47 protein-coding genes and 2 pseudogenes (1 of these 49 running past the window's edge) are annotated in these 57671 nt (G+C 68.8%); 24 read left to right on the top strand and 25 right to left on the bottom strand.

Annotated features, from left to right (window positions below):
- The 6 genes in view from ABZ904_RS16320 to ABZ904_RS16295 are tightly spaced (at most 59 nt apart) and all read right to left on the bottom strand, a layout consistent with a single transcriptional unit that may run on beyond the window.
- Window positions 1-104, bottom strand: partial view of a CocE/NonD family hydrolase gene (locus ABZ904_RS16320; protein ID WP_359393075.1) — the beginning only. 1678 nt of this gene lie to the left of the window's left edge; the window shows 104 of its 1782 coding nt (coding positions 1-104); it begins with the start codon at window positions 102-104; the stop codon falls past the left edge of the window.
- Between the two features lie 17 nt (window positions 105-121).
- Window positions 122-1063: an MBL fold metallo-hydrolase gene (locus ABZ904_RS16315; RefSeq protein ID WP_361823794.1), complete on the bottom strand. Its 942-nt coding sequence runs from the start codon at window positions 1061-1063 to the stop codon at window positions 122-124.
- 36 nt (window positions 1064-1099) lie between these two features.
- Complete coding sequence (locus ABZ904_RS16310) at window positions 1100-2023, bottom strand: alpha/beta hydrolase (protein ID WP_361823791.1); 924 nt, start codon at window positions 2021-2023, stop codon at window positions 1100-1102.
- A 4-nt stretch (window positions 2024-2027) separates the two neighbouring features.
- Window positions 2028-3146: an FAD-dependent monooxygenase gene (locus ABZ904_RS16305; RefSeq protein ID WP_359393083.1), complete on the bottom strand. Its 1119-nt coding sequence runs from the start codon at window positions 3144-3146 to the stop codon at window positions 2028-2030.
- A gap of 12 nt (window positions 3147-3158) precedes the next feature.
- Entirely contained in the window at window positions 3159-4103 is a 945-nt protein-coding gene (locus tag ABZ904_RS16300; protein ID WP_361823788.1) for a phosphotriesterase, read from the bottom strand.
- A gap of 59 nt (window positions 4104-4162) precedes the next feature.
- Complete coding sequence (locus ABZ904_RS16295) at window positions 4163-5137, bottom strand: phosphotriesterase (protein ID WP_361823786.1); 975 nt, start codon at window positions 5135-5137, stop codon at window positions 4163-4165.
- Between the two features lie 242 nt (window positions 5138-5379).
- Here ABZ904_RS16295 and ABZ904_RS16290 point away from each other — a divergent pair, with 242 nt between their 5' ends.
- From ABZ904_RS16290 to ABZ904_RS16275, 4 genes are read left to right on the top strand one after another with little or no spacing between them, the layout of a single operon-like run.
- On the top strand, window positions 5380-6552 hold the full coding sequence (locus tag ABZ904_RS16290; RefSeq protein WP_361823783.1) for a cytochrome P450: 1173 nt from the start codon (window positions 5380-5382) through the stop codon (window positions 6550-6552).
- On the top strand, window positions 6549-6737 hold the full coding sequence (locus tag ABZ904_RS16285) for a ferredoxin (RefSeq protein ID WP_359393091.1): 189 nt from the start codon (window positions 6549-6551) through the stop codon (window positions 6735-6737). Before ABZ904_RS16290 ends, ABZ904_RS16285 begins: the two co-directional genes overlap by 4 nt.
- A complete protein-coding gene (locus ABZ904_RS16280) occupies window positions 6734-7873 on the top strand; it encodes an FAD-dependent oxidoreductase (RefSeq protein ID WP_361823779.1) in 1140 nt (379 codons plus the stop codon). The genes ABZ904_RS16285 and ABZ904_RS16280 overlap by 4 nt, the downstream gene beginning before the upstream one ends.
- A 10-nt stretch (window positions 7874-7883) precedes the next feature.
- Window positions 7884-8807 carry a LysR family transcriptional regulator gene (locus tag ABZ904_RS16275; RefSeq protein WP_359393095.1) on the top strand — a complete coding sequence of 308 codons (924 nt, stop codon included), beginning with the start codon at window positions 7884-7886 and terminating at the stop codon, window positions 8805-8807.
- Between the two features lie 24 nt (window positions 8808-8831).
- Here ABZ904_RS16275 and ABZ904_RS16270 read toward each other — a convergent pair whose 3' ends face one another.
- The 6 genes and pseudogenes from ABZ904_RS16270 to ABZ904_RS16245 form a co-directional block, all read right to left on the bottom strand.
- Complete coding sequence (locus ABZ904_RS16270; RefSeq protein WP_361823776.1) at window positions 8832-9440, bottom strand: TetR/AcrR family transcriptional regulator; 609 nt, start codon at window positions 9438-9440, stop codon at window positions 8832-8834.
- A 228-nt stretch (window positions 9441-9668) separates the two neighbouring features.
- Window positions 9669-9906: pseudogene (locus ABZ904_RS16265) on the bottom strand (3-oxoadipyl-CoA thiolase); the annotation flags it as partial.
- Entirely contained in the window at window positions 9903-11177 is a 1275-nt protein-coding gene (locus ABZ904_RS16260; RefSeq protein WP_359393099.1) for an FAD-dependent oxidoreductase, read from the bottom strand. The pseudogene ABZ904_RS16265 and the gene ABZ904_RS16260, both read right to left, overlap by 4 nt.
- A gap of 11 nt (window positions 11178-11188) precedes the next feature.
- Entirely contained in the window at window positions 11189-11821 is a 633-nt protein-coding gene (locus ABZ904_RS16255; protein WP_361823773.1) for a maleylpyruvate isomerase family mycothiol-dependent enzyme, read from the bottom strand.
- Window positions 11818-12642 (bottom strand): fumarylacetoacetate hydrolase family protein, encoded by an 825-nt coding sequence (locus ABZ904_RS16250; RefSeq protein WP_359393103.1) that lies wholly within the window; start codon window positions 12640-12642, stop codon window positions 11818-11820. The genes ABZ904_RS16255 and ABZ904_RS16250 overlap by 4 nt, the downstream gene beginning before the upstream one ends.
- Before the next feature lie 2 nt (window positions 12643-12644).
- Window positions 12645-13805, bottom strand: coding sequence for a cupin domain-containing protein (locus tag ABZ904_RS16245; RefSeq protein WP_361823770.1), 1161 nt, complete (start codon window positions 13803-13805; stop codon window positions 12645-12647).
- 70 nt (window positions 13806-13875) lie between these two features.
- Here ABZ904_RS16245 and ABZ904_RS16240 point away from each other — a divergent pair, with 70 nt between their 5' ends.
- Both ABZ904_RS16240 and ABZ904_RS16235 read left to right on the top strand, forming a co-directional pair.
- The gene (locus ABZ904_RS16240; RefSeq protein ID WP_359393107.1) at window positions 13876-14649 is read left to right on the top strand and encodes an IclR family transcriptional regulator; all 774 of its coding nucleotides are present in this window, start codon (window positions 13876-13878) and stop codon (window positions 14647-14649) included.
- Window positions 14650-14877: 228 nt separating this feature from the next.
- Window positions 14878-16521: an MFS transporter gene (locus ABZ904_RS16235; protein ID WP_361823767.1), complete on the top strand. Its 1644-nt coding sequence runs from the start codon at window positions 14878-14880 to the stop codon at window positions 16519-16521.
- A gap of 122 nt (window positions 16522-16643) precedes the next feature.
- On the opposite strand, the pseudogene ABZ904_RS16230 reads toward ABZ904_RS16235, so the two are convergent.
- The 3 genes and pseudogenes from ABZ904_RS16230 to ABZ904_RS16220 all read right to left on the bottom strand — a co-directional run.
- A pseudogene (locus ABZ904_RS16230) lies at window positions 16644-16850 on the bottom strand (MFS transporter); the annotation flags it as partial.
- Window positions 16851-17085: 235 nt separating this feature from the next.
- A complete protein-coding gene (locus tag ABZ904_RS16225) occupies window positions 17086-17448 on the bottom strand; it encodes a DUF488 family protein (RefSeq protein ID WP_359393111.1) in 363 nt (120 codons plus the stop codon).
- 288 nt (window positions 17449-17736) lie between these two features.
- On the bottom strand, window positions 17737-18096 hold the full coding sequence (locus tag ABZ904_RS16220; protein ID WP_361823764.1) for a hypothetical protein: 360 nt from the start codon (window positions 18094-18096) through the stop codon (window positions 17737-17739).
- A gap of 129 nt (window positions 18097-18225) precedes the next feature.
- Between ABZ904_RS16220 and ABZ904_RS16215 the strand changes: the two genes are divergently transcribed.
- Entirely contained in the window at window positions 18226-18360 is a 135-nt protein-coding gene (locus tag ABZ904_RS16215) for a hypothetical protein (RefSeq protein WP_361823762.1), read from the top strand.
- 261 nt (window positions 18361-18621) lie between these two features.
- On the opposite strand, the gene ABZ904_RS16210 is transcribed toward ABZ904_RS16215, so the two are convergent.
- The 5 genes from ABZ904_RS16210 to ABZ904_RS16190 all read right to left on the bottom strand — a co-directional run bounded on the left by ABZ904_RS16210 (window position 18622) and on the right by ABZ904_RS16190 (window position 28431).
- On the bottom strand, window positions 18622-21021 hold the full coding sequence (locus ABZ904_RS16210) for a galactose oxidase early set domain-containing protein (RefSeq protein WP_361823811.1): 2400 nt from the start codon (window positions 21019-21021) through the stop codon (window positions 18622-18624).
- A 56-nt stretch (window positions 21022-21077) separates the two neighbouring features.
- Window positions 21078-22247 carry a glycosyltransferase family 2 protein gene (locus ABZ904_RS16205; RefSeq protein WP_359393139.1) on the bottom strand — a complete coding sequence of 390 codons (1170 nt, stop codon included), beginning with the start codon at window positions 22245-22247 and terminating at the stop codon, window positions 21078-21080.
- Window positions 22248-22288: 41 nt separating this feature from the next.
- Window positions 22289-23797, bottom strand: a complete 1509-nt coding sequence (locus ABZ904_RS16200; protein WP_359393141.1) for a glycosyltransferase family 39 protein — start codon at window positions 23795-23797, stop codon at window positions 22289-22291.
- Between the two features lie 140 nt (window positions 23798-23937).
- Window positions 23938-25197, bottom strand: coding sequence for a glycosyltransferase (locus ABZ904_RS16195; protein ID WP_361823759.1), 1260 nt, complete (start codon window positions 25195-25197; stop codon window positions 23938-23940).
- Between the two features lie 1053 nt (window positions 25198-26250).
- Window positions 26251-28431 (bottom strand): DEAD/DEAH box helicase, encoded by a 2181-nt coding sequence (locus ABZ904_RS16190; RefSeq protein WP_361823756.1) that lies wholly within the window; start codon window positions 28429-28431, stop codon window positions 26251-26253.
- Between the two features lie 550 nt (window positions 28432-28981).
- Here ABZ904_RS16190 and ABZ904_RS16185 point away from each other — a divergent pair.
- A complete protein-coding gene (locus ABZ904_RS16185; RefSeq protein ID WP_359393143.1) occupies window positions 28982-29227 on the top strand; it encodes a Smr/MutS family protein in 246 nt (81 codons plus the stop codon).
- Window positions 29228-29344: 117 nt separating this feature from the next.
- Here ABZ904_RS16185 and ABZ904_RS16180 read toward each other — a convergent pair whose 3' ends face one another.
- On the bottom strand, window positions 29345-30406 hold the full coding sequence (locus ABZ904_RS16180) for a hypothetical protein (RefSeq protein ID WP_361823753.1): 1062 nt from the start codon (window positions 30404-30406) through the stop codon (window positions 29345-29347).
- Between the two features lie 551 nt (window positions 30407-30957).
- Here ABZ904_RS16180 and ABZ904_RS16175 point away from each other — a divergent pair.
- Window positions 30958-31911 carry an alpha/beta fold hydrolase gene (locus ABZ904_RS16175; RefSeq protein WP_359409624.1) on the top strand — a complete coding sequence of 318 codons (954 nt, stop codon included), beginning with the start codon at window positions 30958-30960 and terminating at the stop codon, window positions 31909-31911.
- Window positions 31912-32434: 523 nt separating this feature from the next.
- Here ABZ904_RS16175 and ABZ904_RS16170 read toward each other — a convergent pair.
- On the bottom strand, window positions 32435-32974 hold the full coding sequence (locus ABZ904_RS16170) for a cupin domain-containing protein (RefSeq protein ID WP_359409622.1): 540 nt from the start codon (window positions 32972-32974) through the stop codon (window positions 32435-32437).
- Between the two features lie 903 nt (window positions 32975-33877).
- Here ABZ904_RS16170 and ABZ904_RS16165 point away from each other — a divergent pair.
- The 5 genes from ABZ904_RS16165 to ABZ904_RS16145 all read left to right on the top strand — a co-directional run bounded on the left by ABZ904_RS16165 (window position 33878) and on the right by ABZ904_RS16145 (window position 41580).
- The gene (locus ABZ904_RS16165) at window positions 33878-35344 is read left to right on the top strand and encodes an amino acid permease (protein ID WP_361823749.1); all 1467 of its coding nucleotides are present in this window, start codon (window positions 33878-33880) and stop codon (window positions 35342-35344) included.
- 31 nt (window positions 35345-35375) lie between these two features.
- Entirely contained in the window at window positions 35376-36161 is a 786-nt protein-coding gene (locus ABZ904_RS16160; RefSeq protein ID WP_359409618.1) for a cyclase family protein, read from the top strand.
- Between the two features lie 41 nt (window positions 36162-36202).
- Window positions 36203-37360 (top strand): aminotransferase class V-fold PLP-dependent enzyme, encoded by a 1158-nt coding sequence (locus ABZ904_RS16155; RefSeq protein WP_361823745.1) that lies wholly within the window; start codon window positions 36203-36205, stop codon window positions 37358-37360.
- Between the two features lie 354 nt (window positions 37361-37714).
- On the top strand, window positions 37715-39883 hold the full coding sequence (locus ABZ904_RS16150; protein WP_361002990.1) for an indolepyruvate ferredoxin oxidoreductase subunit alpha: 2169 nt from the start codon (window positions 37715-37717) through the stop codon (window positions 39881-39883).
- Complete coding sequence (locus ABZ904_RS16145; RefSeq protein WP_361823742.1) at window positions 39880-41580, top strand: indolepyruvate oxidoreductase subunit beta family protein; 1701 nt, start codon at window positions 39880-39882, stop codon at window positions 41578-41580. Before ABZ904_RS16150 ends, ABZ904_RS16145 begins: the two co-directional genes overlap by 4 nt.
- Window positions 41581-41839: 259 nt before the next feature.
- Here the strand turns inward: ABZ904_RS16145 and katG are convergent, their stop codons facing one another.
- The 3 genes from katG to ABZ904_RS16130 all read right to left on the bottom strand — a co-directional run bounded on the left by katG (window position 41840) and on the right by ABZ904_RS16130 (window position 45851).
- The gene (gene katG, locus ABZ904_RS16140; RefSeq protein ID WP_361823739.1) at window positions 41840-44029 is read right to left on the bottom strand and encodes a catalase/peroxidase HPI; all 2190 of its coding nucleotides are present in this window, start codon (window positions 44027-44029) and stop codon (window positions 41840-41842) included.
- Between the two features lie 465 nt (window positions 44030-44494).
- Window positions 44495-45223, bottom strand: coding sequence for an SDR family oxidoreductase (locus ABZ904_RS16135; protein WP_361002998.1), 729 nt, complete (start codon window positions 45221-45223; stop codon window positions 44495-44497).
- The gene (locus tag ABZ904_RS16130) at window positions 45216-45851 is read right to left on the bottom strand and encodes a helix-turn-helix domain-containing protein (RefSeq protein WP_361003001.1); all 636 of its coding nucleotides are present in this window, start codon (window positions 45849-45851) and stop codon (window positions 45216-45218) included. The genes ABZ904_RS16135 and ABZ904_RS16130 overlap by 8 nt, the downstream gene beginning before the upstream one ends.
- Window positions 45852-46096: 245 nt before the next feature.
- On the opposite strand from ABZ904_RS16130, the gene ABZ904_RS16125 reads away from it, so the two are divergent.
- From ABZ904_RS16125 to ABZ904_RS16080, 10 genes are read left to right on the top strand one after another with little or no spacing between them, the layout of a single operon-like run.
- Window positions 46097-47422 (top strand): MFS transporter, encoded by a 1326-nt coding sequence (locus ABZ904_RS16125; RefSeq protein ID WP_361003004.1) that lies wholly within the window; start codon window positions 46097-46099, stop codon window positions 47420-47422.
- A 54-nt stretch (window positions 47423-47476) separates the two neighbouring features.
- Window positions 47477-48412, top strand: coding sequence for a 3-carboxyethylcatechol 2,3-dioxygenase (locus tag ABZ904_RS16120; protein WP_361003007.1), 936 nt, complete (start codon window positions 47477-47479; stop codon window positions 48410-48412).
- Window positions 48409-49293 carry an alpha/beta hydrolase gene (locus tag ABZ904_RS16115; RefSeq protein WP_361003010.1) on the top strand — a complete coding sequence of 295 codons (885 nt, stop codon included), beginning with the start codon at window positions 48409-48411 and terminating at the stop codon, window positions 49291-49293. Before ABZ904_RS16120 ends, ABZ904_RS16115 begins: the two co-directional genes overlap by 4 nt.
- A gap of 13 nt (window positions 49294-49306) precedes the next feature.
- Window positions 49307-50101 (top strand): fumarylacetoacetate hydrolase family protein, encoded by a 795-nt coding sequence (locus ABZ904_RS16110; protein WP_361003013.1) that lies wholly within the window; start codon window positions 49307-49309, stop codon window positions 50099-50101.
- 2 nt (window positions 50102-50103) lie between these two features.
- A complete protein-coding gene (locus ABZ904_RS16105) occupies window positions 50104-50568 on the top strand; it encodes a nuclear transport factor 2 family protein (RefSeq protein ID WP_361003016.1) in 465 nt (154 codons plus the stop codon).
- Window positions 50565-51335 carry an aldolase/citrate lyase family protein gene (locus ABZ904_RS16100; protein WP_361003019.1) on the top strand — a complete coding sequence of 257 codons (771 nt, stop codon included), beginning with the start codon at window positions 50565-50567 and terminating at the stop codon, window positions 51333-51335. The genes ABZ904_RS16105 and ABZ904_RS16100 overlap by 4 nt, the downstream gene beginning before the upstream one ends.
- Window positions 51332-52945: a bifunctional 3-(3-hydroxy-phenyl)propionate/3-hydroxycinnamic acid hydroxylase gene (locus ABZ904_RS16095; RefSeq protein WP_361823731.1), complete on the top strand. Its 1614-nt coding sequence runs from the start codon at window positions 51332-51334 to the stop codon at window positions 52943-52945. The genes ABZ904_RS16100 and ABZ904_RS16095 overlap by 4 nt, the downstream gene beginning before the upstream one ends.
- Before the next feature lie 45 nt (window positions 52946-52990).
- Window positions 52991-54979, top strand: a complete 1989-nt coding sequence (locus ABZ904_RS16090; protein WP_361823728.1) for an NAD(P)/FAD-dependent oxidoreductase — start codon at window positions 52991-52993, stop codon at window positions 54977-54979.
- Window positions 54976-56610, top strand: coding sequence for an FAD-dependent monooxygenase (locus tag ABZ904_RS16085; RefSeq protein ID WP_361003027.1), 1635 nt, complete (start codon window positions 54976-54978; stop codon window positions 56608-56610). Before ABZ904_RS16090 ends, ABZ904_RS16085 begins: the two co-directional genes overlap by 4 nt.
- Window positions 56607-57443, top strand: a complete 837-nt coding sequence (locus tag ABZ904_RS16080; protein WP_361823725.1) for a fumarylacetoacetate hydrolase family protein — start codon at window positions 56607-56609, stop codon at window positions 57441-57443. Before ABZ904_RS16085 ends, ABZ904_RS16080 begins: the two co-directional genes overlap by 4 nt.
- Window positions 57444-57671: the final 228 nt, after the last annotated feature.

Below are 57671 nucleotides of genomic sequence, written 5' to 3'. Positions count from 1 at the left end.
TAGGCGTCCACGGCGAGTTGGACGCCGTCCCGCGTCGGCACCCGCAGGTCCTTGCGGACGACGATGGTCTGCCCGCCCGCCTGGATCGTATGAAGGTCGGTCATGGTGAGAAGCTCCTGTACTACACGGTCTGGTGGTGCTGCGCGCGGTAGCCGTGCAGCGAGGTGAAGAACGGCGACGGCTCGAGCGTCGGGTCGCCGCGGTAGCCGAGTGCGTCGGCGACGGGGGTGAAGGGGGAGTACGGCGAGTCCGTCTCCCGCAGCCCGGCCTCCAGGCAGGCGCAGGCGGCCGCGGCGACACGACGCTCGGCGACGAGGCTCTGGGCGATGGCCTCCCGGGCCTGTGCCTCGTCGAGCTCGACGCCGTACGGCGTGCCATCGGCGCGGCGGTACGGGTGCCCGAGGTACAGGTGCCGCGGACGGACCTCGTCGCGCAGGTGTTCCAGGCCGGCACGGTAGGCGGCCGGGTCGGTGTAGCCGGGGAAGCCGTTGGCGGCACCGTGGACCTGCACGGCGTCGCCGGTGAACACCGACCGCTGACCGTCGACGACATAGGCGACCGATCCGGGCGTGTGGCCCGGGATCGAGTGCACCGACACGGTGACGTCACCGCCCAAGGACAGGGTCTCGCCCCCCTCGACGAGCAGGGTGGGTTCCATCTCGCCGGAGATGACGGCGTCGGCGGCCGCCGCCACCTTCGCCTCCCCGTCCGGATCACCCAGGTACCGGCCGCGTCCCGCGCGGTACTCCTCCACATGGGCCCGCCGCGAGCGGAGCATCGGTGCGTCGGCCTCGTGGATGACCACCTGTGCACGTCGGCCGGTGAGCTCCCACAGGGCGTACGCCCCGCCTACGTGGTCGATATGACCGTGCGTCAGCAGGATCCAGCGCACGTCCTCGATGCGGCGCCCGATCGCCTCGAGTGCCGAAGCCATCCCCTCGGCGGGCGAGGACGCTATCCCGGTGTCGACGATCGCCGGTTCGGGTGCGTCGATGAAGAAGCTGTACAGACCGAAGCGGCCCCACGGCGAGACCAAGGGATGGACGGTGACTGCGTGCGTCATGGTCCTCTTTTCTGAACTCGTGCTTAGGCCGCCCGGTCAGTGGCGGCTGAGGAAGTCGCGGGTCGTGGCGAAGACCTCGTGGTACTCGGGGATCCAGGAGAAGTGCTGGACGAATCCGTGGTTCGCGCCCTCGTAGCGGCGCACCGTCGCCCCGACCCCGGCCTCCTGCAGCCTTCGGCCGTAGAGCTCCCCCTCGTCGCGCATCGGGTCGAACTCGGCGGTGACGACGAGAGCGGGCGGCAGCCCGCCGAGGACGGTCCGCCTGATCGGCGAGACGAGCGGGTCCGCCGGGTCGGCGCCGCTGTCGAGGTAGAAGGCGTTGAAGGGTCTCAGGCCCGCCGTCTCCAGGCCGTAGCCGACGGCGTTCTCCCGCAGCGAGGGGTAGCGGTCGAGGTCGAAGTCCAGGTCGAGCGAAGGGTAGTAGAGGATCTGGTGGGTGATCCGGTCGAAGCCCTCGTCGTGTGCCCTGGCCGCGACCGCGGCGGCGAAGTTGCCGCCAGAGCTGTCGCCGGCGACAGCGAGGGTCGTGCCGTCCCAGCCCAGGTTCTCCCCCTCCTCGGCAACCCACCGTACGACCGCGTGGCAGTCGTCGAGTCCGGCGGGGAAGGCGGCCTCGGGCGCCAGGCGGTAGCCGACGGAGACGACCTTGAGCCCGGTCTCCTTGGCCAGGGAGCGCGCGACGTGGTCGTGCGTCTCCAGGCTGCCGAGGAAGAAGGCGCCGCCGTGGAAGTACACCAGCAGACCGTGACGGTCGGCCTCGGCCAGCGTGTAGATCCGCACCGGCACCTCGCCGGAGGCGGTCCGTGCCGTCACGTCCTCGACCGAGTGCAGCGGCAGGCGTTCCTTCACGGGAGCGACATGCGCCTCGTCGGCGGCGCGCAGTGCGACCGGGTCGAGCGGGCCCTCGGGCGGGGTGGGCAGGCCGGAGACGAACTTGGCGATCTCGGGATGCAGCGGCATGACGTCACTCCTTCGGCGCGGCGGCCGCCGCGGGCTTCTGGCCGGGGAAGACGTCGTTGATCTCGTCTTCGGTCCAGCCCTGGCGCGAGATGGCCTGCAGTTTGTCGGTCATGGGCTTGCGGGTGGCCTGGTACAGCGCCAGTGCCTCCTTCAGGGAGTCGGCTTCGCGCAGGGCGTCGGCGAGCCCCCCGGCGTCCTCGATGGCCGAGTTCGCGCCCTGGCCCTGGTGGTGCAGCATCGAGTGGGCGGCGTCGCCGACGAGGACGACGGAGCCGGAGTGCCAGGTGTCGACCGGGTCGATGTCGTAGACGGCGCGGATGTTCAGGGTGTCCATGTCGAGGTCGCGCGTGATCTTCACCAGGCGTTCGTCGAAGCCTTCGACCGTCCTCAGCAGGTCGTCCTTGGTGACCTGGGGTGTCCAGGTGCTGTCCGGGCACAGGGCGGTGATGTCGAACGACACCTGGCCCCGGTGCCTCAGCGGCAGCAGGTAGATCTTCGTGCCCTTGCCGATGTACATCCGGAGGTTGTCGTCGACGACCATGCCGTGGGCGTCGTCCACCGAAATCACGGCGCGGTAGGCGTGCTCGCCGGAGAACAGCGGGCTCTTGTCACTGAACAGCTGGTGGCGCACGACCGACTTGATGCCGTCGGCGCCGACGACGAGGTCCGCCTCGACCGTCTTGCCGTCCGCGAAGGTGAGGACAGCGCTGTCGCCCTTGTCCTCGACGGTCTGCAGTTTGTGACCGAGATGCACCATGCCCTCGGGCAGCACGCCCAGCAGGGCGTCGATGAAGTCGCCGCGGTGGATCAGATGCGTGTGGGTCTGGTTCCCGGCGGCCGGCCACGCCTCCTTCATGATCGGTTCACCGGTGGCGGTGAGGATCTCGAAGTACTCGCTGGGCGAGCTGACCTCGGCGATCGCGTCGAAGATGCCCCACTGGCGGAACCGGTCGATGGTGGCGGGGCGCAGACCGATGCCGGCGCCGACCTCGCGGATCTGGTTCGCCTGCTCGTAGACGTTCACGTCCGCGCCGAGCAGGCTCAGGGCCTTGGCCGCCGCCGCGCCGCCGTATCCCGCTCCGACGACCGCGATCTTCAGGTTCTTCAGGTCCGAGGACTGCATGGTGGTTCTCTCTTACTTCTGGATGGTCAGGAAGTCGGCGGGGTTGTCGACGAAGATCGTCGTGATGGCGGCCTCGTCCAGGCCGACGGCGCGAAGGTCCGGGATGAGGTCGTCGAAGATGTAGTTGACGGTGTGTCCCTTGACGCCCGGCCAGCCCAGCGGGCTGCAGTTGGCGTCGGCGGAGGCTAGGACCTGCCTCAGCCGGCCGTCGCCGATGAACCGCAGGAAGTGGTCCAGCCGGTCCTTGCGGGGGCGGGCCCAGAACGGCGGGTCCGGCAGCTCGGTCTCATAGCCGAAGGTGTCGAAACCGATGCGGCCGCCCTGCTCCGCGATCCAGACGTCGCGCGTCCTGTCGGCGTTCACGCCGTCGTCGACGTGCCCGAACAGCACGCGGTCGAGGGGAAGGCCTTCCTCGTTGAAGATCGCGATCGCGTTCTCGGCGTCGATCGCGAGGTGGGTGAGGATCGGCACGCCGGTGGTGAGCGAGGCGCGGGCCGCGGCTCGGTAGATGCGCTTGTCCAGGTCCGTCATACGGCCGCCGCGGCTCACGCCGACCTTGATGACGCCGGCCGGACTGCCGGTGGTGCCGATGCCGGCGGTGATCTCGTGGACGAACTGCCGGGTGAGGTAGTCGACGTCGGCGCGGGCGAAGTGCGGCAGAGCGGTGTCGCCGCCGACGAAGCCGGTGCAGGCGACGATGTGGACGCCGGTCTTCGCGGACAGGGACTTGTAGTAGTCGACGTCACGGCCGTTGCAGATGCCGGTCGCGTCGACGAAGGTGCCGCCGCCCAGCTCGTGGAACCTCCGCAGCCTCGGGACGGTCTCCTCGTAGCGCTGCTCGGGCGTCTTCCACCACTTCGTGTCCAGCTCGGAGCCGGGCATGCCGTACCCGATGTGCTCGTGGATCGCCACGAGACCCAGCTCCTCGGCGGGGACCGGCCCCAGGACTGTGTTCACTCTCGACACAACACTCACCTTTTGAGAAGAGGACTTGACGGTCGTTCGGGCCGGCGCGCTCAGCGCAGCGCGAGCAGGTCGCGCGGGTTGGCCACGAGCATCCGCCGCACGTCGTCGTCGCCGAGGCCCCGCGCCTTCAGCAGCGGCACGAAGGCGGTCAGGACGTGGCTGTACGGCAGGTCGTTGGCGGGGTGCCCCATGGCCACCCCGGTCGCGCCGGCGGAGAGCAGGATCCGGTCGGTGAGACCGGCCCTCACGAGGTCGGCGACCAGGGCGGCGCGCTCGGCGTCCGTGAGGTGCTCGGCGTCCTCGGTGCCGACGTGGTCGAGCGCGACGTAGGCGCCGCGGCCTGCGACCTTCGCGGGCGCGCCGGCGGCGACGGCGTCCTTGCGGTCCAGCCCGCCTACGACGACCCGGTCGGCCGGCAGCTTCTCGTCGAGAACGGTGTCGAGGTCGTGTACGGCGTCGGCGCCGTACCGGACGGAGACCGCGACGCCGGTGGCGAGGGCGGTGCGGGCCGCGCCGCGGAACAGGCTCTCATCGGTCGCGGTCATGCCGGTCCGCGTCGCGGTGGTGGCCACCAGACCGGCGGGGCCGCGGCGCTCCACGCGCGGGACCACCATGCCCTCGGCGATCTCCTTGGTGAAGAGGTCGGCGAACTTGTCGGCCGGCCACGGCGTCGGCGGGTTGGTCTGCGGCGTGCGGAAGTACCCGCCGAGGAGTTCCTCGGGGCCCTGGCCGGTCGAGGCGACGATGTGCACACCGGTCGTCCGGGACAGGCTTTCGTACAGCCGGACGTCCCGTCCGTGGAACATGCCGGTGCTGTCGACGATCGTGCCGCCGCCATGAGCGCGGAAGTCCCTCAGCTTCGCGGCCAGCGTCTCGAAGATCTCGGCCCGGTCGAGGGTGATGTCGAAGGCGTGCTCCGCACCGGGGAGCACCGACAGCAGGGCCTCGTGGACCGAGACGACACCCAACTCCTCAGCCGGCACCGGGCCCAGGACGGTGTTCACGGTGTTGCTGTTCACGCTCATGACTGCCTCACGTGTCCGGTGTGGGGTGCGACCGTGCACCCTGTGGCTGCCGTCACGTTAGCCATTCGCTTTACATAACGTCAATGAAACGAACACCACGAAAACGAAACGCACGGAGGGTTGCGCCAGGGCGGAAAATCAGAGCACGGGCGCATGCCGGCCGGGCACATGAATGTCGTGCATGTAATGCCATGTGAATCATTCACTTGATGGATGTAAGGTCGGCCACTTTCACTGAGGACATGAACACTCCGCCCACCTCCGAAGTCGACCTCTTCGCCGACGAGGTCGTCCTGGACCCCTGCCCCGTCCACGCCGAGCTGCAAAAACAGGGCCCCGTCGTCCACCTGCCGAAGAACGACGTCTACGCACTGACGCGGTACGACGTCATCCGCGGCGCACTCGCGGACTGGGAGTCTTTCTCCTCGGCGTCGATCGCGTTCAACCCGGCGGCCAACCGGGCGCTGACCGGCACCTCGCTCGCGTCCGACCCGCCGGTGCACACCCGGCTGCGCGCCACGCTCACGGAGAACCTCTCGCCGCGCGCCCTGCGCGGCCTGAAGGACCGGATCGAGTCGAAGGCGGACGCCCTGGTCGCCGATCTTGTCATGCAGGGCTCCTTCGAGGCCGTCGACGCTCTCGCCCGCGCCTTCCCGCTGGAGGTCGTCGCGGACCTGATCGGCTTCACCGGCCACGTACGCGACAACATGCTGCGCTGGGGCCAGGCCGCCATGCAGGTCCTCGGCCCGATGAACCAGCGCACGGCCGAGAACTTCCCCATCGCCGGGCAACTGTACGGATGGTGCTCCGAGGTCACGGCCGACGACCTGGCCGAGGGCTCCGTGGGCCGTGGCATCTTCGAGGCCGAGGCGCGCGGCGCCGTCCCCGAGGGCACGGCCGGCCACATCATCCACCAGTACCTGGGCGCCGGCGTCGACACGACCGTCGCGGCGATCGGCAACATCGTCGCCCTCTTCGCCGCGCATCCCGACCAGCTCGACCGGGTTCGCGTCGAACCGGCCCTGATACCGGGGGCGTTCAACGAGGTGCTGCGCTTCTGGTCTCCCGTCAACGTCTGGGGCCGGCTCGCCACCCGGGACGTCGATGTCGAGGGCACCGTCATCCCGGCGGGCGCACAGATCGCGCTACTGCTCGGCGCCGGCAACCGCGACCCCCGGCACTACGACGACCCCGACACCTTCCTGGTCGAACCCAACCCGGTCGACCATCTGTCGTTCGGATACGGCCCGCACGGCTGCGCGGGCCAGGGACTCGCCCGCCTGGAGGCCCACGCCGTGATCGAGGCACTCTCCCGGCGCGTCAAGCGCCTCGTCGTCGGACCCGAGGTCCGTGTTCCCAGCAACATCACCCGGAGCATCGAAGAGCTCCCTGTCCTGGAGGTGATCCCCGCATGAGGATCGTTCTCGACCGCGCCCGCTGCGAGGGCCACGGCCTGTGCGAAGAGGCCGCCCCGCAGCTCATGCATCTCGACGACGACGCGGAGCTGGTGCTCGATCGCGAGGAAGTCGACCAGGCCGACGCCGCTCTGGCGAACGCCGCCGCCCGGGTGTGCCCGGTCGCCGCGCTGAGGGTCGAATGAGCGCCGGCACCCTGGAACGCGTCGTCGTCGGCAACGGGATCGCCGGGCTCACCGCCGCCCACACGCTTCGCGACGCCGGGTTCGACGGCGAGTTGACCGTCGTCGGCGACGAGACGCACCCGGTGTACAGCCGCCCCGCCCTGTCGAAGGCACTGCTGCTCGACAGCGACGACATGTCCTCGCACGCGCTCCCGCCGGCCGGCCACGGGGCGACCGAGCTTTTGGGCGTGCGCGCGACCGGGCTCGACCTCGACCGACGGCTCGTCACGCTCGACGACGGCACCGCCCTGCCGTACGACCGCGTCGTCCTCGCCACGGGCTCCCGGGCGCGGCGGCTGTCCGAGCTGCCCGACGAGGTCACCCTGCGCGGACTCGACGACGCGCTGACGCTGCGCCGCCGCCTCGCGGACCGGCCCTCGGTCCTGGTCGTCGGCGGCGGCCCGCTCGGCATGGAGATCGCCTCGGGATGCCTTGCCACCGGCTGCCGAGTCACCCTCGTCTCCCAGGGGATGCCGCTGACCGATCAACTCGGTCCGCACCTCGCCGGTGCCTTCGTCGCCGCCGCGCGCGACCGGGGGCTCACCGTCGTCGAGACCGGCAGGGCCCGGGTCGAAGGGCGTGCGGGCGACGCCCGGGTCGTGCTGGAGGACGGCGCGGTCCTTGCGGCGGAGATCCTGCTCACGGCCGTCGGCGACGTACCCAACACGGAGTGGCTCGCCGGCACCGGTCTCGTCGTGAACGGCGCCGTCCCGGTCGACTCGCGGGGCCTCGCCCGTCCCGAGGTCGCGGCCGTCGGCGACCTCGCCGCCTTCCCCACCCCGCAAGGCCTGCGCCGCGTCCCCCTGTGGAGCAGCGCCATCGAGCAGGCGAAGGCCGCCGCCCGGGCGCTCGTCCACGGCGAGGACGCACCGCCGCTCGCGTTCCAGCCCTACTTCTGGACCGAGCAGTTCGGACTGACCCTCAAGGCGGTGGGACACCTCCCGGCGGCCGGGGAGCCGGCGTACGCCGACGGAGAGCCCGGCGGCGGGCCGGCGTTGATGACCTGGTCGCAGGAGGACGGCACCACCACGGCCGCGGCGCTCAACCACCGCATCCCCATTCCCCGGCTGCGCCGCATGACCTGGGCGGCCGCGTAGGGTTTGCTCCATGAACGGCGACGGTGAGGGCACCCGGGCTTCGGGGCTGGACCGGCTGGCGTCGGTCAATCTCAACCTGCTGGTGCCCCTCCTCGCGCTTCTGGAGGAGCGTTCGGTGACCAGGGCGGCGGAACGGGTGGGACTGTCGCAGCCCGCCATGAGCCACGCCCTGACCAGGATGCGGCGTCTGCTGGGCGACGAGCTCGTCGTCCGGCAGGGAAGCGGCGTCACGCTCACCCCGCGTGCGCTGGAGCTGATCGCGCCGCTGCGCAGCGCGCTGCAACAGACGGCCCAGATCGTCGACTTCCCCTGTTTCGACCCCGTCACGGACGAGCGGGTCATCACGGTCGCCATGACGAACAGCACGGCGTTCGTCATCGGCCCCCGGCTGACGCGGCTCGTCGCCGAGCGCGCGCCGCACGCCACGCTGCGCGTGCGGACCATCACGGTGCCGACCGAGGCCACCTTCACCGAGGGGGGCGTCGACGTGGTACTGATCTCCGAGGGGCACTTCTCGCCGTATCCGCGCGAGCGGCTGTACGACGACCGCTGCGTGGTGGTGGCCTCACCGGACACCCCGCCCCAGGCGAGTGCGCTCGACCTGCTCACCACCGAGCCGCACATCGTGGTCGACACCGACCGGCGGGTCTTCCCGTACTCGGTGCTGGAGGACAAGGGGATCCCCTACCGCGTCGGTCAGTGGATCTCCGACTTCCTGCTGGTGCCGTTCCTCGTGGCCCGCGCGGGCGGCGTCGCCCTCCTGCGCTACCGGGTCGCCGCCACCATGCAGACGCTCGCCGACGTGCGGATCGAGGAGTTCCCGTTCCCGCTGCCCGGGCTCGGCATCGACATGGTGTGGAACCCACGCCTGTCCGACCGGTCCTTCGTCGCATGGCTCCGGACGCTGCTGTTCGACGCCGCGGCAGAGATCTGACACCGGCCCGGCTCCCGGCGGCGGTCAGGTCAGCAACCGCACCCAGCTGGAGCTGAGCTCGTCGAGCATCTGCTCGCGCGTGAGCTTCCAGTCCGCACCTTCCCAGTGCTGGGCGACGTAGTCCAGCTCGGCCATCGCCAGTACGCCCCGGAAGCGGCGCTGATGGGGGGCGAAGCGCCCGGCCGCCGTCAGTCCGTCCTCGATGTCGCTGATGGCCTCCTCCAGCCATCGCTCCACCAGGTCGGCGAGTTCCGGATCGACCGCCGCGGCGTCCCGGCCCACGCGGATGATCGGCCGGATCGTCGGCCAGCTGTCGGCGGTACGCCGCAGCCAGGCATTGATCGCCTCCGGCGTCCCGTCGGCCACCGTCGCAACCAGGCTCTGGGCCGTGGAGCCGTGCTCGGGTGAACTGACACGCTGCAGAGCCTCGTTGAGCTGCTCGTCGATGAGCGCCTTCATCAGCTCGCTGCGGGAGGGGAAGTAGGCGTAGAACGTCACCCGGGTGGTGCCCGCCTCGGTCGCGATGTCGTCGACCGTCGTGGCGGCGTACCCCTTCGTCTTGAACAGCTCGAGTCCCGACTCCAGCAGCAAGCGGCGCGTCATCTGCTTCTGCGCCTGTCGAAGGTTCGCCATGCCGGGATCCTAACGCGCCGCCGCACGATGACCGTACGGACCGACTCCGCGCCGCACGCCCCGCATAACTCCTTGACGAACTGTAAAGCAGGATGGGCGGCCGGTGCCCCGTGCCGCTCGGCACAGGACACCGGTCGCGGCTCGGGCGAGCAGGTCGAGGGAGAGCCGCCTGCGCAGGTCAGCCACCGTGATGCCGTACGTCTCCCACACGCGGACTCCGTCCGGGCCAGGCACGCCCACCGGCAGCCCGGCCAGGAGTACGGCCCACATTGCGGTTGTCCGCGCCGGCGCCGTCGGCGTTGCCGCACACCACGTCGTCGATCGCGGCGCGGTCCAGGACGGGCGCCCGGTCCAGCAGGCCGGTCAGCGCGGTCGCGGCGAGATCGTCGGGGCGCGCCCCCGCGAGGGCTCGGTTGAAGCGGCCGCTCGGGGTACGGACGGCCGCGTACAGGTAGGTATCGCTCACGCTGCACTGCCTTCCACGACCGTCAGCGAGGCCTCGGCGTCCGCCGAGGACAGCGGGATCGGCGTGAACATGGGCGGCTCCTGGTCCGGCGTCAGCGCGGTCGGGCCGTACAGCCAGTCGACGAACGAGTAGTCGTAGGTGTCGCGGGCGCGCAGCAGTGCGTTGCGCTGCTCGCGGGGGACGCCGTCGAGGTGCCACAGCTCGCCCCACGTGCGGGAGGTGCTCAGCACGCGGCGGCAGTGCTCCGGGCGGACCGCCTGGTAGGCGGCAAGGGCGGTGCCCCAGTCGACCGTGCCGTCGGCGGCCCGGTTGCGGGCGACGTGCTCGCCCAGCACCCAGCCGTCCTCGATCGCCATGATCGCGCCCTGCGCGATGTACTGCAGCGGCGGGTGCGCGGAGTCACCGAGCAGCGCTATCCGGCCATGGACCCAGTTCATGATCGGGTCACGGTCGAACATCCGCCACCACTTGTCCCGCCACATGAACGGCAGGCCGTCCCGGACGAAGTCGCAGGTCTTGGCGAAGGCGGCGTCGAGCTCGTCGGGCGTGCCCCAGTCCTGCTGCCCGGCCAGCGCCTTGGGCGACTCGAAGACGGCGACCTGGTTGAGCAGCTCGCCGCCGCGCAGGCCGTAGTGCACGAAGTGGCAGGCGGGCCCGACGTACACCACAACTTCGCCGAGGTCGACGGACTCCACTCGCGGCAGCTCGGCGGGCACGGTGCCGCGGTAGGCGACGTACGCCGAGGAGACGGGCTCGTCGTCGACGAGCAGCTTGCGGGCGGGGGAGTGCAGCCCGTCGGCCGCGATCACGACGCCGGCCTCGTGCGTCTCGCCGGAGGCGAGGGCCACGCGGGCGCCGCCGTCGGTGTTCTGGTACGAGGTCACCTGCGCGTCGGTGATCAGCTCGACGCCGACGCGCTCGCACGCGCGCAGAAGCAGACCGTGCAGGTCGCTGCGGTGGATGACCAGGTACGGGTAGCCGTGGCGCCTCTCCAGGTCCCGCAGGTCGAGCCGGGTCAGCTCGACGCCGTCGACGGCATCGCGCATGACCATGGAGTCCGGGACGACGCCGAGGCTCTTGGCTTCCTCGAGCAGGCCGTAGTCGTCGAGGATGCGGGTGCAGTTGGGCGCGAGCTGGATGCCGGCGCCGACCTCGCCGAAGGCTGGGGCGCGCTCCAGCAGGCGGACGCTCTGGCCCTGGCGGGTCAGCGAGAACGCGACGCCGAGGCCGCCGATGCCGCCGCCGACGACGATCACATCAGGATGGGACATGACTCAACTCCTCAGAGCCACGGGCCGAGCTCGGGAGCGTCGGCGAGCGAGTGTGGACGACCGGTCAGCCAGGCCGCGACCTCCGGCAGCGGCCCGTCGGGCACGTCGGCCGGTCCGCGCTTCTCGCGGATCTCGTCGACCAGCGCGGTCAGGAAGCCGTCCGGCAGGTCGGCGAAGGTGGTGCCGGTGCCGAAGTCGGCGGCGTGGACGCACACCTCGCGGGCGCGCATCCACGGCAACTCGGTGGCGGGGACCGTGCGGCCCTGGGCGGTGACGACCCTGTGCTGCCACTGGTCGTCGGTGAGCCGGTCCAGCCCCTCGGCGAGCTTCTGCGCGGAGGCGGTCAGCCAGGACCGGAGATCCTCGGCGGACAGGGTCGGGCCCTTGGCGATGCCGGCGGCGCGCTCCTCGGCGGAGGCGTACATCGGCGTCTCCTCTCCGGTGGCCGCCCAGTGCACGAGGTTGCACAGGGCGTCGGCGTTCGCGGCGACATGAGCGGCGAGGTGCTTGCGGGTCCAGCCGGGCAGCACGCTGTCGGCCGAGAAGCCGGCTTCGTCGAGGTCCGCGACGGCGGCGTGCACCAGCTTCGTGCCCGTGCGGGCCCACACGCGCGCGTCGGCGGAGGTCCGTGCGGCGTCCGTCATGCCTCGACCACCTTGTTCGTGCAGGCGCCCAGACCGGAGATCTCGGTGACCACGGTGTTGCCGGGGAGCAGGAAGACCTTCGGGTCGCGGGCGTTGCCCACGCCGGCAGGGGTGCCGGTGGCGATGATGTCGCCGGGGCGCAGGGTGATGACGGTGGAGATGTACCGCACCAGGAACACCGGGTCGAACAGCAGCGTGCCGGTGTCGTCCTGCTGCATGACCTGCCCGTCGACGACCGTCTTCACCTCGAGCGAGGGGCGGACGCCGCCGACCTCGTCGGGGGTGACGACGTAGGGGCCGACCGGGGTGGAGGCTTCCCAGATCTTGCCCTGGGTCCACTCGATGGTGCGGAACTGCCAGTCGCGCACCGAGATGTCGTTCATGACGGTGAAGCCGGCGATCGCGTCGGCGGCCTGCTGCTCGTCGGCGCGGCGTACCGCCTTGCCGATCACGACCGCCAGCTCGACCTCCCAGTCGAGCGCGTCGGTCTCGGTCGGCTTGGCGATGTCGTCACCGGCGCCGAGAAGGGTGTCGGCGAACTTCGGGAAGAGGGTCGGGTAGTCCGGCAGCTCCCGGCCCATCTCCTTGATGTGGCCGGTGTAGTTGTGCCCGACGCAGATGATCTTGGATGGGTTGGGCACGACCGGCGCGAAGTCGGCGCCGTCGGCGGGGTGGGTGGTGCCGGAGGCGGCGGCCCTGGCCTGCCAGTCGGCCTCGGCGAACAGCTCGCCCAGGTCGGCGTACCCGAGATCGACCAGGAGGTCGCCGTCGAGACGGACCGCCCTGGTGCCCTCGGCGGTGCGGATGGTGGCGAGCTTCATGGTCAGGCGTCCTTCTGGGTGCGGTTGAGCCGGAGCGCCTCGAAGACGGGCGCGTCGGAGAAGCGGAAGAGGTCGAGGGCTCCCTCGTCGGAGTCGGTCGTGCCGGCCTCGGACCTGGCGGCGAACGGCTCCCAGGACGGAACGACGAACAGGTCGCCGCGGGTCACCGTCCAGGACGTGTCGCCGACGGTCACCACGCCGGAGCCGTCGAAGACCTGGTAGACCGACGAACCGGTCTCGCGCACCGGCGCGGTCTCGGCGCCGCGGGCGATGCGGTGGAACTCGGCGCGGACGGTCGGCAGGACGTCGGAGCCGTCATGGGGGTTGGAGTAGCGCACCGCGGCGTGACCGGGCCCCACGGTGCCGCCGAAGCCCTCCTTCTCCAGCAGGAGCTGGTCGCGGAGAGCGGCGTTGGTGTAGTCCCACTTGTACGACAGCAGCGGGCTGCCCGGCGTGGGCGGGGCGGCCGCCAGCGGGCGCAGGCCGGGGTGGCCCCACAGGCGCTCGGAGCGCGACCGCTGCGGGGTGATGCGCTCGGCGTCGCTGATCTCGTCGCGGCCGAACTCGAAGAACTGCGCCTCGGTGACGTACTGGAAGGGGATGTCCAGGCCGTCGATCCACGCCATCGGTTCGGAGGTGGCGTTGTGGTGGGCGTGCCAGTTCCAGCCCGCCTGCGGGAGGAAGTCGCCACGGTTCATCGGGACCGGGTCGCCGCCGACGACCGTCCACACGCCCGAGCCCTCGACGACGAAGCGGAAGGCATGCTGGGTGTGCCGGTGCTCCGGGGCGTCCTCACCGGGCATGAGGTACTGGATGGCCACCCACAGCGTCGGGGTGGCGAACGGCCGTCCGCCGAGGGAGGGGTTGGCCAGCGCGATGGCGCGGCGCTCGCCGCCGCGGCCGACGGGAACCAGGTCGCCGGCCTGGGCCGCCAGTTGCCGCAGCCGCTCCCAGCGCCACAGGTGCGGCACGGCGCGCGAGCGCGGGTGGGCCGGCATCAGGTCGCCGATCTCGGTCCACAGCGGGACGAGCAGTTCCTGTTCGAACCCGCGGTAGAGCTCCTCGAGTGCCGGGGTGACCTCGGGCTGCCCCTCCGCGGCGACAGCCTGGAGCCGGACCGGGGAACCCGTGGCGATGTCTTGGGTCATGGAGGTCTCAGTCACGGCATCAGCGTGCGCCGCGTCTGGTAAGAGAACATGGGGATTCTGGAGAGCAGAATCAAGGAGGCACGCCATGGACAAGCCGCTGAAGACACCGCCGCCCTACCCGATCGCCAGCGTGGACCACGCGCTGCGGGCGGCGACCATCCTGCAGATGGAGGGCGGCGCGACCGTCTCGCAGATCGCCGAGCGGCTGGGCGTCGCCCGGTCCACCGCCCACCGGATCCTGGCGATGCTGGTCTACCGGGACTTCGCCGTGCAGGACGAGGACCGCGTCTACCGCGCGGGACCTGTGCTGGAACTCGCCGCGCACTCACAGTCCCTGGTCTCGCGGCTGCGCGCGGCGGCCCTGCCCCACCTGCACCGGGTCGTCGACCTGCTGGACGAGACCGCGAACCTGACGGTGCGCACCGGGGACACGGCCCGGTTCATCGCCAGCGTCGAGTGCCGGCAGGCCCTGCGGGTCGGCTCCCGGGAGGGCATGGTGTTCCCGGCGCACCGCACCACAGCGGGACTGCTCCTGCTCGCCGACCTCTCCGACGAGGAACTGGACGAGGTGTACGCCCCCGAGCGCTACCGCGACCGTCCGGCCGACCGACCGGATCTCACCCGCCTGCGCACGGAGCTGAAACGGCTGCGGCGCAACGGGTTCGCCGTCAACAAAGAACGGTCCGAGCGGGGTCTGGTCGCTGTGGGCGTACCGGTGCGCGACCGGGACGGCACCGCGCTGGCCGGCCTGTCGGTGTCGATGCCCAGCGTGCGCTACGACCCGCACCACCTCCAGTCCCTGGTCACGGCCCTGAATGCAGCGGCCCACGCACTGAAGGAGGACCTGGCGGAGCGCTGAGACTCCCGACTCGCACGACAGGGAGAATGATTCTGTGGCAGATAGTCCATTGGACTTAGGTTCTGAACATATCATTGACGTGGCGTAAAGCGAGTGTCATTCTCCACGGCATCGCGCCGTCTCGCGTCGTGCCCCTCTCCCCCACCGCGCACGCAGAGCCGAGCACTTCCAGCTCTCGAGGCTCCCGCTTCCCGGGTGCCCTTCTTTCCCAGCCAGGGAGAATCAGCAATGACGCTCAACAACGGGACGACGACGTCCCAGGGCCCAACCGCGGGGGCCGCCCGGATGGCGGGCTACGCGGGAACACTGGCTGCCGCCTGCGGCGCGGTCTTCGTGGCCCAGGTCGCGAACGCGCTGCCGGCCTCGCTCCTCGGGCTCTTCCAGGAGGACTTGCACACCCACGGATCCCAACTGACGTGGATCACCGCCGCGTTCATGATCGCCGTGGTCTGCTTCGAGTTCACCTTCGGTGTCCTCGGCGACCTCTTCGGACGGCGACGGCTCGTCGTGGCCGGCACGGTCCTGGTCGCCGCGGGCAGTGCCGTGGCCGCGCTCGCACCGAACGTCCAGGTGCTGTGGATCGGCGCCGCCCTGAACGGGCTGGGAGCCGGCGCCATGTTCCCCGGCTCGCTCACCGCGATCACCGCCGTCACCCGCAGCATGCGGGAACGGGCGCACGCGGTGGCGCTCTGGAGCGGCTTCCTGTCCGCCGGCGCCGCCGTCTCACCTCTGCTCGGCGGCATGTTCGCCGAGGTCGGGTCGTGGCGCGGGTCCTTCTCGGTGCTCGTCGGACTCGCCCTGGTCAGCATGGTGCTCACCCTGGTGCTGGCCACGGAGTCGAAGGCGCCCGAGGGCCGAAAGTTCGACGTGGCCGGTCAGATCACCTTCGCCAGCGGTCTCGTCCTCGTGCTGTACGGCGCCGTCGAGGGGCCCGAGTCGGGCTGGACCACCCTTCCCGTCATGCTCGCCTTCATCTTCGGCATATGCTTCCTCGCCGGGTTCGCCGTGGTGGAGCTGGGGGCCGAGTCGCCGATCTTCGACCTGAAGCTGTTCCGCAACCGGGCCTTCACGGTGTCGTCCGTCGTCGCGGTCATCGGCATGCTCGCCTTCCTCGGCGCCTGCTTCGCGATGAGCATGTGGATGGGCCCGGTACAGCACCAGGACCCGATCCGCGTCGCGATCCTGTTCCTGCTCCTCCAGGGACCCGCCTTCCTCCTCATCCCGGTCGTCTCGCGGCTGCTCCACCGGGTCGCCGCGTCCTGGCTGCTGACCTCCGGATTCGTCCTGATGGCGATCGGCTGCCTGCTGTTCACCCGCCTGGATGTCACCGACCCGGGACTCGGCGCGTTCGTCGCGCCCGCCCTGCTGATCGGCATCGGTTTCGCCCTGACCGTCAGCTCGGTGACGGCCGTGGCGCTGAACAGCGTGCCCCTGAACCTGGCGGGCATGGCCAGCGCCACCACCAATATGCTGCGCGACCTCGGCTTCGTCCTCGGTCCCGTCGTCGTCGGCGCGGTCGCCCTCGGCAACGCGGGGTCGGCCTTCGCGACGAACCTGGCCGGCACGGACCTGCCGGCCGGTCAAGCGGCGGCGGCACGGGAGATCGCCGGGGCCGGAGGGCCCATCGCCGTGAACAGCCTGCCGCCCGGCGCCCCGGGATCAGCGGCGCACGGCCTGGCCCTGGACGCCCTGGGCAGCGGCTTCAGCACCGCGTTCCTGGTGTGCGGCGTGGCGGCCACCGTCGCGGCGGCCCTGACCGCCTTCGGCATGATCGGAGTCCACCGCCACTCTCCCGAGGACAAGGTGTCCGCACCGCCGGCTCCCGGAAGCGCGGGCAGAGCGGAATCCGCCCCCACCGTCCTCCGCCCCTGAGCTCAGCGAGTTCAGGACGTCACCGGGACGATCGACGCGCACGGCCCTGTCTGCCGCACACCGGGACGCGGCAGACGGGGCCGTGCGCCCGGCCTCGGCCCGCCTCTCCGCCCGACCCGCCGTCAGCCGTCGGTGGCAGGGGAGCCGGTGTCGCCGCGCAAGCCCACGGCGGCGCGGAGAGCACCCACGAGACACAGAACAGCGGTGACGAGAACGGCGGCATGCACACCGTTCATGAAGGCGTTTCCGCTGCCCTCGACCACGGCGGCCTTCAACTGCGCGGGCATGCCGTCCTTCACCGGCGCGACGCCCATCGCCACGGCGTCCCTTCTCCCGCGGATCGCGCCTTCCTCGCCGCCCTCCTGGTCCGCCTCCAGCAAGGCTCGTTGCGGCGCCTGCGGCTGCTGGTGCATACCGAGACCTACGCTGCTTGACCAGCAGCGAGCGGTGACCGTGGGAAGGAGTGTGCAACCCACGCCGACGGTGCACGCGACACGCGCTTACCCCCACCCGTCGACGATCGAAATCAACGGCTTGCCGTCCTTGTGGACCCTCGTATGTGTGTCACCGTTTCTTGGTCAGCCACTCAGCCAGGACAGCTGCCTGGCTGTGATCCACGTCCTTGGTGGCGGTCAACAGCAAGAGCTTGTCGTGCGCCGCCAGGTCACGCAGATGCTCGGCCGCCTCACGGTGCCCCGCGTCGCGCAGTTCCGCCACATAGCGACGACGGAATTCGGGGAAGCGACTGGTCTCATGGCCGTACCACTTGCGTAGTTCGCTCGACGGGGCGACATCACGCAGCCACTCATCCAGATGCGCGTCCTCCTTGCGCATGCCCCGTGGCCACACCCGGTCGACAAGTACGCGCTTCCCGTCCTGCGGCGAGGTCTCCTCGTAGACTCTGCGGCAGGTGATCTGTTTGACCATAAGAGTGCCCTCCAGATCGGTCGGCCGACCTGGCCGCACGGGCGGACAGATCTACCTTCGCGGTGAAGCGGATGTTTCCCGACCCGCCCATTTTATCGGAGTCTGGTCATGCGAACCGGGTCAAGATTCCCCCAGGTCAGTCACCACAATTCTCCGGTGAGGGCGGCGGCCGGCACGGCGTATTGACGAGAAGCACTCACCCTGTACGACATCGGGCCGGCCTCGCAACCGACCGCCACGCAGCAGAGTGATCAACTTCCGGTCGCAGGTGATGGGGCCGAGTGACGGTCAGTTTGCCAGGACGCCGTGCAGGAGCAGGTCGATGAGTTTCCTGGCGAGCTCGGGCCGGCGCTCGTTGCCGGCGATGAGGCTGATTCCCCCGAGCGCCATCAGGACGTCCTGGGCACTCACGTCTTCCCGGGTCGCTCCATGGCTGGTGCCGGCCGCGAGAAGGCGGTCGATCGCTTCGGCGAGGTCGACGCGGGTCTGCAGCCGCTGGCCGTCGTCGGTCAGGACCACCCGGAGTGCGTCGGCCATGCCGTGCTTGGTCGCCATGAACTCGATGAAGCGCTCCATCCATGTCCGCAGCGCGTCCACCGGGGGCAGCGCGGCCGCGAGGTCGGGCGCCGCCTCGCACAGGAGCTGCACTTCGTGCCGGTACGTCGCCTCGATCAGCAGTTCCTTCGGGTCCTGTCGAAGTCCGAGGGGAGTGCCTGGTGCAGGATCAGCAGGTCGATCTGATCGACCCGAGCTCAGTTGCAGGAACACGGCTATCACGTGACCACGTTCACCGCGGCGGCCGGAGGGCGGTCGACCTACGACGCGATGATCTTGCGGTATCCGCTGATCTCCCACGCCACACTCACCGTTGACGGCTTCCTCGCGGCTACGCGCGACGCCGGAGCAGGCTAACCTGCCGACGCGGCTCGGCGTGTCAGACGCTGAGCACCGACTCGATCACGCCAGTGGGCATCGGACGGATCACCGGGATAGAGACGACGCTCAGCCATGACCTGGAGATACCGTCGGTCAGGGCGTGCGCCCGGACGTGCACCGCAAACGGCGGGGGCAGGGGCCACGCGAGGGGTGGCCGCACTCCGTCTCGGCCATCAGGTGTGCGGCGGCTGGGCGAGACGGCGAAGCGCCCGACGGTGAGCCGCCGCCGTACAGCTGTCACCTGGGCGCCTCGCCGTCGGTACGGTCGCAGGCCAGGCCGTTGTGGTTCGGATCGAGCCGCAGCGGGTCGGCGGTACCGTTGACCTTCAACGGCAGCTGGAAATCGTGTCTACTCAGCCATGTGCAGCGGGCGGCCGTAGTGCTCTTGACAGTGCCCGGGAAGACCGTCGGGACGCAGAGGTCGGGCGTACCGTAGCGGTTGTCGCAGCCGGAGACGTGGACGTCCACCGAGGCCGAGGTGCGCTTCTTCCCTGGCTTTTGGGGCTTGTTCGCCAGGTCCTTTGCGAAGTCATGGATGTGCGGGGACGGGATGTCCGCGCCGGCCGAAGCCGTGGAGCGCAGCGCGGTGGCGCTTGCCTGAGCGTCCAGGTGGACCCACTTCGCCACCGAGGGCACGCCGTTGGCGTCGACCGCGAAGAGCATGTACCAGCCGGGCGGCGCCACATTGGGGTTGCTGGTGACGTTGAGGTCAATGGTGGTGCCGTTGACGGTCATCGGCAGGTCGATGAAGCGCTGGTTGGGGTCGGAGGAGTGGGTGACTGCGGCCGGGCGGATCAGTTCGGCTCTGGCGATGGTGCGGTCGACGGTGATCCGCTGGGTGCTGCCGTAGGTCCAGTGGCTGTCGGCGACCGAGGTGATCTGCGGCCGGGGGCCCTTGAAGAGGTAGGCCGGCGTGTAGATCGACACATTGTGGTTCCACGTGCCGTTGCCGGGGTTGTCGCCGGTGGCCATCACGCGGCCGTCCGGCAGCAGGAAGGCAGAGGAGTGGTAGCCGCGGGCCTGGGGGTCGGCGGCCACGGAGGCGAAGGTCTCGGTCTGCGGGTCGAAGATCGAGGCCTCGTGGACGGGGTCGGCCCGGTTGTGCAGTCCGCCGCCGGTCTCCAGGACCTTGCCGTCGGGCAGGAGGACGGCCGAGACGTACATCTTGCCCTGGACGCCGGTCTCCGGGACGGTGCCCGTCGGCAGGTCGACCGTGCCCTGGGGCAGCAGCGGTCCTGCGGAGTACGCCGGGTTCGGCTGCTTCAGGTCGATGAGGTCGGTGAGCCGGTTGGCGTCGGGGTTGCTTTCGATGTTGCCGCCGCCGATGGTCAGCACCCGCTGGTCCTGCGCCGGGGGCAGCAGCACGCTGGCCGACTGGTCGCGCTGGTCCTTGTTCTGCAGGCCGTTGATGGGCGTGACGGTGTTGGCGTCGTAGTCGTAGACCGCCGAGCCGGTGCCCGGCGTGCCGTTGCCGAAGACATGGCTGCCGGAGTAGAAGAGCCGGCCGTCCTGCATCAGGATCATCGACGGGTACAGCCCCCAGTAGGACCAGGTCTGGTTGACCTGCGACAGCGGGAGCCAGTTGTTCTGCGCGGCCGACCACTTCTCGGCCGTCACCGAGCCGGTGGAGTCCTCGCGCAGGCCGCCGAAGGACATCACGTCCCCGTTGCCCATCTCGGTCGCCGAGGGATACCAGTGGCCGTCGTTGAGGTCATTGGTCTGCGTGTAGGTCTCGGTGTCCGGATCAAAGACATAGCTGTGCCGGTAGCCCTCGTAGCCGTGCGAGCCATCGGCGGCGGGGTAGGCCTTGTTGCCGCTCAGGACCAGGACACGGCCGTCGGACAGCTGGATGTGGCCCGAGCAGAACATGTCGTCGGGGGTGGGGATGACCTTGTAGGTGCCGGCCTCGGGGTCGTAGACGGCGGAAGTGAAGCTGCCGGCCGCGAAGTTGTCGGTATTGTTGCCGGAGCCTGCGATGAGCAGCACCTTGCCGTTCTTCAGGACCACGGAGTGCATCGAACGCACCGGGTTCTGCGCAGGCAGGACGTCCCACCTGCCGTCCTGGCATTCCGCAGCCGTGCCGGTGCACGCCGGATCCGGCGGTGTGCCGCCGACGAGTTCGGCGGTGTAGTCGTCGGTGGTGACGCTGCCGACGCCGTAGACGGACACGCCCCAGGTGAGCTGGTCGGTGCCGGCCGGAACCGGCGGGGTACGCACCTCGGCCTTGTTCCAGGCTGCGCTGACCGCCGGGTTCATCAGGTCGGTCCAGTACTGCCAGCCGGCCGTGGTGTCGTGCCGGAAGAGGGTGACCGCGGTGTCGGCGGTCGTCGACTTGTACCAGACCGACAGGTCGTACTGCTGACCCGTCGTCACGTGCGGGGCGCAGTCGGGGGTCTCGGTCATCATCGCCTTGCGGTCGCCGTCCACGCGCCGGGTCAGGGCGACCGTCACCGCCTTGCTCCCGGAGTGCGCGTCGGCGGTGGTGGTGAAGGTGAAGTCGTTGTCGCCCCAGCCGGACTTCTCCCAGCAGGCCGGCATGTCGCCGCTTCCGGCCGTCTCGAAGCCGGGGTTGATGATGAGGTTGGTGCCCGCCTGTGCCGCCTCGGGGGCGGACAGCAGGAGGAAGGGCGCCGCCATGGCTGCGAGGATGAAGGCGGTGGCGGCCGCGAAGGGGCCGCGTACTCTTCTCGTCATCAGGCCTCCTCGATCTTTCCCCGGCGGCCGGCTGCCCGGCGGCCGCGGCGTGGCAGGTAGACCAGCATCTCGGTGCCCGCGAACCGCAGGACAAAGGTCACGACCAGGGCGAACGCGGTTGCCGTGAACACCCCCATCCCCAGTCGTCCGACGAGCATCGTGATCAGCGGGATGCGCAGCACCAGGTCGGCATTGGCCAGCAGCCCGAACCGGCCCAAGCGGTCGGCCCAGTGGCGATGGCGACGGCGTTCCCGGAACAGCAGCAGTTCGATCAGCAGGAAATTCCACAGCACGCCGAACTGGTTCGCGACAATCTCGGCGGGCACATAGTGCATACCCGCGGACGTGAGCACGGCCAACGCCGCCAGGTTGGGCACGAAGCCGGTGAGCCCGATCAAGCCGAAGACCAGCGCCCGCGCGACCGGCGACGCGGTGCGCAACGTCACCAGGTGGGCGAGGAAGCGCATTCCCTCCCGGACGGTCGCCTTGGACTCGCCCGCGTAGCGGTCCTGGAAGACGAAGGGCACCTCGGTGACGGCACGGGGACGGCTGCGGACCGCCAGCTCCAGCAGGATCTTGTACCCCAACGGGCGCAGCGCGGCGCTGTCGCGATGGTTGCGCACCGCGTCGCGGCGGATGGCGAAGAAGCCGCTCATCGGGTCGTTGATACCGCGCAGGGCCCGCGGGAACAAGCCCTTGGTGAGCCAGGTCGCGCCGCGCGAGACCGCGACCCGGTAGGCCCCGGCGAGCCCGGCGCGGCTGCCGCCACCGGTGTAGCGGCTGGCGACGACCAGGTCGGCGCCCTTGCGGGTGCCGGTCTCGACGAGCTCGGGGACGAGGGACGGCGGATGCTGCAGATCGGCGTCCATCACGACGACCCACTCGGTGTCGGCGGCCCTCAGGCCCTCGACGACGGCGCCGCCGAGTCCGCCGGCCGGGGTGTCGCGGTGGATGACGGCGACGGGGAACGGGCAGTCGCGGCCCGTCGTCTCGGCGACCGCCGGGGTGTCGTCTGTGCTGTCGTCCACGAAGACGACTTCGCAGTGGGGCAGCCGCTCAGGGAGTGAATCCGCCAGCTGGGCGAGGAGTTCGCGGATGTTGCCGGACTCGTTGAAGGTGGGGATGACCACGGTGACGGAGCCGGGCGCGGGGGGCGCTCCGGCACGCAGATCGGGGGCGTTTGCCTCTTCCGTACTGCTACTGAACACGCTCACCTGGTCCCTCCAGCGACGCGACGGATCTCGATGCGGTCCGCGCCCTCGCCGAAGACCGCGACCGGGGTGGAGTGCTGCAGTGCCGCCTTGACGGTCGGCAGGTCGACGGCGTCCCGGCGCACCGTCGGGGAGGCGACCACGTAGTCGATGTCCCGCCAGCCGTTCGGCAGCGTCTTGGCGACAGCGGGGTCGAGGTCGGCCTTGTAGAACCAGATGGCGCCGTCACCGGGGCGGTATCCGGCGTGGACGAGGTCGAGCCACAGGGCGTCGTCGACCAACGCCCGCGTGCGGCCCGGGTTCGCCACGTCGTCCCGCATCCAGGCGGCGGCCGCCCGGTAGGGCGCGTTGGCGTCGGCGGTCAGCGCGGTGCGGTTGCCGTCGTACCAGTGCGGTACGACCAGGACCGCGGCGGTCGCACCCGTGGCGGCGAGCGCCGTGCCGCGGGCGTACTGCGAGATCCGGCCGCCGCGCCTGGCGCCGCGACGCAGCACTGCGTGGGTGACGCTCGCGGCGGCCCCGGCGACGATCAGGGCGAGGAAGGGGAGCGCCTGGATCACGTACATGGCGGGCAGATAGCCCGACGGACGCATGGCGACCAGAGCGAGGATCGCCACGGCGAGAGCGGGACCGGCCAGCGCCCTGGCCGGCACCGACCAGCGCCGGACACCGAGCAGCAGCACAACGCCGGCAAGCCCGCCGAGCGGAAGCACAGTGTCGTAGTAGAGCCACGACTCGAAGACGGCGTGCGAGCCGGTGCCCTTGGCGAGGATGAAGCCCGAGCCCGTGCGGCTCATCTGAAATCTAATCCCGTCGATCAGCGAGACGTGCCCAGGGCCCGGGAACAGTTCATAGTTGAGCAGGGCATAGAGCGGATACCCCAGCCCGGTCAGCCCGCACGCGGCCACCGCGCCGGTCACCGCGAACTTGCGGGTGTCACGGTGGCTGTGCTGCCACATCGTCACCAGCAGCGCCGGCAGCACGACCAGCATCGTCTCCTTGCTCAGGACGCTGATGGCGGCGGCCAGCCCGGCCCCGAAGTGGTGCCACAGATGGCGGTCGGGGGACGCGGCGAGGCAGAACGCCAGCAGCATCCACATCACCGCGATGTTGTCGAGGAAGATCTCCCGCTGCAGCACGACCGCCAGCGGCGACAGCCCGAACAGGGCCATGCCGAGCCCAGCCGCCCAGCGCGGCAGGCCGAGCCGTCGCGCCAGCACGTACAGCAGCACCGCACTGATCCCGCTGACCAGCAGCATCGCGTAACGCATCGTCGCCACCGTCATGGCGTCCTGGTCGATCAGCGAGGCCGGCCATGTGATGAGCGCGATCTGGATCCAGCCCACCGGTGGGTGGTCGTACCAGTACGTGTAGTGGGCCAGCCCCCTGCCCTGCTGGACCGACCAGGCCTGCGCGAGGTACGTGCCCTCGTCGTCGCTGAAGGTCGGGAAGCGCGTGATGTTCCAGCCCTGGACGGTCAGGATCACCGACAACAGGACGCCGCACAGGAGAAGATCCGGGCCAGAGGTGCGGAATCGGAATCGTGGAGTGGCGCTCTTCGCGACGGGGTGGGAGTCGGTACGCGGCGCGGGGACAGCCGCGGTGGGCGCAGTGGCGGTGGGCCGAGGAGCCGTAGGCCTGGTGACGGTCACCGGCGCACGTCTCCGGTCGCCTCGGTGAGGTGGGCGCCGACATGGCGGGTCAGCTCCCAGTCGTTGCGGCCGCGCTGCTCGCGCCACACCGCGCGGGTGGCGGCTCCGGCCAGGAGGAGCTGGTAGAAGGGACCGCCCACGATGAGCTTCGCGTAGTGCACCAGGCGCACCCGCAGGGCGTACTGACGGCCGAAGTCGTGCAGGCCAACGATCTCGAAAACGAAGGTGATGATGGCGGTCAGCGCGGGCAGGAAGGTGACGACCGTGATGCCGACCGGGACGTCGAGGAAGAGCGCCACCGCGATGTTGAACGGGATGACCACCCCGCTGAACGCCTGGAAGAACGGCGTCATGAGGGTGTAGCGGGCGAGCATCCGCTGCGCCAGGGTGGGCAGCTGCTTCCAGTCCTTCTTGCGGTAGACCTGCAGGAAGCCCTGGTTCCAGCGGGTCCGCTGCTTGAACAGGCTCACCAGGGTGCCAGGGGTTTCCTCACGGGTGACCATCTCGGAGTCGTACGCGACGACCACGCGCTTGCCCTTGCTGGACAGCCGCACTCCGAGGTCGCAGTCCTCGGCGAGGCAGTTCTCGTCCCAGCCGCCCGCCTCCCGCAGCACGTCGGTGCGGATGAAGACGGTGTTGCCGCCGAGCGGGATGAAGCCCTTGAGCGCGTGCAGGTGCAGCCGGCTGCGGAACCAGAAGAAGTACTCCAGGCAGTTGCGCAGGCTGTACCAGCTGGAGTGGAAGTTGATCAGCTGGACGCCGCCCTGTACGACATCGGCCCCGGTGGAGAGGAAGGCGTGGTCCACATGGGCCAGGAGGGCGGGGTGGACCTGGTCCTCGGCGTCGAAGACCCCGACGACTTCGCCGGAGCAGTACGGCAGCGCGGTGTTGAGGGCCTTGGGCTTGTTCTTCGACTCGTTGGTGTCGACCACCACCCGTACCCGGTCGGGCGCGGACGCTGCGACCCGCTCGGCCACTTCGGCGGTACCGGGGTCGTCGTGGCCGACGATGACGATGATCTCGTAGTGTCCGTGCGCAGATTTCAGCAGGCCGTTGACGGTGTGTTCGAGGACCGCCTGCTCGTGTCTCGCGGGCACCAGCAGGGTGAACGACAGCCCCACGTCCCCGTCGGGCCGCGCGAAACGGGTGGCCGCCAGCGTCTCGGGCGTACGCCAGGCATGCATCTGCCACCAAAGAGTGAACGCCGCCGTCCAAAACAGCGTCAGCGAGGTGACGATGATGAGCGCCGAGAACACATGGAACTCCTCAGATGGGCTGTGGAACACCACAGCTGTGAATGGATCCCTGTGGGGTGGTGCCGGTCGCGGGGTAGCCGGCGAGAAAATCCGGGCATGCTCTCGCTTCCCGGGTGCATGCGTAGGCCCCGGGCGCGTACCTGCGAAATACGGGAGTCCGCCCGTCACGGCGGATTTGGCGTGCGGAAGTGGTCCTGTGTACGCGGCTGAACCGCCGGGCACACCGGTTTATCGGACGGAAACCGAGACGTACAGCGAAGGGAATCGGCAATCGGTCCGTCGGCGCGGGCCACCGCGTCAGTGGTCGGCGAGCGCCTCTGGACCTCAGTTGCCCATGAAGTTGCACAATGTGCCGGTGGTGGTGCGATGAACTGCCTCACCTGCGCCACAGGCCGAGCGGATCCGAGTGGCCCGCGCCCTGCAACCGCCCTGGTACTGCACCGGAAGCGGCATTGCCCTCAAACCAGACAGCGTGCGTACACGAGGGCTCGTCGCGACGGCACCGTCCACGACGGCCTGGGGCATGTCCGGCGGTTTCCTCCACCCTTTGCCCAGGACCTCGAGGCCGGGAGGAGTCCCGCGGACTCGCTGTCGAGTTCTTGCACGTCGAGCATTGGCGATTCCATTTCGTTACGGGCGCAGGGAGACGTATTCGGGGCACAGGAAACCCCGTCCAACACCATTGGACGATTTGTCCGGCGAGGCTGGACGCTAGTTGCTGTCCGCATTGCCGTGCAAGCCGCTCCCGCGGGAGGTTTCCGTGTCGATTTCACGGAACGGAGAACCAGCAGGTGAGCGGCTCATGGGCATGGCACCGCCTCCGGTGGACGCAGGCTGGGGCTCACCCATACGAGTCAGCCCGGCCGACTATGTCCTGCCCAGATTCCGCCATTCGCAGGTGCAGGTTGGGCGCTGTCAAGTTGGCCTGGATTCGTCAGTGACGATCGTCCGCTGATCGATTTCGCGGTTTATCCGTAATATCTCGTTGCCGTGCGGTGCGGGCCGTCGCATGCCGCCGGCACTGGGCCTTTGAGCCGCGGCTTTCCCTGCCACTCACTCGAGTGGCGTGGGCCTCCCGTCCGTCATGCCCAGGCGTGCCTGTTCCTCCTCGACGATCCGGCGGGCCAGCTCGATGTCCGACACGTCGACCGCGTCCGGGGTGGCTTCGGCCACGGCGCTGCGGCGGGCGTAGGCATCGAACAGCCGGGTCTTCTCCTCCAGCATCTTCACCATGCGTTCATCCACTCCCCTGGTGGCGAGAAGGCGGTGCACGCGCACCGGCCTGACCTGCCCCATGCGGTGGGCCCGGGCGACAGCCTGGTGTTCGATGGTCGGCTTGATCTGCGGTTCGCAGATGATGACGACGGAGGCAGCTTGCATATTGAGGCCGACGCCAGCCGCCTGAATCTGTGCCAGGAGCACCGCTGGTCCCGAGACACCGGCGAAGTCGTCGACGATCTGCTGTCGTCGCCCGGCCGGGACGCTTCCGGTGAGCGGACCGAACATCGGTATACCCGCAATTGGACCTACCGCGAGCGCTTCCTTCACCACGCCCAGCACGTCCTTGAAGTTGGAGAAGACCACCGTCTTCTGCCCGTTTTCGCTCGCCTCCTGCGCGATCTCGCGGAGCCGGTCCAACTTGGCCGACTTCTCGGGGCGCATGTACGCGGCCCTGCGCATCGCCATGAAGTTGCCGGCACGCACCGCTTCGCGGTACGCCTCCTCGTCCGATGCGCTCAGCTCCTCCCACTCGTCGGTCTGCTGAAGACTCGGGAGTTCCGTCAGTACGTCCTCCTGGTTGCGCCTCAGGTAGACCGGAGCGACGGCCTTGCGAAAGGCCACCGACCCCGCCAAAGCGTCTCCCTCGCCCAAGGAGTCCGCGACCCCTCCATCCAGCATCTGGACCAAGTTACGGAACTCAACGACCCGGTTCTCCATCGGGGTTCCGGTCATGAAGAGGCTGCGCTCGCAACGCTCCGTCCACAGTGCGACCGCCTGGGACCGCTTGGCCTTCGGGTTCTTCACGGAGTGCGCTTCGTCGACGACGAGCAGTCCGACTTCCCCGCCGCCCGGCGCCGGAAATCCGCGCAGTGCGTCGAACGTGGTCACCCCCACCCCGCCCCGCCCCTTCCAGTCGGCGAACGCGTAGTGCCGGTCGGGGCCGTGGAGCACCATGCTGCGAAGGGCGCTGCGGGCCTCGATCTCCCGAGTCCAGTTCACGAGAACGCTCGCCGGGCAGACGACCATGAAGTGGCTCTTCCCCTCGGCGGCCAGGTGTGCCAGCACGGCGATCGCCTGGATGGTCTTCCCGAGCCCCATCTCGTCGCCGAGTATCACCTTGCGCTGCGCAAGAACGAATCGCGCACCGAACGCCTGGTAACCGCGCAGGGAGACCCGCCGGTGCGCATCATCGAGCTGTTGGGTCCGTACTCGCTCGGCGATCTCCTCCGGCAGGAAGCCCTCGGCGGCTGCCGCGTCCGGCGACCGCCCGGAGATCTCGGCGAGCAGGCTGTAGTACTCGGCGGAGCGGATTTCGAAATCCACCCACGCCGCGATGTCGGACGAAGGTCCGCGGAGCAGGTCCACCGAGGCCTGGGCGAACAGCTCAGGCAGACCCGCCTGCACCGCCTCGTCCACCAGCGAGCAGATCTCGGCGACCGCGGCGAGGGCGCGCTCCCTCTTCTCCTGACCTGCCAGGAGCATCCTGAAACGCCGGACGGCGGGCCTCGCGTCGACGAGCAACGGGCCGAGCTGTTGCGACAAGCCTGCGGCTCGGTCCACCGCGCGCCGAGCATCCGGGCCGGCTTCCACCAATACATGCAAGGCCATGACGAGCGCGGTGGTATCCGGGTCCGGCCGGTCCACGTCAATGTGGACGGCCACCGTCTCGTTCACGGCTTCCGAAAGTCGGCGAGCTGCGGCGAGCATCTGGGCGACGGTGCGCTGCCCGACACCGGGAATCTGCCGCAACCGATAGGGGCCCGCTGCGAGAACACGGCCCACCGTGGCAAGTCCGCTCTTCTCGACGTTCACCAGCCGCAGACGTCCTTCAGTGACGTCCTGCAGCCGGGCGACGGGGATGGCGTCGAGCTCTCGCTTGACCGCCGCGTCGTGAATCGGCTTCAGCGCCGCCCGCACCGCCTCGACCGCCCTACCGTGGTCACCGACCACCGCCTGCGCCGCCTCGTACAGTCGCGCTCCCCTCGCGACCATGTCCCGCTCGCCACGCCTCACGCTTCCCCCCTCTTTCGCCGTCCCCGCATCCTCCCACCGCCCACACCGGCCGATGACGGGTATCCGTCTGCTCGGGGCGGGGGCCCGAAGCCTTGGCGGACGAAGGCTGTCTGACCTACTCCACCGCAGGTCAGGCAGCCCTTCACAGGACCAGACGAATGTGATCCCGTCGCGCCCTCGGCGTGCCCTGCTGACTCCCTGTGGACCGACCGGCCCATGGGGGGTCACTCACCCTCGAAGTCTTATGACGGCCAGGAAGATCGGAAGTATGAGCGGTATCATGCGACGCTGCGATCCCTGGCCTTGCTGTAGGCACCGCGTCCTGGACAAGGTGCCCGGGCTCGATCAGTTCTCCTCAGAAGCCCGGGTGACGCATTGGACGGCTCCCGTCTGCCGCAGGTTCACCCGCACGCCGACACGCTTCCGCCGCACCACCGGAAGTCCGCAACCCCAGGGTGGGACGGGGTCGAAAGGACGACGTACGCTGCCACTGCACGGCCCACGGGGATCCGGCGTCGGCCGGTGACCGAGCGCATCGGAGGCGATTGCCCTGCTCACGTTGGATCTGCACCCGATCTTCCGCAACAACCGCGACATCGACGTCGCGCTGCGCCAGACCCTGTTCAAGGCCGCCGCTACTGGGGTCGACGTCGTGCAGATCATCCCAGGCAAGGGGACGGGCCAGCTGAAGAAGCGGGTGCTGGCCGTGCTGGCGCAGAAGCACATCAAGAAGCTCTACGTCCGCGTGGAGACCGACGCGACCAACGCCGGCCGGGTCCTGGTCCACCTTCGATGACTCTGCCGGCGGACGCGACGGGCACCGTGCCATCCATGCAGCTCCAGTTGGGCCCTGCCGCCAAGCCCTGCCCTTCAGGGACGGGGCAAGTTGACGATGGAAAGTCCTCGTTGAGAATCAGGACGCCACCGCGCGGTAGAAGAACATCTCTCGAGTCTCAGGCGCGGAGTCCCATCCCTGCGCGAAGGCGAGTGTGCCATTCAGACTGGTAAGCCCTCCCCAGGCCAGGGAGCCACCTCGGTTGAGGGCTCGCTGAGTGAAGGGTGAATCTCTGGAAAATAGGGCCTGTGCGGCGGCGAAATCGCCGTTCTCGTCGCTGTAGAAGAAGTCCAGGACCAGATCGTGCGACTCGTCGTGCTCGGTGACGGCGCAGGCGACCTCGTAGAGCGTGCCGCCGAGTTCGCTCAGGTCAAGGTAATTCTGCGGCTCGAAGGTCCAGTTGGTCATGTCGGTTGACCGGCCCACGTAGCGGATGCCGTTACAGCCCTCCGACAAGTACATGAGGTACTGTCCGTCGATCTTCACGGCCTCACCGTTCGGATTGCGAGGGATGACCGCGCCTTTCGCCCACAGCCTGGAGACTTCGTACGGCACGGCAAGGCCGAGTTTCTCCCAGTGCAGTAGGTCGTCCGACACGGCTACGTTGATATCGCATCCCAGTGTCTCCACCGGGTATCCGGGCGACGGGTATTCCGATTGCTCTTGGGAGCCGGCTGCTGCCCAGATTCCGTTGTAAAACATGAAATAGCGACCTTCGGCCGCGTAGACCTTTGGGTCTTCACAACTCAGCAGCTCATTGTCCCTGGTTGGGAAGATGATGGGGTTGCCTGCGTAATCCGTCCACCCTGATCCGTCGTTGATTGCAAGCCCGATTCGGCTCGCGGTCGATTCTTTCCGCGGCGAGGCACGGTAGAAAAGGTGGAGCGACGAGTCCTTGACGATCACAGACGGATTGAATATCGAACTCGAGGTCCAGCCGATTCCGGTCGGGTCATTCCACTGGCCCGTGGGGCGAAATGTGAGCGAATCATCCTTCGTAAACGGCCCCAGCACCCATGCGGGCCGAGAGCTGTAATTGGCCGAGAATTGGTCCGTCGAGATCACGGCGGTCAGCGGGTTATCGAAGGCGAGTGCGTCGGAATAGGCCGCCGCGAGTTCCTTCGGCGAAAGTGGAATCATGATCCGTTCTTCCTGTAAGGAACGGGCCTTGAGGAGACAGTACTCCAGTGGTTCATCGTCCGCAGGAACGCTATAGGAACCAGACGGCGTCGTCCCGAACTGGGATTTGTGCGACTGACACGGCGGCTGTAGTGCGTGATCTGCAGTGTGCCGCCGCTTGTCAGCGGAGGCGAGGTGGACGCGGGTACCGACACAGCCGATCAAGAAAATCGCCAAGTCCAGGGGGACCGAGCACAGCCTCCCGATCTCCACCTGAAGGCCAAGATCACCTCACACTCACCGCCAAGACGCCAAAGCGCTCTGCGACTGTGAACGTCAGCGCCGTGGCGTACCTCACGTCGTAGGGGGCGCGGCCGGCCCCCAGGTCACGCAAAGCCGCAGGTCACATCGGCGCTTCGGGCAGGTTCGGTGCGGGCGTCACCAGCGCGTCCTGTGATGTGGCCGACTTCAATAAATCGACTTGTCGATTTAGATTCCTCCAGCGCATATGCGTTACGGGCACGTTGACCGACGTGCCGCCCAGGGGCCCTTCGCCCTGGAGAGGAGCCGCTATGCCAGGCGTCCCCCCGCAGCGTGGCGAGTCCACACGGCTGCGTACGATCGACAAGCCCGCCCCACGGCAGTACCGGGTCGTGCACGGCCACCGCTGGGCCTTCCGCATGGCGGGCAAAGGTCCGGCTGTACTGCTGATCCATGGCATCGGTGACTCGTCCGACACCTGGGCCCACCTGATCCCAGAGCTGGCCCGGCACCACACGGTCATCGCCCCGGACCTGTTGGGCCACGGTGCCTCCGACAAGCCACGCGGCGACTACTCAGTCCCCGCCTACGCCAACGGCATGCGGGACCTGCTGGGAGTGCTGGACATCGACAAGGTGACGCTTGTCGGGCACTCCCTGGGCGGTGGTGTGGCCATGCAGTTCACATACCAATTCCCAGACCGGACCGAGCGGCTGGCGCTGGTGAGCACCGGCGGGGTGGGCCGCGCTGTCACTCCGGCGCTGCGCCTGGCCTCGCTGCCCGGGGCCCACTTGGCTCTGGCCTCGCTGCGGCTTCCGACGGTACGGACGCAGACTGCCATCGTGATCCGGCTGCTGCAGCTGCTCGATACCGGGCTCGGCGTGGACGCCCCGGATCTGCTGCGACTGGTGGACGCGCTGCCCGACGCGGCCTCCCGCGATGCGTTCATCCGCACGCTGCGCGCGGTGGTCGACTGGCGCGGTCAGGTGGTGACCATGCTCGACCGCTGCTATCTCACCGCCGGAATGCCGACCCTGCTGGTCTGGGGATCACGCGACCAGGTGGTGCCCGCCCGGCACGCCGAGATGGCGCACGCGGCCATGCCCGGCAGCCGCCTGGAGATCTTCGAAGACTCGGGGCACTTTCCGTTCCACACAGATCCGCAACGCTTCCTGGCCGTGCTGGAGAGCTTCATCGCGACGACAGAGCCGGTCAGCCGAAGTGCGGAGGAATGGCGAGAGCTGCTGCGCTCCGAAGGCCGCTGACACAAGGGCGGCGCCGACATCCGACGACATCCCATGTCGTGGTGCAACCGATCAAGGATCGGTGTGCGCGAGCGTTTCGGACGGGTAGCGGCGAGGGAAGGGCGTCAGGCGCCGGACGGGGGCTCGATCGATTCGCTCCAGGGGAATCAACGACTCCCAACGCCCCGAAAGCCACAGGCGAATAGTCGGCTACATCATCCCGTGGGACGCCACCCTCAGCCGACCAGGGCTACCTCACTCCTCACCGCCGCCATCGCCCCCTTCTGCGGCCGATTCGGCTCCCGGACAACCTCCGCTTCGGTGCCGTTTCGGCCTCTGTGGCCGCCGATTCGGCTTCTGTTCTGTGCTGGCTTCGGCTGCTGGTCCAGCCCGACGGAATGGGCCCGCAATCGGACTCCCTGTCCCTCCCCCGTCGGCAGGCCGCCCGCCAGTGGTCTGCGGTTTGCGTTCTCGGCCGGGTGTCGACCGAGGACCATCAGGACCCGGACACGTCACGAGCTTGGGCGCCACGCGCGAGCCCGGGTCAGTAGCTCGGTGGCGTGATCGCGATGAGGAACGACACCGCCGCGTCGGTCATGTTGAGGTAGCGGTGGGGGAGGCGAGAGTCGAAGTAGCAACTGTCACCGGCGTGCAGCTCGTAGCGTTCATCGGCCACCTCGACGATGAGTGTGCCGCTGAGTACCACGGCGCACTCCTCGGACGGATGCGACCACGGCTCCTGCGAGGTGGCGCCCCAGGGGCCGAGCGTGCCCTCGAGTAGTTCAAGCCGCCCCTGGCCGGGAGAGACTCGGGCGTAGGTCGTGTGGCTGTGTGGCGAGCGGATGAGCATTCGGTCGTCGCGACGGACGACGGCGACCGCGTCGTTGTCGCGGTCTCGTAGCAGGCTGAAGACGGGGACGTCGAGCGCCTTGGCCAGCCGCCGCAGGGTTTCGAGACTGGGGTCGGTGCGGTCGCGTTCAACCTGGCTGAGCATCGCGGCAGACAGACCGGTCGCCTCTGCCAGGTCCTTCAACGTCATGTTCCGGGTCTGCCGTAGCTCGCGTAGTCCTTCACCGATGCGCATCCCGTTACCGCCTCAATCGTCCGATTTAATCTGGACTAAAACTAGATGACGCCGATGGATGCCCGCAACGTGCGTCGGCTGCGTCCGGCGCCGAGACCAGGGGCGTGTTTGGCAGTCTCCAGCTCGAGGAACGGTGGCTTGTCGGGCGAACGGCTTCGGCGGTGACCAGCCTGTTCGCGGGGTCTTGCAGCCGGTGCTCGCCACTCGACCGCCAGGAGGCTGCGATCGCGGCCATGCAGGTCGACTTTCCGCCTCGCCGAGTAGATCGCTCAGTACCCAGCAGGACTTCACAGGTGCGGCCATGGTCGGACACTTGGGTTTCGTGGTGGTCTGCGGCTCAGTGTGTGCGTGACCGGAGTGAGCGCGTCAGGTGGTGTCCCTCGCGCCCTCGACACAGCCGGCCGCACTTCCGCGGCGACACGCCCGGACACATCAGGAGTGATCCGCAACAAGAACTTCCTATGGCGCATCTATGGCGGGCGTCGAAAAAACGCTAGACAGGTCACTACAGCTTAACTAATCTGCCCACAGTTAATCCGAGCTAGTCGATCTCTGGTTGGGTAGTCTCCGGTCTCAGGGGTGCAGCATGATCGCTGGAGTCGTCCCCGTGGAACGCGATGTCACCGTCCGGCACCAGCTCGCCCACGCCGCCTCGAGTAGGGACTTGTCGGCGGCGCAGGTTATGCGGGGGCGCCGGCTCAACGTCTGGTTCGGTTGGCTCCGGGTGGGCTGTCATCGGTATTCGTTCGCCGTGGACACCGGACTCCAGGACTCGGAGGGGCAAGGACCGTAGCTCCTCGGCTTCCTCCGACCGGTGGGCGATGCGTCCGCCGCGCACGTACTGTCGCCGCTCCGGGCGTCAGCTTTCGGTGATTCCTAGCCGCCGGCCCATTTCGCATCCTCATGAGAGGTGTGCATTCGATGACAACACCGCCAACGAGTACGCCGTCCGAGAAGGGCGCGTTGACGCGCGGACTCAGTCACCGCCAAGCCACGATGATCGGCATCGGCGGCGCGATCGGAACCGGTCTCTTCCTCGGCTCGACGCTCGCGATCAGCTCGGCCGGGCCCGCCGTGATCATCAGTTATCTCATCGGTGCGGGCATCGCGCTGATTGTTGCCTGGGCTCTCGCGGAGATGACCGTGGTCCATCCCACCCGGGGTTCCTTCGGAGCTATCGGGCAAAGCTACCTGGGGCCGTGGGCCGGATTCGTCATCCGCTGGACCTATTGGATTGCGCAGATCGTCGCTGTGGGCGGAGAGGTGATCGCCGCCGGGACGTACGTGCAGTATTGGTGGCCGTCGATCCCGCTGTGGGTACCGGTCGTCGTGTTCTCCGCACTGCTGCTCGTTGTGAATGCGACGGCGGTCAAGTTCTTCGGCGAGTTCGAGTTCTGGTTCGCGTCGATCAAGGTCACCGCGATCGGGCTGTTCGTCCTGCTCGGCATCGCATACCTCACGGTCGGCCTCCCGGGCCACTCTGCGGTGGGCGTACACCAGTTGACTGCCAATGGCGGCTTCCTACCGAACGGGCTCACCGGAGTCTGGCTGTCGATGCTTATCGTCATCTTCAGCTTCTACGGTATCGAGGTGATCTCGGTGACTGCGCCAGAGACGAAGGAGCCGGAGCGGACGGTGCCCCACGCGATCCGTTCGATGCTGCTCCGTCTGACGCTGTTCTACATCGCATCGATCACGATCATCGTCGCAGTCGTTCCGTGGAATGCGAAGTCGACGGCGCACGGCATCCTGGCGAGCCCGTTCGTAAGGATCTTCGACGTCGCGGGCATCCCGGCCGCGGCATCGGTGATGAACTTCGTCGTGCTCACCGCGGCGCTTTCCAGCATGAACACCAACCTCTATCTCACTACCCGCATGGCACACTCTCTCTCCCATGACGGCTATGCGCCGGCGGTTCTCGGACGGACGACGAAGACAGGCTCACCGCGCAACGCCCTCGTGATCTCCGCACTCGGTCTGGCCCTCGCCGCGTACCTGTCGGTGGCCTCACCAGGCAAGGCGTATTTCGCACTCTTCGGTATCTCGATCTTCGGCGGCATCGCGGTCTGGATTCTCATCCTGGCGACACTCGTCGCATTCCGCCGGATCCGGGAGCAACGCGGCATGGCGCAGTCGCCAGTTCGGCTGCCAGGCGGCATGGCCACCCCCGTCATCGGGATAGCGCTGCTCATCGGCATCCTGCTCGCCTGCTTCAAGCTCGGACTCGCCATCGCTTGGGAAGCGGGTGTGCCCTACCTCGCGGTCATCTCCGTGGTCTACGCGATCGTCGCCAGACGGCGTGCCGGTGGCGCGGAGACCCGCCCGCTACTCGCCCACAGTGCTGACGTGCCGCTAGCCGAACGCAAGTGAATCCCGTCCGACCCCGACGCTAGGAGTGGCCATGGCCGCTGACACACTCTCATCCCTGATCGGCGCACTGACTGGCGGATCGGTGCACATCGTGGACCTCACCCAGCCGCTCAGCGAGCAGACCCCGCTGTTGCAGTTGCCCGAGCCCTTCGCGAACACCCCCGGGCTGCGTAGGCATGAGATCAGTAACTTCGACGACCGCGGACCTGCTTGGTCCTGGTCCTGGCTGGAGATCGGCGAGCATGTCGGCACGCACTTCGACGCGCCGAACCATTGGATCACCGGCCGGGACGGCGAGGACCTCGCGGCTGTGCCACCGCACCGCCTGGTCGGTCCTGCGGTCGTCATCGACAAGTCGGCCGAAGCCACCAAGAACCCCGACTACCTGCTCACGCTCGACGACGTGAAGGAATTCGAGGCTGAACACGGTCCCTTGCCCGAGGGCGGCTGGCTGCTGCTGCGCACCGGGTGGGACGCGTATGCGGCGGATCAGGCCGCCTTCCTCAACGCCTCGGAAACCGGACCGCACACGCCGGGCTTCGACGCCGAGTGTGCACGCTGGCTCGCGCACGAGACCGCGATCACCGGGGTCGGGGTTGAAACCGTCGGCACCGACGCGGGCCAGGCATATCGCTTCGAACCCGCTTTCCCGATGCACAACTTCCTCCTGGGCTCGGGCAAGTACGGCCTCACCCAGCTTGCGAACCTTGCCGCACTCCCCGCCACAGGCGCCGTGCTGATCGCCGCCCCATTGAAGCTCGTCGGCGGTACCGGCAGCCCCACCCGCGTTCTCGCCCTCGCCCCAGGCACAGAGTGAACACGCCACCGTACGAACTGAAAACGACGAAGAGGAGTCCCGTGCTCCAGGAAACCCTACCCGACCGAATCCGGCACCGATTTCCGGTGCTCGACCGGCTCACCTACCTCAACAGCTGTTCGCAGGGTGCGCTGTCCGACGCGGTCCGCACGGCATACAACGACTACCTGGCCAGCCTTGAACGCGAAGGCTCGGCGTGGGACCACTGGGTGGCGTGCACCGAGCGTCTACGCGCGGCGTATGCCCGGCTGCTGAACGTCGACGCCGACGAGATCGCAGTGACCACGTCCACGTCGGCCGGACTGAACGCGCTCGCGTCCGCGATGGACTTCACGGGACCACGCGACACCATCGTCGCGACCGACCTGGAGTTCCCGACGGTCGGGCAGATCTGGCACGCACACGAGCGGCGTGGCGCACGCATCGTGCACGTGCCCGCGGAGCCGGACAACACAATGTCCCTCGAACGACTCGCCTCCGCGATCGACGAGCGCACGGCCCTTGTCTCGGTGACGCACGTCTGCTTCCGCAACGGCAGCAGACTCGACCTGGAGGCGATCACCCGCATCGCTCACGAACGGGGAGCGCTCGTACTCGTCGATGCTTACCAGTCGGCCGGCGCGTTGCCGATCGACGCCCGTGCACTGGGCGTGGACTTCGTGGTCGGCGGAGCACTGAAATATCTCTTGGCGTCGCCCGGTGTCGCCTATCTCTATGCCAACAGTGCCACGACGTCACACCTTGTACCGCTCGCGACGGGCTGGTTCGCCGATAGCGACGTATTCGCGATGCGGATCGACCGTTATGCCCCGTCCCGCTCGGCGCGACGCTTTGAAGCGGGCACACCGCCGATCCCCGCAGTCTATGCCGCATATGCCGGGGTTGAACTGATGCTCGAAATCGGCGTCGAAGCGACCGCAGCCCACGTCGAGAGACTCAACTCGTGGCTGATCGACGAGCTGGAAACCATGGGCACCCACGTCGTCACCCCCAAGTCCCCGGCCTGCCGTGGCCCCCTCGTCGCGGTACGTTCCGTCGACGCCGAGGCGCTCGTCGCGCGGCTCTCGAAGGACGGCATCGTCACATCCTCGCGCGATAACAACCTGCGCATAGCGGCACACTGCTACAACACGACCGACGACATCGAACGCCTGCTTACGAGCCTGCGCCGAAACGTCGATCTGATGCGTGCCAACTGACTTGTACCGAACGCGTGCTCAGCCGGCTGACGCCCCACGCACTAACCGGTCGTCGGCCACGGCCGGCCCTGCTGGATCCGGTATGGCCGAGGCGTTGAGCGCGGACCTGGTCGGAAGCGGCCCTTACGACGGAGACTGTGGATCGACCCACGCGCCCTGTGGTGGCCATTGGCCACGACAGAGGGGCAAGCGGGACTGTGGCACGTCGGTGCATCAACCGCCCCTGGGCCCTTAGGCAGGGACTTGGGAGTGGCTCAGGGTTCCTCGTCGCCGCACGTTTGACCCGACCGAGTCTCGTGCGCCGCAGCGCTTGATCGGCGGGATGCGGCCGTACCGGAGTAAGGAGGAACAACGATGGCGGAGCGATCCTTCGCAGCTGAGGTGGGCAAGCTGCGGCAGGGCGCCGGGACGACCTTCCGGGGAGAGGGCATCCTGGCCGTTACCAAGGCGCTGCTGCAGTCCGGCGTCGCCTACGTCGGTGGCTACCAGGGCGCGCCCATTTCACATCTGATGGACGTGCTGGGCGACGCCCGCGAGATCCTGTCAGAGTTCGACGTGTACTTCGAGAACAGCGCGTCGGAGGCGACAGCGGCGGCGATGCTCGCGGCCTCGGTGCACCAGCCGTTGCGCGGCGCAATCACCTTCAAGTCCCCCGTCGGCACGAACGTGGCCTCCGACGCCCTGGCGAACCTCGCCAGCGGCGGCGTCACCGGAGGTTCCCTGATCATCATCGGTGAGGACTACGGCGAGGGCTCCAGCATCATGCAGGAACGCACGCATGCCTTCGCGATGAAGTCGCAGATGTGGCTGCTCGACCCCCGTCCCGATCTGCAGGCGATTGTGGACACGGTCCAGGCCGGCTTCGAACTGTCCGAGGTGAGCAACACACCGGTGATGCTCGAACTACGCCTGCGTTCATGTCACTTGCACGGCACGTTCACCGCGGAGGACAACCGACGGCCCCCGATGACGGTCAAGGACGCGATCGAGAGCCCCCGCCGCGAGCTGAGCCGGATCGTGCTCCCGCCGGCGAGCTTCCTCCACGAGCATGAGAAGCACGAGAAGCGCTGGCCGGCCGCCGTCCAGTTCATCAAGGAGCGCGGTCTCAACGAGATCTTCGGCGACGGACTCGCCGACATCGGCATCATCGTCCAGGGTGGTCTCTACAACACCCTCAACCGCTCTCTGGAACTGCTCGGGTCTTCGGACGCCTACGGCCGCACGACCGTGCCCCTCTATGTCATGAACGTCACCTATCCCGTGGTGGACGACGAGATCCAGGACTTCTGCGCCGACAAACGCGCCGTGCTGCTGCTCGAGGAGGGACAGCCCGACTACATCGAGCAGAACCTGCACGCCATATTGCGGCGCGCCGGAAGCGACACCGTCTTGCACGGTAAGGACATGCTGCCCCCGGTGGGCGAGTACACATCCACCGCCGTCACCAGGGGTGTCGCGCAGTTCCTCCGCAAGTACCTCCCGGAGGCGATCGCGCACGAGCCCGCGCTGCTGCGCCCGGACACCGACCCGGCAAGCCCGTTCGCTCCACGGGTCGCGCCCCCTACGATGCGTCAGCGCCCGCCTGGTCTGTGCACGGGCTGCCCGGAGCGCCCCATCTTCAGCGCGCTCAAACTGGCTGAGCGTGAGACCGGACAGCACCACATCAGCGCCGACATCGGCTGTCACCTCTTCGCCATCAACGAACCGTTCAACCTCGGCGCAACGACGATGGGATACGGCCTGGGATCGGCGGGCGCGGCCGCACTCAACTCCAAAGACGCCGACCGGCGCACGATCGCAGTCATGGGCGACGGCGGCTTCTGGCACAACGGTCTGACCAGCGGCGTGGGCAACGCCGTCTTCAACGAAAACGACCAACTGCTCGTCGTGGTCGACAACGCCTACAGTGCCGCCACCGGTGGCCAGGATCTGCTCTCGTCACAGGCGGACAACCCGATCCGGTCGACGAAGCACCCCATCGAGAAGGCCGTGCGAGGTATCGGCGTGCGCTGGAGCCGCACCGTCACGAACACCTACAGGGTGTCCGCCCTGCGCGATCTGTTCATCAAGGCCCTCACGACGAAGGAACCTGGCCCCAAGGTGATCGTGGCGCAGAGCGAATGCCAACTCAACCGGCAGCGGCGCGTCAAGAAACAGCAATCGGAGGCCCTCGAAACCGGGCAGCGCGTCGTCCGCGAACGCTTCGGCGTCGATCCGGAGACTTGCACAGGCGACCACGCCTGCATCCGCATCTCCGGCTGCCCGTCTTTGAGCATCACCGACAATCCCGACCCGCTGCGGACCGACCCCATCGCCACCGTTCTGGACAGCTGCGTCGGTTGCGGGGTCTGCGGGGCGAACGCGCACGCCGCCGTGCTGTGCCCGTCCTTCTACCGCACAGACGTCGTGCACAACCCCACCCTGCGAGACCGGTTCCTCGCCGCGGTCCGCGCGCGTTGGATCTCCTTCGCGTCCAGAGGCCTGGAGAACCGTGCGGCACGCTATGAGGTGGCGGCCCAATGACAATGCAGGGCATCAACGCAGGCGCAACGACATGGAGCAGCGGACAGCGGCCGATCACACTGGCGATCCTGGCCCTGGGGGGTGAGGGCGGTGGCGTCCTGGCCGACTGGATCGTCGAGGTCGGGGAGAAGGCCGGCTGGATCTCGCAGAACACCTCCGTGGCGGGCGTCGCCCAGCGCACCGGCGCGACCGTCTACTACGTCGAGCTCTTCCCTCCGCCCCCCGACGGCGCTCCCGAAGGGGGACGGACCGCGCCGATCCTGAGCCTCTTCCCCACCCCGGGAGAGGTCGACATCGTCATCGCGTCCGAGCTCATGGAAAGCGGGCGCGCGGTACAGCGCGGATTCTCCACCCCGGACCGCACCACGCTCATCACCTCGACCCACCGGGTATACGCCGTCGACGAGAAGATCCAGCTCGGTGACGGCCGCGTGGACAGTGACGAACTCTTCGCCGCTGCACAACGCGCCTCAAAGCTCCTCGTGGCCGCCGACTTCGCTCACATGGCCGAAACCGCAGGGACCGTCATCAGCGCTTCGCTCTACGGTGCGCTCGCCGGGTCCGGCACACTGCCGTTCACCCGCGAACAGTTCGAGGCACCGATCCGCGCGTTCCCCAAAGCTGCGGAAAACTCGTTGAAGGCCTTCGCCGCCGCCTACACCGAGGCCACCACCCAGACGGCAGCCGACAAGGAAACGGACGGCAAAGCGCCGACCGCGCCCTCCGCCCCCGTGGGCAGCCCCGCCCGGTCGAGCGGGCCGGTCCCGGTGACGATCGGACGCCGCCGCCCCGAGACAGCCGAGGACCGCAAGCAGGCTGCCGAACGCGAGCGCACCCGCATCGCCCTGACCGACCCGGCGTCCCTTGTCGGGCCGTCGCTGACCGCCCAGGCACAGCGCACCGCCGAACTGCCCGCAGCCGCCCGCTCGACCGCCCTTCACGGCGTGGTCCGCACAGCCGTCTACCAGAGTCCCGAATACGCCGACCAGTACCTCGAGCGCGTTGCAGCCATCGCCGCCGTCGAACCGGATCCCGACGGCGACGCGGCGCTCACCCGCGAGGCCGCGCGGCACATCGCGCTATGGATGTGCTACCAGGACACGATCCAGGTCGCCCTGCAGAAGACCCGACGCCACCGGCTGGAACGAGTACGCAACGAGGCGAAGGTGGGCGACGGCCGCCTGGCGCAGGTCCGGGAGTACCTGCACCCACAGGTCGAAGAGATCACCGACACCATGCCGGCCGGCGTCGGCGCCGCCCTGCTGCGGTCAGCGCTCTTCCGCGGCCTCATCCACGCCGTCGCCCACCGAGGCATCGTGCTCAACACGACGTCGGTCAGCGGCTACACCGCACTCGCAGTGCTCGCCCGGCTCCGCCCGCTGCGCCCGAGGTCGCTGAGGTTCGTCCGGGAACAGGCCGCGATCGATTCCTGGCTGGCGTTGGCGCTGTCCACGGCTGCCCAGGATCCCGACCTGGCACGCGAGATCATCGAGTGCCAACAGGTCCTCAAGGGCTACGGCGCTACCTACGCGCACGGCAACGAGAGCTTCGACCTGCTGATGACCGCCGCCCGCGCGCTACCGGCCGGCAGCGGATTCGCAGTACGGCTCAAGCAGTTGCGTGCTGCGGCCCTCGCGGACGAGGACGGCACGCAGCTGCGCGCCGAGCTCACCGCCTTTCCGACCTCGATTGCCTGACGTTTACCCACCGTGACGCTGACCCGTCGGCCATATCGCTCGGCGACGAGGCCGACGAGTACCCTCCGCATCCATGTGAACACGACGAACCACCATGGTCGAATGTAGTAACTGTCCGGTCGGCTGTCACCCAGAGTCCGCGCCTTGGGGCTGCCGCGAGACGCCATGGAGCACAACGCACGGGCGTCCGGCGTGCGGGAGTTGCCCCCGACCGAGGACGTTCGGGCCGACCGCTCGGCGGCCGGCCCGGACGTCGGGATCAGGCGAGGTCGAACCGATCGAGGTTCATGACCTTGTTCCACGCGGCCACGAAGTCGCGCACGAACTTCTCCTTCGAGTCGTGCTGCGCGTAGGCCTCTGCGACGGCCCGGAGTTGGGAGTTCGAACCGAAGACAAGGTCGACAGGGGTGGCGGTCCACTTGACGTCGCCCGTGGCACGATCCCGGCCCTCGAACACGTTCTCCGTCGAGGCGGACGTCTTCCACTCCGTGTCCATGTCGAGCAGGTTCACGAAGAAGTCGTTGGTCAACGTCCCGGGCCGGTCGGTGAAGACACCATGAGGGGACTGCTCGACGTTGGCGTTCAAGGCCCGCATGCCGCCGACGAGAACCGTCATCTCGGGAGCGGTCAGATTCAGCATGAACGCCCGGTCCACCAACCGCTGCTCGGCCGGCAGCTTCTCACCGTCCTGCAGATAGTTGCGGAACCCGTCGGCGAGCGGTTCGAGCACGGCGAACGACTCGACATCGGTCTGCTCCTGCGAGGCGTCCGTGCGCCCCGGTGTGAACGGGACCGTGATGTCGTACCCGGCGTTCTTCGCCGCCTGCTCCACGGCCGCACACCCGCCCAGGACGATCAGGTCCGCGAGCGAGACCGTCTTCCCGCCGGACTGGGAGCGGTTGAAGTCCTGCTGGATCTGCTCGAAGGTCCGCAGCACCTCGGCCAATTCGGCCGGGTTGTTGACCTCCCAGTCCCGTTGCGGTGCAAGGCGGATACGCGCCCCGTTGGCCCCGCCACGCTTGTCTGTGCCGCGGAAGCTCGCCGCCGACGCCCACGCGGCGGCGACCAGATGGGAGACGGGCAGGCCCGATGCGAGGATCTTGCTCTTGAGGGCAGCGATGTCCGCCTCCCCGATCAGCTCGTGATCGACCGCGGGGACGGGGTCCTGCCACACCTGCGGCTCCGGAACCCACGGGCCGAGATAGCGCGAGACGGGGCCCATGTCGCGGTGCAACAGCTTGTACCACGCCCTGGCGAACGCGTCGGAGAGTTGGTCGGGGTTCTCGTAGAAGCGCCTGGAGATCGGCCCGTAGACCGGATCCAGCTTCAGCGCGAGGTCCGTCGTCAGCATCATGGGGGCGTGCCTCTTCGACGGATCATGGGCGTCGGGCACGGTGCCCTGGGCCGAGGGATCCTTGGGAGTCCACTGCTTCGCCCCGGCGGGGCTCTCCGTCAGCTCCCAGTCGTACTGGTACAGGTTGTCCAGGAACCCGTTGTCCCACCTCGCCGGCTCGTGGGTCCACGCGCCCTCCAGCCCGCTGGTGAACGTATGGGCGCCCTTGCCGCTGCCGCAGGTGTTCCTCCAGCCGAGGCCCTGCTGCTCGATGGGGGCGGCCTCGGGTTCCGGACCGACACAGTCGGCAGGGACGGCACCGTGGCACTTGCCGACCGTGTGACCGCCGACGATGAGCGCGACCGTCTCCTCGTCGTTCATCGCCATACGGGCGAAGGTCTCGCGGATGTCATGGGCTGCGGCCAGCGGATCCGGGTTGCCCTGAGGCCCCTCCGGGTTCACATAGATCAGGCCCATCTGCACGGCGCCCAAAGGACGGTCGAACTGCCCCGGCCCGCTGTAGCGCTCGTCTCCGAGCCAGGTGTCCTCAGGCCCCCAGAAGATCTGGTCGGGCTCCCAGATGTCCTCGCGCCCGAAGCCGAAGCCGAACGTCTTGAGACCCATCGACTCGTAGGCACAGTGACCGGCGAAGATCAGCAGATCGGCCCAGGAGATCTTGCGGCCGTACTTCTGTTTGATCGGCCAGAGCAGCCGGCGCGCCTTGTCGAGGCTCGCGTTGTCGGGCCAGCTGTTGAGGGGGGCGAATCTCTGGGAGCCTGTGCCGCCACCACCCCGGCCGTCGGCCGTACGGTACGTACCGGCGGCGTGCCAGCTCATCCGGATGAACAGCGGCCCGTAGTGGCCGTAGTCGGCCGGCCACCAGTCCTGCGACGTCGTCATCAGCTCGAAGAGGTCCCGCTTCAGCGCCTCGACGTCGAGGCGCTCGAACTCTTTTCTGTAGTCGAAGTCCTCACCCATCGGGTCGGACTGGGGCGAGCGCTGGCGGAGAACCGAGAGGTCCACCTGGTTCGGCCACCAGTCCATGTTCGTTCGGGGCCGGTGCGGCGTGGGGGTCGGGGCGGGGATGAGCGGGTTCTCGCTTTCACTGACGGACATGTCGGGCCTTCTCTCTGTCTCGCTGTTCCGTTCCTCAACCGAGATCAGGATGATGAGATGACCTCATGAAGGGTCGAATTTGCTCCAGTGCGCCCGGATTCATCCGCCATTCAGCGGGTCGCTCTCGAGTCCGCGTGATCCGCATCGGCCGTGGCCACCGAAGCGGACGTGTCCGCCACTACGACGATCATCCGCGCCGCCGCTTGGGCTCCTCGTACGGCCACGCGCCGTCGTCCCAGCCCTCGTCGAGCGTCGCCCGTGCGTCGGCGTCAACCTTCACGAAGACGTCGTGTGCCGGTACGCCGCTTGACCTGCGGCGATGACGTTCCGAGCCCCACAGGGTACGGTGCTTGCCCGGGCGGTCGCCTCCCCGCTCTACACACCGAGCCGCGCACCGCCCCATCGAAACCCGCGCCCAGCCCAGACGGCATACAGATACGGTGGCAGAAAGCCTGCCGATGCGCCTCAGACCGACTTGGTCTCTCCGCCGTCAACGCGGATGTTCTGTCCGGTCATATAGGCCGACTCCTCGCCGGCCAGGAAGCGTACGATCCGAGCGGCCTCTGCGGTGCTCTGCGCTCGGCGCAGCGGGATGCCGCTCGTCCACTCGGCCGGGACCACGCTGGGGTCGTCCTTGGTCAGCCCGGTGAGGACGTTGTTCATCCGGATGCCCTGCGGGCCGTACTCGTTGGCGTACAGCTTGGTGAAGGAGGCCAGCGCCGCTCGCATCGTCACTGACACGGGGAACATCGGGCCGGGCTCGAAGGCGCCTGCGGTGGAGATGTTCACGATCGCGCCGCCGCCGGAGGCGACCAGGTGGGGCGTCACGAGGCGGGCCATGCGCACGACGTTCAGCAGGTAGAGGTAGACGCCCTCGGACCATTGCTCGTCTGTGATCTCAAGCACCGGGCCGCGTGCCGCGTGACCGCTGCTGTTGACGACCGCGTCGACCCGGCCGTACTGCGACACCGCGAGGTCGACGCACGCCCGAAGGTCCTCGATGCTGGTGTTCGAGCCGTCCAGACCAGCACCACCGAGCGATTCGGCCAGGGCTCGGGCCCGACCCGACGGCGACATCGCGACCACCCGGTAGCCGTTCGCGGCGAACTCCCGCACGCACGCGGCGCCGATTCCGGATCCGCCACCGACGACGATCGCGACCTTCTCGGATGCGGACGAGGGGGTCTCAGGCATGCCCGTACTCCTTCAGGCGGGTGGCGACCAGGGACTCGAGCGCGTCGGCAGCCAGCTCGGCGTACCGGGTGAAGTCGGTGTCATCGCCGGCGGCCGCGGCCACGCGGAAGCCGTCGGTGAGCGCGCGCCCCATGACGGCCATGTCGTGCGCCAGCTCTTCCGCGACATCCTCCGGTACCTCCGGGTACGAGGCCCGCAGCCGGGAGGCGACGAACTGGAACATCTCCTTGCGGATGGTGAGGTACCGCTGCCGTGCGAGGTTGTCCTCCAGGCGCCGCTCGAACGCGAAGACGAGGCCGATGCTCCAGAACGCAGCGGCCGGCTCGGCCAGGCTCGCGGACGCTGCCGCCGACTGGCTGATGCTGTGTCGTAGCAGTTCGCGCATGCCACCGACGGACGCGTTGGCCTGCTTCCAGACCTCGAAGCAGTAGTCGAGCAACTCGACGAAGAGTTGCTCCTTGTTCTGGAAGTGCCAGTAGACCGATCCGATCGGCAGACCGGACGCGCGTGCGACATCGGCCATGGTGGTGCCCTCGTACCCGGCCTCGACCGCCCGCGAGAGCACGGCCTCGAGAATCGCCCGCTTGGACCCCTCGGAAGCCCGGTGGGCCTTCCGTTTGGCGGCCATCAATCCCCCTCGCTGCTCCGGACTGTAGTTCTACCAAATCTCACATCGACCCTTGACGCCGACCGTGCTCGCCGGTCACTGTAACCCCCAGCCTAGAACCTAGAACCTAGATTCTAGACTTTTGTGGTGGCCGCGGCCCGGGATGCGGTCCCCCGACTCCGCGGGCGGCAATGACGCCGGTCCGCGCGATCCTCGACGCAGAGAGGCCGCCCATGAAGGTCACCGATCAAGTCGTTCAAGGGAAGATGAGCGGACTGCAGATCCGCGCCGTCGTCATCACGATCGCCCTTGTCGTGCTCGATGGCTATGACGTCTCCCTGACGTCGTTCGCCGCCCCGTACCTCGAGCAAGGCTTCGGGGTGTCGAAGGCCCAGCTCGGACTCGTCATGTCCGGAGCCCTGGTCGGCATGCTCGTCGGCTCGGTCATCGTCGCGCCACTCGCCGACCGCATCGGCCGACGCAAGATGGGCGTCATCTCCACGGTCACCATCGCGATCGGCATGCTCATCGGCCCGTTCGCCACGCCGGAGACCGGGACCGGCCCCCTCGTCGTCAGTCGCATCGTCACCGGCATCGGCCTCGGCTCCCTGGTGGCCGTGGCCGGCGTCATCCTCGCCGAGTACACAGGCAAGCGCGTGTACTCACTGGTGATGGCCGTCTACGCCGCCGCGATCAACATCGGCGGGCTGCTCGGCTCCATGATCGTGGGCCCGATGCTGGGTGCGCACGGCTGGCAGCTGGGCTGGTGGGTCGGGTTCGCCCTGAGCGCGATCGCCGCGGCCGCCACGTTCGCCTTCCTCCCCGAATCGCTCGCCTGGCTCTCCGAGGGCCGTCGCACGGACTCACTGCAGCGGCTCAACGCGCTCCTGACGAAGATGCACCGCCCCGCACTCGAAGCGCTCCCGGAGTCGGACTCGACGAGCGTCAAGGCGAAGGGCTCGCTGCGCATCGTGTTCACCGGCCGGACCGGCTTCTTCACGCTGCTGATGATCGTCGGGTACGTCGCGTACATGCTCAGCTTCTACTTCATGACGAACTGGGCGCCGAGCACCGTCGCGGACGCCAATCACAACCCGGCGCTCGCCTCGCAGCTCGTCACCGCCTTCAGCGTCGGCGGCATCCTCGGCAACGTGCTCTTCGGCTACCTCGGCGGCAAGTTCAACGTCCGCTTCCTCACCCCGGTCTTCCTGGTCGTGGCCACCGCCGCCCTGTCGCTGTTCGGCATCGCCGGCCCGGGGATGCCGACCGCCTGGTGGACCCTGTTCCTGGCGTCGTTCTTCGTCTGCGCGGGCACCGCCGCCTTCTACGCGATCGTCCCGACGCTGTACCCGACGCTGGCCCGCTCTACCGGTTTCGGTGTCGTCATCGGCGCCGGCCGATTCGGCGGCATCGCGGCGCCGATCGTCGGCGGCGCGGCCTTCGACGCGGGCATGGGGATGGGGGCGGCCTTCACCGTCTTCGCGTTGCCCATGCTCGTCGCCGGCCTCTGCGTCCTGGCCCTGCACCTGGGCCTGCGCCGCTCCGACGCACCGGATGCCGCTCAGCCCGTGCTCGCCGGTATGTCCGCGTAGCAGCCGCTCACCACTCCGGGAAATCCGCCACTTTCGAGAAAGAGGAACCACTCCATGCCGCTGGCCGTCGCAGCGCTCTCCCATGCGCCGTCCTTCGGCAATGTCGACCCGGGCGGGGAGACATTCGCCGAGATCAATTCCGCCATCGACGAGGTCAGGGGGTTCGTCGCCGAGTACGCCCCCGACCTGGTCGTGGTGTTCGGGCCCGACCACTTCAACGGCCAGCTCTACTCCCTGATCACCCCGTGGGTGATCGGTGCGGTCGCCGAAGGCATCGGTGACTACGGCACCACCGCGGGACCGCTCCCCGTCGACGGCGATGCCGCCCGGGCCTTCCACGCGGCAGTGCTGGGTGAGGGCATCGACATCGGGCGCAGCGAGCGGATGACGGTCGACCACGGCGTGGTCCAGCCGCTCGACTTCGTGTTCGGGAAGGGCTTCACGCAGCCGATCGTGCCGGTGTTCGTGAACGCGATCGGCCTGCCGCTCTCGCCGATGCAGCGGGTGCGGCTGATGGGCGAGGCGTTCGGCCGGGCCGCCCAGGCGATGGACAAGAAGGTGCTGTTCCTCGCCTCGGGAGGCATCTCCCACAGCCCGCCGATCCCGCGCTGGGACGGTGCCCCCGGCACCGTGCACGAGCGCCTGGTCGCGTACGCGCCCTCACCCGAGGAGCGGCACGAGCGTGAACAGATGATCGTCAAGGGCATCCAGGCGATCGCCGACGGCAAGGCGCCGAGCGACCCGCTGAACGAGGAGTGGGACACGCTCGTACTCGATGTGCTCCGCTCCGGCGACCTGAGCCCGGTCGACGGCTGGGAGAACGGCTGGTTCATGGCGGAGGGGGGCTCGGCCGCGCACGAGATGCGCAGCTGGATCGCCGCCTACGCGGCGCTGTCCACCGCCGGCCCGTACCGCCTCGCCGTCGACCACTACTGGGCGGTCGAGAAGTGGGGCGCCGGCTTCGCGATCCAGGCGGCGGTGACCGCATGAGCCAGGCGGGAAGGACACACTTCGCGACCTTCTGGGAGGAGATCGCGGACCTGGAGCACACGCTGCGGTACGTGGACGCGGGCGGCTACCGCACCCGGGTGCTCGACTTCGCCGGAGCGGGCCCCGAGGCGCAGACGGTGGTGCTCGCCAACGGCACCAGCGGCCACATCGAGGCGTGGACGCAGAACATCCGCGCGTTCGTCGAGGCGGGCTTCCGGGTGGTCGGCTACGACTACCCGGGCCACGGGTACACGTCGCTGTCCGACCATCCCCTGGAGATCCGCGACTACGAGGAGCACCTGCTCGCGCTGCTGGACGCACTGGCACTTCAGCGCGTGCACCTCGCCGGTGAGTCGCTCGGCGGCTGGCTCGCGCTGAAGTTCGCGCCGAAGCACCCCGACCGGCTGCACACGGTGATCCTGTCCGCACCGGGCGGGCGGATGATCGGCGAACCGCAGCTGGACAGGACGCAGTCGGTGAGCACCCAGGCGGTGAGCGAGCCGACCTTCGACAACGTGAAGAAGCGCCTGCAGGTCGTCATCCACGATCCGGAGAAGATCACCGACGAGCTCGTACGCGTCCGCCAGGCGATCTACGCCCGCGACGGGTTCAGCATGGCGTACGTGTCAGCCCTGCGGGAGCCGGAGCGACGCCGGCGCAACCGGGTGACGGACGACGACTTCGCGGCGGTCCCGGTCCCGGCCCTGATGGTGTGGACCGACAACGAGCCGACCGGCGACGAGGCCGAAGGCGAGCGCCTGTGCGGGCTGATCCCGGACGGCGAGTACCTGCTGATCCGCGGCGCCGCGCACTGGCCGCAGTGGGAGGGCGCCCCGGAGTTCAACGCCGCGGCGGTCGCCTTCCTGAAGAAACATGCCTGAGGAAAGGACCGACGTGAGCGTCGCCCAGGAGACCATCACCCAGATCGCGCGCGAGCTGTTCGAGGCGAAGCGCGACGTGTACACCGTGCCGTACGTGAGCCCCCGGCTCCCCGAGCACGATCTCGACGCGGCCTACGCGATCTCTGCCGAGTTCGCCGCCCTCCGCGAGCGCGAGCTGGGCGTGAAGCGGGTGGGCCGCAAGGTCGGCCTGACCAACCCCCTCGTGCAGGAGCGCGTGGGTATCTCCGAGCCCGACTACGGCATCATCCACGACGACATGGTGCATGCCTCGGGAACGCACCTTCCGCTGTCCAGGTACAACCACCTGCTGATCGAGGCCGAGGTCGCGTTCGTGCTGAGGACCGACATCCTCGAGGCCACCCGCGAGGCCGTCGAGGCCGCGATCGACTACGTGACCCCCGCGTTCGAGGTCGTCGACTTCCGCTACGACGGATCGGTCGGGCAGATCGTCGACACCATCGCGGACAACGCCGGCTGCAGCGGCATCGTCCTCGGCGAGGAGCAGCACCCGTACGGCGAAGTCGACCTGACCAAGGTGGAGATGGTCATCACGGGCGGCGACACCGAGATCACCCGGGGCGTCGGCGGCAACGTGCTCGAGGACCCGGTCAACGCGGTGATCTGGCTGGCCGAGACCGCGATCCGCACCGGCGAGCCGCTGCGCGCCGGCGAGGTGCTGCTGTCCGGGTCCATCGGCTACATCGAGCCGTGGCCCGCCGACGTCGAGTGCGTCGCCACCATCACCGGACTCGGTCGCGTCGTCGCGACCGCGGATTCGAAAGGCTGAACATGAGCGACTACCGCCCCGTCGACGCGACCACCCGCGTCGAGATCGAGCAGCTCGTCGCGGAGATGCTCTACCGCCTCGACCACAACCAGGCGGACACCACCTGGGAGCTGTACACCGAGGACGGCGTCTCGGTCGGCCCGCTGGGTGACATGGACCGCGAGGCCATGAAGGCCTGGGGTGCCAAGCGCGCCAAGCAGACCGACATCGTCGGCCGGCACTTCATCGGCGGGATCCGCCTCGTATGGGACGGCGAGGAGGTCGAGGGAACGGTGCAGTACCTGACGTTCCGCGACACCAACGAGCCGCAGACGCAGCCCGCTTCGGTCGGCGAGTTCCGCGAGCGGTACCGGAAGGTCGACGGGCAATGGCGGTTCGCCCGCCGCGAGATCGTGCCGGTCTTCGGCGGCAAGGCGGCCGCGGCGCACGCCGCGCGGCTGGCCGGGCGGGAAGGTTCGGCGCAGTGAAGCAGGCAGCGCCCGGCGGCGCCAACCCCGTCCTGTACCACCAGTCGGTCCCGTCCTTCGCGATGCCCGAGTGGGCGGCGGCAGCCGGCTACGACGGGGTGGTCCTCGACCTCCAGCACGGCGAGCTGGGGCTCGAGGCGGCATGCGGGATCCTGCGCTCGATTCCGCGGGACAACGCCTACGCGTACGCGCGCGTGGGCTCGCTGGATCCCGCCCCCATCCTGCGGCTGCTCGACAGCGGGGCCCGCGGCATCGTCGCGCCCACCGTCGAGTCCCGGTCCCAGACCGAGGCTCTGGTCGCCGCCACCAAATACCCGCCGGTCGGGAACCGCAGCCTGGGTCCGTCCAGGCCGGCGCTGTACCCGGGTGACTCGTACACCGAGGCCGGCAACCGCGCGGTGTCCGCCATCGCCCAGATCGAGACGAAGGCCGGCGTCGAGCGTGCCGAAGAGATCGTCTCGACCCCGGGCCTGGACTCGGTCTACATCGGGCCGGCCGACCTGGCCGTCTCCCACGGCCTGCCCGGACGCGGCGACTGGGAGGACGGCCCCGTGCGCGAGGCGATCGCGTACCTGCGCGAGGTGACGACCGCACACGGCGTCACCCTCGGCATCTACTCCGGCCGGCCGGAGTACGCGGCCGGCCTGTTCGCCGACGGCCTTGTCGACTACGTGGGCCTCGGCATCGATCTCGTCCTGCTGAACCGCGCGTTCGGCGACACCATCGCCGCGCTGGACTCGGCACGATCCACTGGGAGCAACTCATGACCACCGCTTGCGACGTCCTCGTCGTCGGTGCGGGCCCCGTCGGCCTGACCCTGGCCAACCTGCTCGGGCAGCAGGGCATCGACGTCCTGGTCGTCGAGCGGGAGCACGAGCTCATCGACTACCCGCGGGCCGTGGGCATCGACGACGAGGCACTGCGCGCGATGCAGACCGCGGGCCTGGTCGACGAGGTGCTTCCCCACACCATCCCCGACCAGAAGATCTACATGGTCAACGGGGACCGGACGATCCTCTCCGAAGTGAACCCGACGACACGCGAGTTCGGCTGGCCGCGCCGCAACGGCTTCGTGCAGCCGCTGGTCGACCAGGTGCTGCTCGCCGGCCTGGAACGCTTCCCGAACGCCACCGCACGGTTCGGTGTCGAGGTCACCGTCCTGGTCGAGGACGCGGACGGCGTGGTCGCCACCCTCGCGAACGGCGGCACGGTGCGTGCGCAGTACGTGGTCGCCGCCGAGGGCGGAGCCTCGCCCACCCGCAAACGCCTGGGCATCTCGTTCGAGGGCGAGACCCGGCCGACCGACGGCATCGTGATCGACGTCGCCAACGACCCGATCGGCACGCCGCACGCCGTCTTCGGCGGGGATCCGGCCCGCAGCTACGCCTCCATCGCACTGCCCCACGGCATCCGGCGCTGGGAGTTCACGCTCTTCGAGGACGAGACCGAGGCCGACGTCGACAACGACGAGTACATCTTCGGCCTGCTGGCACCCCACGTGCCGGACCCGTCCAGACTCGACATCATCCGGCGGCGCGTCTACCGGCACCACGCCCGCATCGCGGGGCAGTTCCGGCACGGGCGGATCTTCCTCGCCGGCGACGCCGCCCATGTCATGCCGGTCGTCGGCGCCCAGGGCTGGAACTCCGGGATCCGCGACGCCTTCAACCTCGGCTGGAAGCTGGCCACCGTCGTCAAGGGCCACTCCGGGGACGGGCTGCTGGATACGTACGAGACCGAGCGGCTCGGCCACGTCAGGCAGATGGTGGCGGTCTCCCTCGGGATGGCGAAGGAGATGACGGACCACGATCCTGTCAAGGCCGCCGAGCGCGACCGGATCGCGGCCAACCGCACCCCCGAGGAGCGGGAGGCGCAGAAGCGGCAGGCGTTCAAGCCCCAGCCGAAGTTCGAACAGGGCGTCGTGGTGCACACGCCGCTGCCAGCGTTCAAGACGCTGCCGGCCCGCGACGTGCCGCGTCTCGCCGGCTCGATCTTCCCGCAGCCGCAGGCCACCGACGCGGACGGCGTGGAGATGCTGCTCGACGAGGCCACCGGGCAGGGCTGGCGTGTGATCACCTGGAACAACGACCCGAGGGCCTTGCTGTCGGCGGAGCGGCTCGCCGTGCTCGATCGCCTCGGCGCCCGCCTCGTGCAGGTGGTGCCGAAGGTGCAACTGCCGTGGGCACGCAAGCAGGCCGCGGCCGGCGTCACCGTCATCGGCGACCTCGGCGGCGAGTCGGGCCTGCAGGCCTGGTTCGACGCACGCCCGGTCGGCGCCGTCATCATCCGCCCCGACCATGTGATCGCCGCCGAGTGCCTCGCCCAAGAACTCGACGACGTACTCGGCCAGGTCTTCGAGGCCGCCTGCATCGCGTGATCCCGGCATATCCCCGAGAGAACCCCCGAACACGACGGAGGGCTGATGACCGACCCGAGCGAGGTCGCCCAGATCGACGACGTGTACTGGCGCGACGAGTACACGCCCATCACGGAGGACGACGTCTTCCTCGAACGCATCGTTGCAGAGGCCGACCTGCCGTCGCTGCTCACGGCGCTGGCAGCTCTGACCGGAGATCACAGGCTGATCCCGGCGGAGCTGCGCCCCCCGCTTCCTCCCGTCGACACGACCCCGCCTGCGCACGGCGGCATGAGCGGGGCCGCGCAGGCGCATGCGCGTGAGCTCGCGCTGTCCGCGCTCAAGCGCGTCCGCGATGAGGGGCTCACCCGGCCCCGTCTGCTGGAGCCCGCGGAAGCACGCACCATGGTCGACTTCATCACGGGCGGGGCAAGTGCCGAGGACGCGGCACTGATGATGCACGAGCTCGACCTGGTCGCGCAGCGTCCGGGAGCACCGACCTGGCACATCGACGAGCTCGCACCCGACCGCGACTTCGAAGTCGCGGTCATCGGCACCGGGATGAGCGGCATCGCAGCGATGTACCGGCTCAAGCAGGCGGGGGTACGGTTCGTCGCGTTCGAGAAGCACCCCGACGTCGGCGGCACCTGGTTGGCCAACACCTACCCCGGCGTACGTCTCGACACCCCGACCTTCGGCTACAGCTTCTCCTTCGCGCAGCGGGCCGACTGGCCCAACGCGTACGCCGAGGGCGCGGAGATCGAGGCGTACGCCGTCGAGATCGTCGATCGTGCCAAGCTGCGCGAGCACATCGAGTTCAACACCGAGGTCATCTCGATGACCTGGGACGAAACATCGGCCACCTGGGTGGTCGTCGTACGGCGCGACGGCGTCGAGCAGTACCGGCGGTTCCACGCCGTCGTCGCCGCGACCGGGCAGCTGGAGAAGCCGAACATCCCGGAGATCCCCGGACAGGACGACTTCGGCGGCGTGCAGATGCACTCCGCGCGGTGGGACCACGACGTGGACCTGACCGGAAAGCGCGTCGCGGTGGTCGGCACCGGCGCCAGCGCCTACCAAATCGTCCCGGGCATCATCGACCGCGTCGCCCACCTCGAAGTCTTCCAGCGGTCCGGACCGTGGACGGTTCCCGCCCCGAACTACCACGACGCGACACCGCCGGCCCTGGCCTGGCTCAGCGAGCACGTCCCGTACTACGGGCAGTGGTTCCGCTTCCAGGCGTTCTGGGGTGCGCGCACGGGACGGCTGCACACCGTCAAGGTCGATCCGAGGTGGGATCGCGCCGACTCGGTATCGGCAACCAACCTGCGGGTGCGTGAGGCACTCACCGCAATCATGCGCGAGCAGTGGGCGGACCGTCCCGACATGCTGGATGTCGTCGTGCCCGCGTATCCCCCCGGCGGCAAGCGCATGCTCCGCGACAACGGCGTGTGGGCGCGCGCACTGCACCGGGAGCACGCCGAGCTCGTCACCTCACCCATCGAGCGGTTCACGTCCGACGGCATCGTCACTGCCGACGGCGAGCAGCACCCGGTCGACGCCGTGGTCTACGCGACCGGGTTCAAGGCGTCCGACTACCTCGGCCCGATCGTGGTCACCGGGCCGTCCGGGCAGACACTCAAGGAGCACTGGAACGGTGATGCGACGGCCTGGGCCGGTATCTCCGTGCCCGGCTTCCCGAACCTCTTCCTCATCCAGGGGCCCAACACGAACTACGTGGTGCACGGCCAGTTCCACTTCATGATCGAGTGCGGGGTCGAGTTCACCACCGAGGCGATCCACCAGATGCTGCGCCGCGGGGCGGCGTCGCTCGAGGTCAAGCAGGAGACCCTGGACCGCTTCCTCGCGTGGATCGACCAGGGCAATGCCGAGCGTGCATGGGGGCAGCCGCAGGTACGCACCTGGTACAAGAACTCCCGCGGCCGGGTCTCGCAGGTATGGCCGTACAGCCATCTCGAGTACTGGAAGCTGACACGGGGCGCCGACTTCGACACCGACTTCACGCTCCGCCCACGACCGGAGGCGACGTCGTGACCGAGCGGCGTGACGTGCTCGTGGTGGGTGCCGGTCCGATCGGGCTCGTCGCCGCTCTCCTGCTCGCCGATGCGGGGGTGCGTACGACGCTCGTGGAGAAGGAGACAGAGCCGGGCGACCTGCCTCGCGCGATCAGCCTCCAGGACGAGTCGTTCCGCACACTTGAGCAGCTCGGTGTGGCCGACGCGCTCAAGGCCGAGTCCCTGCTTGACACCGGCAGTCGCTACTTCGGGCTCGGGGACCGCCTCCTGCTCGAGGCGAGGCCGGTCGCGTCGCGGCTGGGGCATCCCGCGAAGACCCAGTTCGACCAGCCGATCCTGGAGCGGCTGCTGTGGGAGCGAGCAGTCGCGCACGAGGGGCTCGAGTTCCTGCGCGACACCGAGGCGACCGCGGTCACGCAGGACAGCGACGGAATCAGCGTGACCGTGACGATCGGAGAGAAGACGCAGACTCTGACCGCCGACTGGCTGATCGGGGCCGACGGCGGACGCAGCTTCACCCGCCGGGCGGTCGGGATCGATCTGGCCGGTACCACCCAACCGCAGCGGTGGATCGTCGTCGATCTGCACAACGAGCCGCGCGCGCGGGACCCGTTCGCCGAATTCCACGGCGACGGGGAGCGGCCGTACGTGCTCGTGCCCGGCGTCAAGGGACGCCTGCGGATCGAGTTCATGCTCTTCGACGACGAGGACCCCGATGAGATGACGACGCCGGAGCGGATCCGCGAGCTGGTCGTGCCGCGCTTCCGGGCCGAGCTGACGCCGGATGACGTGCGCCGCGCGGTCGTGTACATCGCCCACCAGCGTGTCGCGCGGACGTACCGTGCGGGGCGCACGTTCCTCGTCGGTGACGCCGCGCACCTGATGCCGCCGTTCGCGGGCCAGGGCCTGAACGCCGGTATCCGCGACGCGACCAACCTCACCTGGAAGCTGATCGAGGCGATCACCGGCGGCGCGACCGAGCGGCTGCTGGACTCGTACGAGGTCGAGCGCCGCACCCACGGAGCCGCGATGGTGAGGGTCTCGCGCCGCATCGGCGCGGTCGTCATGGCGACCCACCCGGTGGTCACGCGCGTACGCGACACCGTCGTCCGCACGGTCAGCCTGATCCCCCGCGTACGCGCATTCCTCGCCAACATGCGCTTCATCGCACCACCCGACTGCACCGCCGGAGTCGCCGTTGCGGCCCACGGCGTCACCCTCGACACCGTGGCCGTCGGCCGCGCCCTGAGCCAACCGGTCGTACACGACGCCACCGGTGCCGAACGCGGACTCGACGCCCACCTCGGGCGCGGGTGGGCGCTGCTGCAGATCGGAGGTCCGCCCGACGCGGCGGTCGATGCGTACTGGGACGCAATCGGCGCGAACCGGGTGTGCGTCCGGGCACCGGGCGGCGAGCCGATCGACGGCATGGTCACCGAGACCACCGCGGTGCTCACCGCCGGCGCCGGCACTCTTCCGGTCTTCGTCGCGGTACGTCCCGACCGCTACGTCGCGGCGGTATTCGACTCCGCCGGCGAGCAACGCGTCGTCGAGCGCCTCCGCGCCTTCATCGATGATCGCTCCCGACGCACTGATCCGTACTCCGGAATCCCGCACTCTCGCCCACCACTGAACAGGAGCACCCGATGAGCAAGTTCGTCAGCTACTACCGCGCCGACCACAGCATCGCCTGGGGGCGTCTCGACGCCGAGACCGTCTATGACGCGACCCCGACAGCACCTTCGCTCGCTGAGGCCATCGCAGCTGACGCCCTCGATTCCTTGGCGCACTACACCGATCGCCCAGTGGCGCTCAGTGATGTGCGCCTCGCTCCGGTCATCCCGGAGCCCGGCAAGATTATCTGCATCGGGGTCAACTACCGCACCCACCAGGAGGAGATCGGCAAGGCGGCTCCTCAGGCCCCGGTCGTCTTCGCCCGCTACGCCGACAGCCAGATGGGGCATGGCGAGGACGCCCTCAAGCCGGCGGACTCCGCGCAGTTCGACTACGAGGGCGAGGTGGCTCTGGTCATCTCCAAGCCCGCGCATCAGGTCTCCAAGGCCGAGGCCTACGACCACGTCGCCGGCTATGCCGTGTACAACGACTTCTCGGTGCGCGATTGGCAGCGTGCCGCCAGTCAGTGGCTGCCTGGCAAGACCTGGCCGGGGACCGGTGGCTTCGGTCCTTGTCTGGTAACAGCCGACGAGGTCGGCGATGTCACCGAACTTGAGCTTACGACCCGGGTCAACGGTGAGGTACGCCAGCGCGGCAAGGTCGCCGACCTGATCAACGATATTCCGTCGATCATCGAGTACGTCACCGCGTTCACGCCGCTCTCCCCCGGCGACGTCATCGTCACCGGCACGCCGGGCGGTGTCGGGCTCTTCATGGAGCCGCCGGGATTCATCGTCGACGGTGACGTCGTCGAAGTCGAAGCCAGCAAACTCGGTACGCTTCGCAACACCGTCCGCGACGTCTCCTGACCTGGCGTAGGGCGGCAGCCCCAGGCATCAGAGCGGCTACCACAGGCGAACAAGGAGACGGCGCGCAAAGAGCGCGAAACGCCACCCGCCACCACTCGAAAGAAGGAAACGCCGCTCACCGTCGGCCAGATCCGGGAGATCACTGAGAGGCTCGGGGACATCGCGCAAGGCGTCCACGCCGTCAACGCGAAGAAGAAGGGCCCGCTCTACGAGGCCCTCGGGGTCACG

This window comes from Streptomyces sp. NPDC046900 (genome assembly GCF_040644975.1).
Classification (GTDB): Bacteria; Actinomycetota; Actinomycetes; order Streptomycetales; family Streptomycetaceae; genus Streptomyces.
Note: the sequence above shows the minus strand (reverse complement) of the source record. Positions and strands in the feature narration are given on the sequence as shown.

Excerpts from the sequence above, each read along its gene's own strand:
- ABZ904_RS16130 (WP_361003001.1), bottom strand. The coding sequence starts at position 45,851 with ATGGCCGCCAAACGGAAGGCCCACCGGGCTTCCGAGGGGTCCAAGCGG.
- ABZ904_RS16160 (WP_359409618.1), top strand. The coding sequence starts at position 35,376 with ATGGCCGCTGACACACTCTCATCCCTGATCGGCGCACTGACTGGCGGA.
- ABZ904_RS16285 (WP_359393091.1), top strand. The coding sequence starts at position 6,549 with ATGAGGATCGTTCTCGACCGCGCCCGCTGCGAGGGCCACGGCCTGTGC.
- ABZ904_RS16310 (WP_361823791.1), bottom strand. The coding sequence starts at position 2,023 with ATGCCGCTGCATCCCGAGATCGCCAAGTTCGTCTCCGGCCTGCCCACC.
- ABZ904_RS16080 (WP_361823725.1), top strand. The coding sequence starts at position 56,607 with ATGAGCAAGTTCGTCAGCTACTACCGCGCCGACCACAGCATCGCCTGG.
- ABZ904_RS16305 (WP_359393083.1), bottom strand. The coding sequence starts at position 3,146 with ATGCAGTCCTCGGACCTGAAGAACCTGAAGATCGCGGTCGTCGGAGCG.
- ABZ904_RS16165 (WP_361823749.1), top strand. The coding sequence starts at position 33,878 with ATGAGAGGTGTGCATTCGATGACAACACCGCCAACGAGTACGCCGTCC.
- ABZ904_RS16295 (WP_361823786.1), bottom strand. The coding sequence starts at position 5,137 with ATGAGCGTGAACAGCAACACCGTGAACACCGTCCTGGGCCCGGTGCCG.
- ABZ904_RS16175 (WP_359409624.1), top strand. The coding sequence starts at position 30,958 with ATGCCAGGCGTCCCCCCGCAGCGTGGCGAGTCCACACGGCTGCGTACG.
- ABZ904_RS16255 (WP_361823773.1), bottom strand. The coding sequence starts at position 11,821 with ATGACGGACGCCGCACGGACCTCCGCCGACGCGCGCGTGTGGGCCCGC.
- ABZ904_RS16235 (WP_361823767.1), top strand. The coding sequence starts at position 14,878 with ATGACGCTCAACAACGGGACGACGACGTCCCAGGGCCCAACCGCGGGG.
- ABZ904_RS16120 (WP_361003007.1), top strand. The coding sequence starts at position 47,477 with ATGCCGCTGGCCGTCGCAGCGCTCTCCCATGCGCCGTCCTTCGGCAAT.
- ABZ904_RS16315 (WP_361823794.1), bottom strand. The coding sequence starts at position 1,063 with ATGACGCACGCAGTCACCGTCCATCCCTTGGTCTCGCCGTGGGGCCGC.
- ABZ904_RS16290 (WP_361823783.1), top strand. The coding sequence starts at position 5,380 with ATGAACACTCCGCCCACCTCCGAAGTCGACCTCTTCGCCGACGAGGTC.
- ABZ904_RS16090 (WP_361823728.1), top strand. The coding sequence starts at position 52,991 with ATGACCGACCCGAGCGAGGTCGCCCAGATCGACGACGTGTACTGGCGC.
- ABZ904_RS16225 (WP_359393111.1), bottom strand. The coding sequence starts at position 17,448 with ATGGTCAAACAGATCACCTGCCGCAGAGTCTACGAGGAGACCTCGCCG.
- ABZ904_RS16210 (WP_361823811.1), bottom strand. The coding sequence starts at position 21,021 with ATGGCGGCGCCCTTCCTCCTGCTGTCCGCCCCCGAGGCGGCACAGGCG.
- ABZ904_RS16095 (WP_361823731.1), top strand. The coding sequence starts at position 51,332 with ATGACCACCGCTTGCGACGTCCTCGTCGTCGGTGCGGGCCCCGTCGGC.
- ABZ904_RS16170 (WP_359409622.1), bottom strand. The coding sequence starts at position 32,974 with ATGCGCATCGGTGAAGGACTACGCGAGCTACGGCAGACCCGGAACATG.
- ABZ904_RS16150 (WP_361002990.1), top strand. The coding sequence starts at position 37,715 with ATGGCGGAGCGATCCTTCGCAGCTGAGGTGGGCAAGCTGCGGCAGGGC.
- ABZ904_RS16240 (WP_359393107.1), top strand. The coding sequence starts at position 13,876 with ATGGACAAGCCGCTGAAGACACCGCCGCCCTACCCGATCGCCAGCGTG.
- ABZ904_RS16180 (WP_361823753.1), bottom strand. The coding sequence starts at position 30,406 with ATGATTCCACTTTCGCCGAAGGAACTCGCGGCGGCCTATTCCGACGCA.
- ABZ904_RS16280 (WP_361823779.1), top strand. The coding sequence starts at position 6,734 with ATGAGCGCCGGCACCCTGGAACGCGTCGTCGTCGGCAACGGGATCGCC.
- ABZ904_RS16105 (WP_361003016.1), top strand. The coding sequence starts at position 50,104 with ATGAGCGACTACCGCCCCGTCGACGCGACCACCCGCGTCGAGATCGAG.
- ABZ904_RS16145 (WP_361823742.1), top strand. The coding sequence starts at position 39,880 with ATGACAATGCAGGGCATCAACGCAGGCGCAACGACATGGAGCAGCGGA.
- ABZ904_RS16250 (WP_359393103.1), bottom strand. The coding sequence starts at position 12,642 with ATGAAGCTCGCCACCATCCGCACCGCCGAGGGCACCAGGGCGGTCCGT.
- katG (WP_361823739.1), bottom strand. The coding sequence starts at position 44,029 with ATGTCCGTCAGTGAAAGCGAGAACCCGCTCATCCCCGCCCCGACCCCC.
- ABZ904_RS16135 (WP_361002998.1), bottom strand. The coding sequence starts at position 45,223 with ATGCCTGAGACCCCCTCGTCCGCATCCGAGAAGGTCGCGATCGTCGTC.
- ABZ904_RS16115 (WP_361003010.1), top strand. The coding sequence starts at position 48,409 with ATGAGCCAGGCGGGAAGGACACACTTCGCGACCTTCTGGGAGGAGATC.
- ABZ904_RS16260 (WP_359393099.1), bottom strand. The coding sequence starts at position 11,177 with ATGTCCCATCCTGATGTGATCGTCGTCGGCGGCGGCATCGGCGGCCTC.
- ABZ904_RS16270 (WP_361823776.1), bottom strand. The coding sequence starts at position 9,440 with ATGGCGAACCTTCGACAGGCGCAGAAGCAGATGACGCGCCGCTTGCTG.
- ABZ904_RS16275 (WP_359393095.1), top strand. The coding sequence starts at position 7,884 with ATGAACGGCGACGGTGAGGGCACCCGGGCTTCGGGGCTGGACCGGCTG.
- ABZ904_RS16125 (WP_361003004.1), top strand. The coding sequence starts at position 46,097 with ATGAGCGGACTGCAGATCCGCGCCGTCGTCATCACGATCGCCCTTGTC.